The following is a 52,583-nucleotide window of genomic DNA, read 5'->3' on the forward strand; positions in this document are numbered from 1 at the left end:
CGGTTTGCAGGCTGGGGAAGAAGGGCGCAAAGGCGTACACCACCAGCAGCGGCGCCAGCCAGGCGGTGCGGAAGGGGCGCAAATGGCGCACCAGGATGTCGTCCGATTTCGTGGCGGTGCGCGCGGCCATGTAAAAGAGCACGCGGCCAATCACGTTGCGCGCGAATAAAAACGCCGCGGCGCTGAGGATGAGCAGCGCGCCCAATGCCATTTCGGGGTTCTCAACCGCCCAGGTTTCCAAGGTTGCCCAGTTCATGCCCTTCCCTCCTGCCCAACGTATTGATCTCTCCACCAATTCCGCAAGAACGATCCGCAGATGACGCAGATTTCGCAGATGAATCCTCACCCACTCTGCATGTCATCGCGAGGCCGGTGCTTTCCCGGCCGCAGCGATCTCTTCGCCAATTCCGCAAGAACGATCCGCAGATGACGCAGATTTCGCAGATAAGGCCCTCGCGTTTTTGTCATTACGAGCCGCGCAGCGGCGAGGCAATCTCTTCGCCGTGGGTAGAGACTGCTTCGACCGGAAACCCGCCGGTCTCGCCCTCAAAAGGCGAGGGCTAGCCCTCAAAAAAACGAGGGCAGGCAGTGACACATTCATTGATGTCATCGCGAGGCCGGTGCTTTCCCGGCCGCAGCGATCTCTCCGCCAATTCCGCAAGAACGATCCGCAGATGACGCAGATTTCGCAGATAAAGCCTTCGCGTTTTTGTCCCTGCGAGCAATCCCTTCGCCCAATCTGCGGGTGTTACCACCTTTTTATTTTGACATATTTTGTCATTAATATCAAGAATACCGCCAACATTCACCGCATCCAAACCACCCCTGAACCAATTCTTAATATCCCCCTGCTATCCTAAGACCGTGATCGAAAAACGATCCAACTTAACCAAAACATATAAGGAGTGCACCATGAACTTCAAAAAATGGATCCCCGCCATCCTTGCGGGAACGCTGCTGCTGACGGGTGTCGTCGGCGTCATCGGAATTTCAGCCGTCAAGATGGTCAGCGCGGCTGCTCCAGCCGCCCGCATGGCGGACCTGCCCGAACCCATGATGGGCCGCGGCCCCGGCGGCGGCTACGCCAGCGAAGAACTGGCCAGCGCCCTGGGCATCACCACCGACCAGCTCGAACAGGCCTACCAAAACGCTCAGGAACAGGCCCTGGCCCAGGCTGTGGCTGCCGGCCAGATCACCCAGGCCCAGGCCGATCAGATGAAAACCGGCGGACGCATGCCCTTTGGCATGGGCGGCGGCTGGATGCAGGACAGCGGTGTAGATTTTGACGCCCTGCTGGCCGAAGCCCTGAACATCACCCCCGAACAGCTTCAGGCCGCCCGCGAACAGGCCGCCCAGGCTCACCTGGCCCAGCAAGTGGCCGACGGCGAGATCACCCAGGAACAGGCCGATCTGATCCAGGGCCGCCGCACCCTCTTTACCAACTCGGCTTTTATCAACCAGATGCAGGCCGCCTTTGAAAAAGCTGTGCAGCAGGCCGTGTCGGACGGCGTCATCAGCCAGTCGGCTGCCGACCAGATTTTGGCCGAACGCGCCGAAAACGGCACCCCCGGCATGGGCGGTTGGATGGGCGGCTGGATGGACGGCGGACGCATGGAGCGCGGTATGGGCCGCGGGATGGGGGGCCGCCGCTAACCCGATCTCCGAGACAACTCGTAACTGAAGCGCCGCGCCTGGAAAGAGCTTATCCAGGCGCGGCTTTTTGCCTTCGTCCCCACGGCGTGCGGTTTGCGGGTACAATCCACCCCAGAGGTCATCCCCATGTTTGTCGGCGGCGAATTTTATCCCGACCCGCGCTGGGTGCGGGCAGAACCCCAGCTCCACACCACCGGTCTATATTTCCTCAACGGCGGACGAGCCTGCCTGACGGTCATCGCCGCCGCCCTGCGCGCCCGCGGTGTGCGCCGCATCCTGCTGCCCAGCTACCTGTGCCCTTCCATCCCCAAAACCCTGCGCGCCTGCGGCCTGCCCACCGCCTTCTACCGCGTGCGTGCCGACCTTTCCCTCGATCTGGAAGATATCGCCCGCCAGCAGAGCCGGGCACAGGCCCTGTATTTCATTAATTACTTCGGCTTTGCCCACCCCCCCGCCGTGCGCGCCTTTATGCAGGATTACCAGCGTTCCGGCGGCTGGGTGGTGGAAGATAACGCCCAGGCGGGTTTTTTGGAACCTTCTGTTGGCGATTTCGTCTTCAACAGCCTGCGCAAACTGTGCGCGCACGACGGGGCCTACCTGCACAGCCGGGTGGATTTGGCCCCCCTGCTGGCCAGCTTTCCCCCCGTCCCCAACCCGCGCCTGCCTCTCATCCGCGCCTACCGCCAGGGCCTGTACGCCTACCAGGTCGAGCACCGCGGCAGCCACGCCCGCCTGCGCGCGCTCTACCGCCAGGCCGAACGCCTGTATGAGCGCCTGCCGGTCATCCACGGTGACGCGCAGGAACGCTGCGAGATTGAGCATCTGGATTGGGCCGGGCTGCGTCAGGCGCGCCGCAGCAACTATCAAACCCTTTTGGATCTGCTGAACAGCATCCCCCAGGCCGTGCCCGTCTTCCCCCAACTGCAGGCTGATACCCTGCCGCTGGGCCTGCCGGTGTACCTGCCCCGCGGCCTGCGGGACCGCGTCTACGAGGCCCTGGGGCAGGCAGGGGTGGGCGCTGTCATCCACTGGCCGCCCCATGCCCGCGCCGACCCCCACACGCGGGCCGCCGCCGAGCGCATGTTAACCCTGCCGGTGGACGAGCGCGCCAGGCGCAAACACATGGAATATGTGGCCCTCCAGCTTTCGCGCGCTCTGGCCGGTGTCTAGTCCGCGCCGCGCCGAGATCTGGCAGAGTGTTGTATACTTAACCATAGATGTTTTCTGTCCGCAGCATCCAGTGCACACCCCCCTCTTTTTTGCAGCCAAACACCAAGCGGCAGCTTGCGTTTGAACCACCCTTTCCAAGATTTTGTGTGTTTCAGGAGAACCGAAATGAAAGCCGTCATCATCTATGATTCCGTTTTTGGCAACACCGAGAAAGTGGCCCAATCCGTCGGGCAGGCCCTGGGTGCTTCTGCCGAAGTGTCCGTCCTGCCCGTGAGCGAAGCCACCCCCGAACGTCTGCGCGGGGCCGATCTGCTCATCGCCGGTGCGCCCACCCGCCAGTTCCGTCCTTCGGACGGCATGCGCCAATGGCTCGATTCTCTCCCCGCGGGAGCCTTGCAGGGCATGAAAACCGCCGCCTTCGACACGCGCATGTCGGTGAAAGACGCCAACGTGTGGGTCCTCACCGTGATGGTAAAAATCTTCGGCTATGCTGCCGAGCCGATGGCCAAAAAGCTAAAAGCCAAAGGCGGTCAACCCACCGGCACGCCCGCGGGCTTTTTGGTCAAGGGCACCGAAGGCCCCTTATTCGACGGCGAATTGGAACGTGCCGCCGCCTGGGCGCAGACCCTGGCTGCCCATTAATTTTCCCCTCCGTATTCAACACAATCACCCCGCCAAACTGCGCGGGGTGATTGTCTTTCGCGGGCAGACATGGTACAGTACAAGGGTACATCCGTTTACCCCCCTTGCCTTTCCCAGGAGAAACCGCCATGTCCTCCACCCGATCCGTGGCCCAAGTCTTTGCCAGCCGCCCCACTCTGGAAGGTGCCGGCGTCCATCTGAAGCGCGGGTTCAGTCACGGTCAAGAAACCCTCTTTGACCCCTTCCTGCTCTTCGACGATTTCAGCGGTGACGACCCCGCCGACTTTATCGCCGGTTTCCCCTGGCATCCCCACCGCGGCATCGAAACCATCACCTACCTGCTGGAAGGTGAGGTGGAACACGGCGACTCACTGGGCAACGCCGGCAGCATCCGCCCCGGCGACGTGCAGTGGATGACAGCCGGCAGCGGCATCATTCACCAGGAAATGCCCGTCCCCAGCCCCAACGGAAAACTGGTCGGCTTTCAGCTGTGGGCCAACCTGCCCGCCAGCCACAAAATGATCGCGCCGCGCTACCGCGGCATCACCGCCAGTGAAATTCCCCAGATTCACCACGGCGGGGCGCGCGTGCACGTGATCTGCGGCACCCTCCAGGGTCACACCGGCCCCGCTCAGGATATCATCATCGCCCCCGAATATCTGGATGTCAGCCTGGACGCCAACGGCGCCTGGCTGCACGCCACCCCCCCAGGCCACACCGCCTTTGCCTACCTGTTCGCAGGCACGGCCAGCTTTGCCCCCGGCGCGGCCAAAGTCGTCTCCGGCAGCATCGTGCTGTTCAACAGCGGCGACCAGGTGGAGATCGCCGCTGGAGATAACGGCGCCCGCTTCCTCTTCATCACCGGCAAACCCCTGCGCGAACCCATCGCCTGGGGCGGGCCGATCGTGATGAACACCGCCGAAGAACTGCGCACGGCCTTTGCCGAATTCCGCGCCGGGACCTTCATCAAGCATCCCCAGGGCTAATCCGCGCCCGCCTCAGGCCAACTGGTGCAGCTGCACGGTGAACACTCCCGCGCAGGAGGAGATTTGTGTGTACTGCGCGTCCAGGCCGGCTGCCCGCAGGGCCGCCAAGGATTCATCCGCCAGCCAGAAATATTCCTGCTCCCATTCCGGCCCCATCGCCTGCCGCAGGGCGTCTTCGGCCGCGGCGTTCTCAAAAGCCAGGTCGCCAATCACCAACCGGCCGCCCACCTTCAGATACTGGGCCAGGTAGCGGCGGCACAGCCTGACCTTTTCTTCCAGGGGAAAATGGTGCAGGGTGTAGCCAGAGACCAGCGCATCATAGCGGCGTTCAAATTCCTGCGGCCACGGCCCGCGCACATCCGCCTGGGCAAACACCGCCCCCGGTAACTTGGCCCGCGCCCGCGCCAGCATCTCCCCCGAAAAATCCAGTCCCCACAGGCGGCAACCCCGCCGCATCAGCAGTTCAGCCAGGTTGCCCGTGCCCGTACCCAAATCCAGCACCGCGTCCCCCTGCCCCACGCCCGCCGCCTGCACCACCGCCGCCAGCACGCGCGAATACCCGTCAAAGGGAAAGCCCGTGTCGGGCCGCACGGATTCATCGTAGCTTTCCGCCCAGGCGTCAAATTCCTCCGGAAAAAATTCATCCACCATTCTTTCACCTCGCGTTTTCAACAATCCAATGGGCGGTGCGTTCGGCCAACCGGCTCAGGGCCTCCACCGCCAGGCGCAAATCTTCTTCGCGCGTGTCTTCTTCACGGGTATGCGAAAGCCCGCGCAGGCTCTGCACAAACAGCATGGCCGTGGGCACGCCGCTCTGCGCCACCACCACCGCATCGTGCAGCGGCCCGCTGGGCATGACGTACGCGTTGCCGCTCAGCTCACCCACCACCTGCGCACCCAGCGCGGTCAATTCCTCATGAAAGCGCACCGGCGGCACATGATAGAGTCGCTCCCAGGCCACCTCCACCCGCTCCTCAGCCGCAATCGTCTCACTGGCCGCGCGCGCTTCGGTCAGCATGGCCGCCAGTTCGGGGGCCTCGATATGCCGCTGATCCAGGGTGCATTCGCACTCCCCCGCCACCGCCGTCACAATTCCCGGCCGGGGGATGAGGCTGCCCACCGTGCTCACCCCGCCGTGCTGCACGGCGATCTCGCGCACCGCCAGGGCAAAGCGCGCCGCCGCGCTCAGGGCATCCCGCCGCAGGGCCATGGGGGTCGAACCGGCGTGAGCGGTCTGTCCGCGAAACACCAGGCGGTGGCGTTCCAGTCCCATCGCGCCCAGCACCGCGGCCAGGGGCAGGTTCAGGCTTTCCAAAACGGGGCCCTGCTCAATGTGCAGTTCCAAATAGGCCGCCGCGTTCTCCATCTGGCGCGCTGCCATCCCCGCCCGATCCAAATCCACCCCCCAGCGGCCAATCACGTCCGTCAGGCGCGCTCCGTGTGCATCGCGCGCCGTGCGCAGCGCCGCCGGGTCAAAAGGCCCGCAGGCCGCATGGGAAGTGAACATGCTCAGCCCAAACTGGGTGCCCTCTTCCTCGGCCCAAGCCGCCAGGCGCAGCGTCACCGGCGGGGTCCCCCGCGCAGCCCAAGAACGCAGCACCTCCAGCCCGGCGGCCACGCCCAAACAGCCGTCCAGCCAGCCGCCCCCCGGCACCGAATCAATATGGCTGCCCAGGATCAGCGCGCGCGGCGAAGCCCCCCGCAGGGTGGCCCACACGTTCCCGGCCTCATCCACGCTGACCTCTACGGGAAGCTCGGCCAGCTTGGCGCGCAGCCACTGCCGCGCCTGATCCCAGGGCTCTGTCCATGCCAGGCGCTGCGCCCCGTTGGCGTCGCCCGTCAGGCGCTGCAGCTCGCGCAAATCGTCCACCACCCGCTGGGGGTTCAAAACCGCTGTATGCCCGTTGTCCGTCATCCCTGCGCCTCCCGCGCGGCAATCGCTGCCAGCGCCCGCTCAATAAAAGATTGATAGTCGCGTTGAATCGTTTCCGCGGTGATATCCCCGCGCCCGTAAGGTTCAAAGAAAGCCGCCCACCCCGCCAAATCATCCCCCGCCAGGCGCGCCAGCCGCAGTGCCGCCGCCAGATCCCAATACGGCAGTCCGCCCTCGTCCACAGGCCGCACGGTGCGGTAAGCGTCCCAAAAGGCCTCGGCCGCTTCCCAGCCCAGAATCCAGGCCAGGTCTAAACGGCTGATGCCGGCGTCCCGCAGCGGATCGCCCAAAAGCGCGTCTTCCCAATCCACCACCGCTGCCAGCCGCCCGTCGCGCCACAGCAGGTTCCCCGGCCAGTAGTCCCCGTGCAGCAGGGCGACGGGGTTGGCTGCGGGCAGCGGCCACAGCGGGCGCAGCACCGCCCGCAGGCGTTCCTCCTGCCAAAAGGGGTCGTGCTGCCCCGCGCCAAAGGTCGTCTCAAAGCCGGTCGGGGGCCGCTCCAAACAGTCTAACGCGGCCGCCTCACCGCCCAGATCATGAATTTTAGCCAGGTGCTCGCCCATCTGACGCGCATAGGCTCGCCGGTCGGCGGGGTCAAATTCCACCCGCCCCTCCACATAGGCCGTCACCCCATAGGCCTCTGGGAACACCCGCCCGGAGAGGTCCGCGCCGTAGGGCTGGGGCACAGCCAGGCTGCTCGCCCAGGCCAAGCGCAGGCATTCAAATTCCACCTGCACAGTCTGGGGCAGCCCCCGGCCCGCGCGGCGTACTACAAAGGTACGCAGCCCGCCGTCAGCCGTCTCCACCTCCACCCGGCTGGTCAGCGCGGAAAGTCCCCCGCCCAGCACCTCCCAACGCCGCAGCCTGCTGCCCGGCATCCAGGTTTCGACCCACCGCAGGTATGCTGAAGGCCAATGCTCGTCCGCCACATGCACCGTCCTATCCAAAAATGCCCATCTAGCCATTATAGCGGCACTTCACGGCCGCCGTCCAACCCAAACTGCCGGTTAGCCGCCAGTTTGCGAACCTTTAGAGATAGGTCGCGATTCGCTTTTCATTTCGTTGCAAATCCGGTGGTTTTCCGCTTGACGCCGCCCGCCGTTCATCCTATGATATTTTTATCTCTGGTTTTCTTTCCCGCTCACCTTCCTCACCCTACAACCAGAATCCTGGAAGCTTTGCCTGGTACTGCCCGCCTTTCCCAAGGAGGCCGACCGATGAAACCCCTGAGACTCAAAATCGAGCAACGCATTGCGCTCATCTATCTGATTTTTGGTGTGCTGTGGATCTTCTTTTCGGATCTGCTGCTGACCCTGCTCACCAATGACCCTGAGGATCTGACCCGCATGCAAAACCTCAAGGGCTGGGCCTTTGTGTTGGTCAGCGCTGGCCTCATCTACAGTTTCCTGCGCCATTATCTTGAGATTCAACGGGCTGCTGAAAAAGAATTAGCTGCAAAAGAAGAGCGCTTTCGCATGTTGTTCAACACCAGCCCCGACGGCATCCTGCTGACCGTTCCAGAAGGCCCCATCCTGGCCGCCAACGCGTCCGCCTGCCAGATATTAGGCCGCAGCGAAGAAGAACTGCGTGTCACAGATCCCAGCGGTGTCGTGGACCTGCAAGATCCCCGCTTGCCTCAGGCCATAAGCACTCGCGCCGAGACAGGCCATTTTCATGGGGAAATAAATTTCCTGCGCAGGAACGGGGAACGCTTTCCTTGCGAAATTTCTGCCGCAAAATATTGGGTCGGCGATGGAAAAGAAGAAAGCGCCATCATTCTGCGTGACATCAGCGACCGCAAGCGGGCCGAAGAAGCTCTTCAGAAAAATGAAGAGGATCTGCGCCTGCTGAACACACAGCTTGAGCAGCGCGTGGCCGAGCGCACCCAGGAACTGAGCATCGCCGTGCGCAAAGCCCAGGAGGCTGACCGGCTTAAATCTGTCTTCCTCGCCACCATGTCTCACGAGCTGCGCACCCCGCTCAATTCCATCATCGGCTTTTCGGGCATCCTTTCGCAGGGGCTGGCCGGGCCGCTGAACGACGAACAGAATAAGCAGCTCGGCATGGTGCGCCAGAGCGCCCAGCATCTTTTGAACCTGATCAACGACATCCTCGACCTCTCCAAGATCGAGGCCGGTCAAATGAAGGTCAGCTGCGCCCCCTGCGATCTGCGCGCCGTCATCGAAAGCGTTTTGCAGCTGGCCCAGCCCCTGGCCGCCAAAAAAGGGCTCGCATTGCAGGCCGAGATCGGCACGGATATCCCCGTCATCCTATCGGACGCCCAGCGCCTGAAGCAGATTCTGCTCAACCTGGTGAACAACGCCGTCAAGTTCACCCCCCAGGGGCTGGTACGGGTGGAATGCCGCCGCGGCGAGCAATCGGTGGAAATTTCCGTGCGCGACACCGGCATCGGTATCGCTGCCGAAGATCTGCCCCACCTGTTCCGTCCTTTTCACCAAATTGAATCCGGCGCCAACCGCAAACATGAAGGAAGTGGATTGGGATTATCCATTTCTCATCAGCTTGCCAGCCTGTTGGGTGGTAAAATTAACGTCCAAAGCCAGCCCGGCGAAGGCAGCCTGTTCACCCTGGAACTTCCCCTGAAGGCGCCGCCCTGCTGAGGCTTACAGTTGACCATCAGTTCAGAGTAAACTATGGCAAAAATACTGATCATCGAAGATAATGAGAATAACCTGTATCTGGAGACCTTCATCCTCCAGTCGCACGGCCATCAGGTTTTGCAGGCCCGCGACGGAGAAAACGGCATCGCTCTGGCGTTGGAGGAGCACCCAGATTTGATCCTGCTGGATATTCAGCTGCCCGTCATGGACGGCTTCCAGGTGGCCGCCGAGCTGCGCAAGCTGCACCTGCTCAACACCACCCCCATCGTGGCCGTCACCTCCTACGCCATGGTGGGCGACCGCGAGACCATTCTGGCGGCAGGCTGCAATGATTATCTGGAAAAGCCGATCAACCCCGATACCTTCATGGCCCAGGTGCAGCATCATCTGGCCAACCCGCAGAAAGGATAAAAAGGATAACGATGAAGTGGGCGCTGGTCGTTGACGATCACGAAGAAAATTTCTACCTGATCAAGACCATCCTGTCCACGCGCCAGATCAGCGCTCGCTGGGCAAAAAACGGCGCCGAAGCCCTGAACTCCGCCCGCCAGGAAAGTCCTGATCTGGTGATTTCGGACATCCTCATGCCGGTGATGGACGGCTTTGAGTTGTGCCGCGCCTGGAAGCGAGATGAAAACCTGCGTCAGATCCCTTTCGTGTTTTACACCGCCACCTACGTGGAACCCGAAGACAGCGAATTTGCCCTCAGTCTGGGGGCCGACGGCTTTATCGTCAAAAACACCGAACCGCAAGTGTTCCTTAATTCCCTGCAAGAGATCCTCACAAAGGTTCCGAGCGGCCGCCAACCCGCGCAGCCTGAGCAGGAAGAAACCGGGGAAAACTATTACCGCCTCTACAGCCAGGCCCTGGTGCGCAAGCTGGAAGATAAACTGGCCGAGCTGGAGCGCGCCAACCAGGCTCTGAAGCAAAGCGAAGCCAACTACAAATTCCTCTTTGAGCACAACCCCTTCCCCATGTGGATTTACGACCTGGAAACGCTGCGTTTTCTCACCGTCAACGACGCCGCCTCCCAGGTGTACGGCTACACCCGCGACGAATTTCTGTCCATGACCCTTAAGGATATCCGTCCCCTCGAGGATCTGCCCTCGCTGCAGCAAAACATTCAGACCCACCACGAAAGCTACCAGCAGTCCGGTCCCTGGCGCCACCGCATGAAAGACGGGCGCATAACCTTCGTGGAAATCACCTCACATGCCATCCTGTACCAGGGCAAAAAAGCGCGCTTTGTTGTTGCCCAGGATATCACCGAGCGCAAGAAGGCCGAAGACGCCCTGCGCCTGCAAAGCGCCGCCCTCAACTCCGCCGCCAACGCCATCCTCATCACCGATGTGGACGGCCGCATCCAATGGGTCAACCCTGCTTTTGAACGCCTGACCGGATACACGAAAGAAGAAGTCATCGGGCAAAATCCTCGCATCCTCAATTCCGGTGCGCAATCCAAACAGTATTTCATCAATATGTGGAACACCTTGTTGGAAGGCAAGGTCTGGCACGATGAAATCATCAACCGCCGCAAAGACGGCAGAATCTACTACGAAGAAGAAACGATCACCCCCTTGTTTGACCTTGAACAGCGCATCACCCACTTCATCGCCGTCAAGCAAGACATCACCCAGCGCAAGGAATCAGAAAAGCAGCTGCGCGAGAACGAAGAGCGACTGCGCCTGACCCTGGAGGCCGCCCATCAGGGCATCTTTGACCTCAACCTGCAAACTGGCGAAATGGTCATCAATGATATTTACGCCACCATGCTGGGCCAGGACCCCGCCACCTTCGTGGAAACCAACCCGCAGTGGCGTTCTCGCCTGCACCCGGATGATCACCCTCATGTCAGCCAGGTGTACAATGCCTATGTCAACAATGAGATCCCCGAATACCGCGTGGAATACCGCCAGAAAATGCCCGACGGCAGCTGGAAATGGATCCTGTCGCTGGGCAGCATTGTGGAGCGCGACGCGGAGGGTAAACCGCTGCGCATGATGGGCGTGCACACCGACATTGACCAGAGCAAAAAAGCCTCACTCGAAATTGCCCGCCTGTTTGAAGAATCGCAGCGCCGCCTGTCGCGCCTGGCCACCCTACGCAAAATTGACATCGCCATCAGCTCTGACCAGCACATGCTGCAAATTTTGGAGACCCTGCTCACCCAGGTGCAGTCGCAGCTTCAGGTGGATGCAGCGGCCGTCCTGCTCTTTAACGAAGCGGAGCAGGCCTTCGAATACACCGCCAGCATCGGGTTCTCCGCAGAGGATATTAGACGCGCCCGCGTCCCCTACGGAACCAGTCTGGCGGGGCGCGCCGCCCAAATCAAGGGCCGTATCCACCTTGACCCGTGCCAATCCCCCGACCTGCACCCCGGCCTGCTGACGCTGTGTGAAAAAGAGGGCTTCCACACCTATTTTGGCTTCCCTCTGGTGTTCAAGGACCACCTGAAAGGTGTGCTGGAGCTGTTCCACCGCCAGCCCTTAGACCCCGACCAGGAATGGCTGGATTATTACGAGACCCTGGCCGGTCAGGCCGCGATGGCCGTGGAAAACGCCCAGCTCATTACCGGTTTGCATCAGGCCAACGAGGACTTGATGCAGGCCTACGATGCCACCATCGAAGGCTGGTCTATGGCCATGGATCTGCGCGACAAAGAAACCGAGGGCCATACCCTGCGCGTCACCGATATGACCGTCGCCCTGGCCCGCAAGCTGAACCTGTCGGATTCCGAGATTGTGCATGTGCGCCGCGGCGCTTTGCTGCACGACATCGGCAAAGTCGGCGTGCCCGATTCCATCCTGCTCAAACCCGGCCGGCTGACCCCCGAAGAGCGCCAGATCATCGAAAAGCACCCCGTCTACGCCTTCAACATGCTGCAGTCCATCGCTTACCTGCGCCCCGCCCTGGATATCCCCCACCTGCACCACGAAAAATGGGACGGCAGCGGCTATCCCTACGGCCTGCAGGGTGAACAAATCCCCCTCACCGCCCGCTTGTTCGCCCTGGTGGACGTCTACGACGCCCTCACCAGCGACCGCCCCTACCGACCGGCCTGGTCAAAGGATGAAACCATCACCTACATCCGCGAGCAGAGCGGCAAACACTTCGACCCCACCCTGGTGGCGCTTTTCCTGGAATATCTGCGAGAAAACCCCGATTTATAAAAGCGCACAGGCTTAATGGGTTTCCGTCACCTTGCGGATGGTGCGCGGATTCTCGGTGTCGTAGCCTTTGGCGCGCGTCAGGTGATAGCAGAAGAGCTGCGCCGGAAGGATGCTCACCAGCGGCGAAAGCCATTCCGGCAGATCCTCCGGCAGCGGCAGGGCCGTCTGCGCCAGGCGCAGCGCCTGGGGCGCGTTGGAAACCACCACCAGTTCGGCCTGCAGATCCTGCCGCAAATGGGTGAGCGTCTCCAGCATCGAAGCAAACACCTTCCCCTGCGGCGCCGCCGCCATCACCGGAAAGCCGCGCGCCACCATCGCCACCGGCCCGTGCTGGAAATCAGCCGAGGAGAACGACTCGGCTTCCACATAGGTCAATTCCTTCAGTTTCAGCGCCCATTCAAAGGCCGTGGCGTAGTTATACCCCCGTCCCAGCACCACACACTGCTGCATATAGCGGTAACGCTGCGCCGCCTGTTCCACCGCTGGTTCCAGCAAAAGTGCCTGCGCTGCCCAATCCGCCGCCCGTTCCAGCTCGGCCCAGCGCGCCGCATCCCCTTGCAGGGCTGTAGACAGCATGGCGATGGCCATCAGCTGCGCCGTATAGGTTTTGGTGGCGGCCACCGCCTGCTCCGGCCCGGCCTGAATATCCAGGACGAAATCCGCCGCCTGCGCCAGGGGCGAATCAGGCGCGTTGGTGATCGCCAGGGTCAAATTCCCCTGACGACGGCCCTCGCTGACCACGCTGACAATATCCGGGGACTGCCCCGACTGTGAAATGCCCACCACCAATGCATTGCGCAGCCTGGGCGGCTGCTGGTAATAGGTGAACAGCGAAGGCGCCGCTAACGCCAGCGGCAGGGCGTTGGCCGCCCCCCACAGGTAGTTGGCGTAACGCCCGGCGTTATCCGACGTGCCGCGCGCCGCCAAAAACGCAAAGCGGATGTCCCGCTCGCCGATCGCCCGCGCCACGGCTTCCACCGCGCCGCGCTGAGTGCGCAGCAGGCGCTCCAGGCAGGCGGGCTGCTCAAAAATTTCAGCGTGTAAACCCATGCAGTCGTTCCCTCCAACCCACGCTAGATCAGACCGTGACCCAGCGGATACAGTCCTTCAATGCTCACCGGCAGCCGCCCCCAAAAGTCGCCCTGGCCCATCAAAGCCCGCGCCAAAGCCCGCATAGACGGGGGCAGCAGGCTGTACGTGCACACAAAGACCGGCGCTTCGGGGAACACAGCCAAATCATAGGGCAGCCGCAAGGCCGCCGCCACCACCGGCATGGGCAGCCGCAGCACCTGGCGCACCAGCTCGGCCTGCCCCGGCGCCGCAAATGCGTTCAGCGTGCCCACCACCGCCGCCCCGCAGCCTTCCAGCCGCCGCAGCGCCTCGCTGATCTCTTCCGCGCTGGGGTTGTGCCCCACGCTGATCTCTTCCACCTGCGGGTGCAGCTTGCGCAGCTCCGCCGCCAACTGGGGGGTCACGTACGAAGAGGTGTCCGCCGGGGTCAAATCCACCGGCCGGGGCATCACCACCCCCAGGCGCTCCTCCGGCCCCAAATGCAGCGGCAGGATCCCGTGATGGTCGCGCACGCGTGTCAGCGCCCGCTCCGCGATGGTTTCGGCCGTTTTTTGGTGCGCCGCGCAGCCCACCGCGCTCCCATCCGGCGCGTCAAAACCCGACAGCCAGTCTCTCAAATCCGCGGTACGCCGCAGGGAGGCTTCCAGCGCCTGTGGGGTCAACCGTCCATCGCGCAGGGCCTGCTGCAAATGCTCAAACACCCGCCGCTGATCCTGGGGATCCGCGGTCACCAGCAGCAAATCCACCCCCGCCGTCACCGCCCGCAGCGCGTCTTCCCCCAGGGCTTCCCCCTGGCGGATGGCGCGCATGTCCATGGCGTCCGTCACAATCACGCCTTCAAAGCCCAGTTCTTGGCGCAAAATGCCCTGCAAAATGCGCGGCGAAAGCGTGGCCGGGGGCGCATCCGCCCCATCCACCGCCGGCAGGGCCACATGCGCGCTCATCACCATGCGCACGCCCGCCGCCACCGCCGCCTGAAAAGGCGGAAACTCCACACGCCGCAGCCGTTCCAGACCGTGCTGCACCGAGGGCAGTCCGTGGTGCGAATCGCCGTCCGTATCGCCGTGCCCCGGAAAATGCTTGGCCGCCGCCGCCACCCCGGCCCCTTGCAGCCCGCGGATCACCGCCGCCGCCAGGCGCCCCACTGCCTGGGGGTCTTCGCCAAAGGAGCGCGAGCCGATCACCGGATTGCGCGGGTTGATGTTGACGTCGCACACCGGCGCGTAGTCCACATTCACGCCCATGGCGGCCAGTTCGCGCCCCAAAACCGCTCCGGCCTCCTCGGCCAAAGCCTCCGAACCCGCCGCCCCCAGGGCCATATTCCCCGGCAGGGGCGTGACCCCCTCGCCCACCGCCATCAGCTGCCCGCCCTCCTGGTCAGCGGCGATCAGCAGCGGCGGCAAGCCCAGTTCCCGCGCGGCCCGCTGTAAATCTGCGCACAGCGCCTGCACCTGTGCCGGATGATCCACGTTCAAATGGCGAAAGAGGGTTATCCCCGCGGGGCGGTAATCGCGCAGGGCCGCCTGCATCTGCGGGGTGAAGTGTTTACCAGCGAAGGCCAGCAGCATTTTTTGGCCGACTTCGTGTTCTCCCATATCTCAGCCTTTCAGCCCCGAAACCACCACCCCATCCAGGATGAAGCGCTGGGCGAAGAAGAACACCACCATCAGCGGCACGGTGGTCAGCACCGCCGCCGCCATGATCGTCGGCCACTGCTGCACCGTCAGATTGATGTTATAGAGGGTGGCCACATACACCGGCAGGGTATAGAGCTTCACCGTCTGCAAATACATCAAGGGGGCTAGCAGACTGTTCCACAGCCCCACGAACAGGAAGGTGGCCACGGTGGCCAATGGGGCCTTCACCAGCGGCAGAACCACCTCCCAGAAAATTTGGATGTGGTTGGCCCCATCCACAAAGGCGGATTCATCCAGTTCCTTGGGGATCTGCGCCATGGCCTGGCGCAGCAAAAATACCATCGCCGCCCCGCCCGCGAAGAAGCCGGGCAGAATGATGGGGTTAAACGTGCCGATCCATTTCAGCTTGTTGAAGAACACATACTGCGGCACAATCAGCGCCTGCGGCGGGATCATCATGGTGGCCAGCATCAGGAAGAACACAAAATTGCGCCCCGGCCATTGAATGCGGCTGAAGGCATAGGCCACCACCGCGATGGAAAACAGCGTGCCCATCAGGGCCAGGGTGGTGTAAAACACCGAGTTAAAATACGACCGCAGAAAATCGGGGTTCTGCAAAATCGAAATATACGCCGCCAACGTGGGAACCTTGGGCAGCCAGATGATCCCCGCCGAGTTGGTCTCTTCCAGAGTCTTCAAAGAAGATGAGATCATCCAAAACAGCGGGAAGCTCATCACCACCGTGGCGCCGGTGAGCAAAAAGTACAGCCCCAAACGTTTCAAAATCGGCCAAATCGTGCGCATGCTACTCTCCAATACCCGTTTCCCGGCTGCCCGCGCCGCCAACCAACCCGGCGCCTGCCGCGCTTATCTTAATACAGATCATAGGTCACCCAGCGGTCCTGCAGCTTGAACTGGATGAAGGTGATGGCCAAAATCAGCAGCAAAATCAACCAGGAGATGGCCGAACCGTAGCCAATTTCAAAATGGCGGAAGCTGGCCTGCCACAGGTAATACACCATCGAAATGGTCGAGGGCACCAGCGGCTGGTTGTCGCGGTAGAGCACATAAATGGGCTCAAAAATCTGCATGGCGTTGATCAGGCCCACGATCAGGTTGTAAAAGATATAGGGGGTCAAGAGCGGGAAGGAAACCCGCCAAAAGCGCTTCCAGGGCCCGGCCCCATCCACCTCGGCCGCCTCATGCAGCTCTTTGGGGATGTTCTTCAGCCCCGCCAGGAAGATCAGCATCATCGCCCCGCAGCCCCAGATCATCAGCAAAATCACCGACATCTTGGACCACATCGGGCTTTGCACCCACAGCGGGATGCGGTTTTCGGCCGGGAAGCCTGCTTCCCACACCTTGATCAGCAAATTAAATTTACCGTTGCTCAAGCCCAGGAAAAAAGCACTGGTCAGTTCCTGCACAAAAATCAACGCCCGGTTCAAATACCCAAAGGGCGGAAAAATCTGCGTCAACCCGCGAATGATTTGATTGATAATGCCAGTTCCAGTGTTCAGCATCAGCCGCCAGGCCAACAGCACGGCGGTGTTGAAACCCAAAATCACGGGCAAGTAAAAAGCCATGCGAAACACGCGCTCACCGCGCATTTTCTGATTCAGCAAAACCGCCAGCAGCAGCGCTGCGCCCATTTGCAGAGGCAGGCCCACGGCGGTCAAATACAGCGTGTTCACCACCGAGGCGCGAAACCCGGTGTCTTTCAGGATCAACTGGAGGTAGTTTTCCAGCCCGACCCATTTGGGAGCCGCGTTCGAAACCACGCGGTAATCCGTGAAACTCCAATACAACGAGAAACCCATCGGGATCAGCACAAAAATCAAAAAGCCAACAATCCACGGCGACGCAAACAAATACCCGGCAAAAGTGTTCTCCTGCTTGCGGCGCGAGGCCCCCAGCACTTTGGCAATCAGGCGCGCCGCGAACCCAATCAGCAAGCTGGAGCCGACGATAAACAGCACCGCGGCCGCTGCCATCAGGATTGCGTCATAATAAGGGTTTTTCACCATGTGTCACTCTCAGGGGGTTGGCCGGTGGGCGGTTGCCCGCCCACCGGCTGGATCTTCAAAAGTTCGTTACTTGCCCAGGGCAGCCGTGTATTCTTCTTGAATCTTGGCCACAACTTCTTCGGGGGTCAATTCTTCGGTGATCAGTTTGCCCAGCGCGTCCTGCATGATCGTGGACAGTTTGGCGGCTTCCAGGATGCCCGCGAAGCCCACACCGTACTGCGAAGCCAGTTCCGCCTCGCGCTTCAGCTGCGCCGATTCGGTCACATAACCGTATTGGGCGTCGTTGCGGGCCGGGATCAGGCTCATGGTCTCGTTCCAGCGGTGGTTGGCTTCCTTGCTGAAAGCCAGCTTCAGCCATTCCGCGGCCAATTCTTTGTTGGGGCTGTAATCCGCCACCGCCAGCCAGTCATTGAAGGCCAGCACAACCGGCTTGCTGTTGGGGAAGTTGGTCGGATCGCCGTAGAAGGGATCAATGCTCACGTTTTCCCACACAGGGCGGTCAAACGCCGGGGCCGCCCAACCCGAATGGGCCAGACACACCGCGCCGTTGTCTTTCTGGGTCTCATCGTTGACGTCAATCACAGAACCCTGACCGGTCGGCAGGGCGCCCACCGCGTCAGCAGCGGGGCCGTAGATGGCCTGGCGCATATCCAGCACGAACTGGGTCGCGGCCAGCGCTTCGGGCGAGTCAAAGTTGGGGGTGCCGTCGGCTTTGTAGAGTTCGCCGCCCAGGGAGTAGTACACCAACAGCCACCACTGCCAGTCGGCCATCGAGCCAGCGTCCACGGGCACCAGGGCTTGCTGCACCAGTGAATTAGTGGCGGGGTCAATCTTCGAGGCCTTGCCCGCAAATTCTACCCACTGGGCAAAGTCTTTGGGGGTGCCGCTCGTCCAGCCAGAGGCTTCCATCAAGTCGGTGCGGCAGAAGACGTAGCGCGGGGCGGTGAAGATGGGCAGACCGCGCAGCTTGCCTTCGAACTTGGCGTTTTCCAGCGCCGGGCCAAAATTCTTAACATCCGCCCAAGCAGCCTCGCCCAGGTAGGGCTCCATGTCGGCCAGGCTGGCGCCGTAGAGGGTGTTCATTTCAGAACCCAGGTTGATGATGTCGGGGCCTTCGCCAGCCGCAAAGAAACCGCTGAAGGTGGTGTCCCAACCGCTCCAGGTGCCTTCGGTGATTTCCACGGTCACGCCAGGGTGGGCGGCTTCAAAAGCGGGGTTGATGTCGCTCTTCAGCCAGGCGATCGTGTCGGGGGTGTAGTCCAACAGGTAGATCTTCAGGGTCACAGCCTCGGCCGCGGGGGCAGCGGGGGCTTCGGTGGGGGCGGTTTCCGCCGGGGCCGCGGGTTCAGCAGGGGCCGCCGGGGCAGCGGGTTCGGCCGTGGCAGCCGGAGCCGCCGGGGCGCAGGCGCCTAAAATCAGGCTGACAAGCATGAACAGCACAAACAATTTGGTACGCATGGAATCTTCTCCTTCTTGGGGTGTGTTCTCACTGAATTTTGAGGGTTAAAACCGCAAACAAGGGTGTTGGTTGATCCGTTCGAGGACTGCTCCTTTCCACAGCCTGCCCCAGCGCGCGTCAGCTCAGCCGCTGAATGCGCCCGGTCACATCCTGTGCAAACCGTTGGATAAACGTTTGAACCCACTCGTCTGGGGAAGTGCGGTCTGCATCCATCAAAGGCGTCAAATCCATCGCAAACGACAGCCCCGTGGATGCATCCACCTGGTGCGATTCGCTGTAGGTGGCGTTGGCGCGGCGGCGGGCCAGCGAAGCCAGGTCGTAGCGCTTGCCGCCGCTGATCTGTGAGTCAAAGACTCCCAGCAGGGCCGCCTGCAAACATTCCTGGTCCGACAGGTCCATCATCACCTTATCCGCATCCATCAGCCAATCCAGCCCGCGCCACACCTCACAGCCGTACAGCCGCTGGGGGCGCTCGGCTGGGGCTAAACTGCGCGCTGCCTCCACAACGCGCAGAGCCACAGCCACATGCGTATCGTGCTTATCCGCCAGATTGTGGGTGTAGACCACCTGCGGGCGGCATGCCCGCAGCAGCCCCGAAATATCCTCAATGGCACTGCGCTGGCTCCCATCCTTAATCACCCGGCTGGGGTAATCCAGCATCACCTGGGCGGCGTATTCCCCCACCGCTGCCGCCTTGCGCTGTTCCTTAAAGCGCACCTCGCGCATCTGTTCATCATCATAACGTGCATACATCCCGCTGCGCGGCGAGCCGCGCCCGTCTGTCACCACCACACCAGTAAACCAGCGTTCGTCCTGCTGAAAGCATTCCAGAATCGGCTGGGCCGCCATGATCTCGATATCGTCCTGGTGGGCGGCGATGCACAGGTGAGTGGTGCGCCGCAGCGCCGCTTCCACCGGCAGCCCGTCCGGCACAAATACTTCTGCGGTCTCAAGGTTAAATTTCATGACGTCCCTCCGCCACCTTCAGCACCGGCAGGCTGGCGGCCGCGATGGACTGCCCCACCCGGCGGCTCTTTTCGTCCGGCAGTTGAATGTGAATGTTTTCCGCCAGCCTCGGGAACTCCGCGCCCAGCACCTGCTGCGCCCCCTCCAACAGCAGTTCCCCGCCCCGCCCCGAAGTGCAGCGCCCCAAAATGAGCACATGGCGGATGTCGTAAAAATCGGCGTAATGCGCCAGGCCGTAGCCCAAATACACGCCCATGCTCTGCCAGATCTGCACCGCCCCGCTCTCTCCAGCTTCCAGGCGCGCCTGGGCAGATTTCAGCCGTTCCGCGTCCGTGCAGCCCGTGGGCAGGCTGATGCCGGCCAGGGGCGCCAGGCGGAAGACGCACTGCTGCGAAAAGTAAGAAGCGCCGCAGCCCCGGTCGCCCGACCATTCATCCACCGCCGCCTGGGGGTTGTAATCCACCGGCGCGAAGGCCAGCTCATTCAGCCAGCCCTTGATGTACCCTTCTGCGTCCACATACCCGGCTGCCTCGCTGGAGCCCAGGGCGATCCCCAAAATGCCGTTATCCTCCAACGACATGGAACCCGCCAGGGCAGTGACGTCGCCGTCGTTGATGATCACCAGCGGCACGCCCAGCTCGCCTTGCAGGCGGTGGAACAGCTCGCGGATCTCACCCATGCGCTCCGGGGGGATGTTGCGGAACAGGGAAGCCACCATGGGGCGGTTGTCAATGTAAATCCCCGCCGAGCTGCCGCCGATGGCGTCTACGCGCGGCAGCTTGGAAGCCGCCGTTTTGAGGGCGGTTAAAATTTCTGCATAGTGATAGCTGGGGTCGCGGTGCTTAAACGGCTCCCAAATGACCTCTTCGCTGTACACGGCTTCGCCGTTCAGTACCGCGCTGACCTTGCGGTCCGAGGCGCCCAGGTCGAAGCCGATGCGCGCCCCGTCCAGGTGGCGGCCCAGGGGTTTGCTGGTTTCGCATGCCGCGGGCACGTCCTCCGCCCGACAGCAGATCACCTCAAACGGCCGCTCGTACACCTGCGCACCCATGAAGTGATGGTCAAAGCTGCGCGCCCCCTGCGCCCCGTAACAGGCGGCGATATACGCCCCCACCCGCGCCGGGCCGCCGATATACACGCGGAAGCCGCCCCGCTGCCACAGCAGGAACTTCACCAGCCGTTCGGCGTACACCAGGTTCTCGGCAGCGCGGGGGTGATCTTCGGGGAAGACCCAGGTTTCATAGCGCGAGAATTCGCCCTGGCTGCGTTCCAGCCCCACCACCAGCGGCACGCCCACCGCCTGGGCTTCGGAAAGAAAAGCGTGATTGGCCAGCACCGCCGGACGGAAGTTGGGATCCAGCGGGGGCAAAAGTTTGGGAGTCGGTAAGGTCAAACGCGGCAGCATGCAAGTTTCCTAATCGTTGGTTTTAATCGTTCGTTTTGATGAAGAGCAAATCGTAGTTTTCCAGCAGCATAAAAGCCGAAGCCCCCAATATGCAAGCTTGAATATCCAGCAGTCCAAAATCCAGGGTGGTCTGCTGCGCCAGGCGTCTCAGCGACACTCTCGCCGCGGCCGCGCGCACCTGCTCCAGCCAGGGCGCGCCAAAGCAAGCCAGGTCGCCGGTGAGCACGATCTTTTGAATATTGAGCACCCCCACCAGCGCAGCGATGGCACCGCCCAGGTATTGGGCCGCGTCGCTCATCACCCGCTGTGCCAGGGCATCCCCCGCGCGCCAGGCCGCCTCAATCTCGGCCAGACCCGCCGCCGGGTTTTGCGCCAACGGGGATTGAGGATATTCGCCCGCCAAAGCCCGCGCCCGCCGCACCACCGCGTGCGCGCTGGCGATGGTTTCCAGGCAGCCGCGATTGCCGCAGCGGCACAACGCACCGTCCTCCTGCACCACCACATGGCCAATCTCGCCCGCGCCCCCGCCGTCCCCCTGGAACAGGCGCCCGTGAATGAGAATGCCCGCGCCGATGCCGTGCTTGACGGTGATCACAATCAGGTTGCTGTCTGCGGGGTGATCCTGGCCGTACACAAATTCGCCGATGGCGGTGGCCTGGCTGTCATTTAAAATGGATACCGGCAGGCGGTAGCGCGCCTCCAAAAGCTGGGCCAACGGCAGATCCTGCCAGTCCAGATTGACGGCGTTCACCACCACCCCCTCGCGCGTGTTCACCAGCCCGGGCGTGCCGATGCCAATCCCCACCAGCGGTTTCCAGCCTTTAGCGGTGAGCTGATCCAGCATCTGGTACACCAGCTGCAAGGCCTGCACCCCGTCGCGTTCGTTGACCGGGAATTCCAGCATCTCTTTGATCTGCCCGCGCAGGTTCACCACCGCCCCCACAAACTTATCCTTGGCCAGGTTCAGGCCGATCAGATAGCGCGAATCGGCCACCAGGCTGAGCAGGATGGGGGCCTTGCCGCCGATGGATTCCCCGTAGCCAATCTCTTCCACCAGTCCCTCTTCCATCAATCCCGTCACAATTTCGGACACCGTGGCGCGGGTCAATTTGGTCAGGCGCGCCACCTCAGCCCGGCTGATGGTCTCGTGATCGAAGATCAGCTTCAAGACCAGATCGCGGTTGAGCTGCTTGGTTTGCTGATGGGTCGCTTTTTTAGACGCCATAAGGGCTCCGGGGGCGGTAAATTGAGCTGCAAGATGAAAAAAAGGGGGTCAAGCCGTTTGGCTTTGTATGTTTACTGAATTTACAAAGTCATTTTACAACCATCTGCCCCCTTTTGCAATACCCCATTTTCGTTTTTCAGTTTAATTTAAGAATCCCTGCCTCCAGCCTCCATGCTTTGCCTCCCTTGGGGTACAATCAGGTTCAGACGCAGCTTTTGACCCCTGGCGCGCGCCCGCCCTACCCTCTTTCGGGCGCAAGGAGACCGGATGACCCGTTTGTGCGCTTTCCTCACCGCCCTGCTCCTCTGCCTGTCAGCCTGCGCCCCGGAGCCGCCTATGACCCGCCTCACCCAAATCACTTTCAGCCGCGATTCGGGTTCCATCTTACCCGAGCTGCAGCTGCACGAAGAATACACCCTCACGCGCCAAAACGCCGCCTTCAGCCGCAGCGGCAAAATCGCCGCCACCCAGGCCAACGCCGGCGCGTGGGACCTGTCCGCCGACCCCGCCGCCCTGGAGGCTCTCTTCACCCAGGTAGAGGCCCTGCCCTGCGCCAATTTCAAGCGCGTGGAGCCCCCAGACCCGCCGGACGGCGGCGGCACGCAAACTTACACCCTCACCTACGCCAGCGGCGCCCCCTGCACCCTCACCTTTGACCCCGGCGTCACCTACAGCGGCAGCGAAGCCCTCACCCAGCCCGTGCAGCAGTTCCTCAGCTCGCTCACCCTGCCCGCTGAGGCCGCTGCCCCCTATCGTCTGGCCCCCTGACGGCCGTGCTCATCCTATTCCCAACGAACTGGTTTGGCTTATGTGGAATCCTCGTAAACCCAAAAAACAACTGGCCTTTGTCCTCAGCGGCGGCGGATCGCGCGGCGCCATGCAGGCGGGCGCCCTGCGCGCCCTGCTGGAAGCTGGCTACCAGCCCGATCTGATCACCGGAACCTCCATCGGCGCCGCCAACGGCGCATTCCTGGCCGTCCACGGCTTCACCCCCCAGGGCATCCAAAAGCTGGAAAAAATGTGGGCCGCCACCGTGGATCAGGATCTGCTGCCCACCAATCTGTGGTGGCAGACCATGCGCACCTTCTTCAAGCGCCCTGTTGGTTTTTCGCAGGACCGCATCCGCGAATTTGCCATCGCTGCCGGTCTGGCCCCCAACCTGCGCTTTCAAGACCTCACCGGCATCCGCTTCTTCCCGGTGGCCGCCGATCTCAACTCCGGCCGGCCGGTCGTCTTCGGCACCCGCCCCGAAGAATGCGTTCTCGACAGCGTGCTGGCCTCCATGAGCCTGCCCCCCTGGCTGGCCCCCCGCCAGGAAGACGGCCGCTATCTGATGGACGGCGGCGCGGTCAGCAATCTGCCCATTCAGGCCGCCCTGGAGCAAGGCGCCACCGAGATCATCGCCCTGGATCTATTTGACCCCGATGAGGTCAGCGATGACAACGCCGGGCTGAAAGGGTTTTTGCTCAAGCTGGATAAAACCGTGGAGGGCCGCCAGGCCGAGCTGGAAATTGAGCTGGCCAAAGCCCGCGGCGTGCCCGTGCGGCATATCACCCTGGTGGGCGAAAAGCCGGTACCCCTGTGGGATTTTCGCTCTTCCATCGAGCTGATCGAGCGCGGCTACCAGTTGGCCCAGCAGGCCGCCGCCGAATGGCCCCCTGCACCTCACCCCCGCTGGCAAAAGCTGCGTCTGAAGACCTTTCTGTCCGATCTGCTGGACGCCCTCGATTGACCCCCATTCCCCCCTGATTTTCAGGGGGGATTTTCAGATTCGCCCCTTAAACATTATACAAATAGTATATACATAGTGACAGGGGCCCGCGAAAAGGGTATATTGTCTTTATACAAAGCATTACAAAAGTTCATACAAACCTTAACCGTAGGAAATAGGAGACCGAAATGAAAAAGAACCGTGTTGTGTCGCTGATGATTGCCCTGGTGCTGGTCTTTTCTGCCTTCTTCCAGGCCGCCCCTGCAAAAGCCGCTACGAACACCATCGTGGATGTAGCAGCATCCGATCCCCGCTTTTCCACCCTCGTCACCGCCCTGCAGGCCGCCGGGTTAGATGCCACCCTGCAAGGCCCTGGCCCCTTCACCGTCTTTGCCCCCACCAATGACGCCTTTGCCAAACTCCCGAAAGGCACCGTTGACGCTCTCCTGGCGGATATCCCCGCCCTCACCAACGTCCTCACTTACCACGTGGTCGGTGGTAACCTGGCCTCTGGGGACGTGATCAGCGCCTCTTCTGTGAACACCGTGCAAGGCTCCAAAGCCATCATCCGCAAAGTGGGCAAGAACTATTTCATCAACAACGCCCGCATCATCATCACCGACATCCCCGCCGATAACGGTGTGATCCATGTCATCAACCGCGTCATCATCCCCCCCGCCAAGAACATCATGGAGACCATCCGCGAAGACAGCCGCTTTGACACCCTCGAAGCCGCCATCGACGCCGCGGGTCTGGCGGGTGTGTTGGAAAGCGCTGGCCCCTTCACCCTCTTTGCTCCCACCGATGCGGCCTTCAAGAAGCTGCCCAAAGGCACGGTTGAAGCCCTCCTGGCCGATATCCCCGCCCTCACCAATGTGCTCACCTACCACGTCCTGGCTGGGGCTTCCTTCGCCCGCGACGTCAACATGCTGATCTCCGCCGACACGGTGCAGGGTTCGCCGGTCATCTTCCGCAAGACCGATGGCCGCCTGTTCGTCAACCGCTCCATGATCCAGCGCGCCGACCTGCTGGCCTCTAACGGCGTTATCCACGTGATTGACCGCGTGCTGCTGCCCCCCACCAAAGATATCGTCCAGACCCTCAGCGATGACAAGCGCTTTGAGACCCTGGTCACCGCTGTGGACGCGGCCGGTCTGGTGGGCACCCTGCAAGGCCCTGGCCCCTTCACCGTCTACGCCCCCACGGACGCCGCCTTCAAGAAGCTGCCCAAGGGCACTCTGGAAGCCCTGCTGGCCGACATCCCTGCCCTCACCAGCGTGCTGACCTACCACGTTTCGGCGGATGAGCTTTTCCGCGGCGAGATCCGCATGCTGGATACTCTGCCCACCGTCAACGGCGCTGAGATAGATGTGGAGATCAAGCGCGGCCGGCTGATGCTGAACAACGCCCGCCTGGTGCAGAGGGATATCATCACCACCAACGGCGTCATCCACGTGATTGACGCGGTGCTGCTGCCCCCCGCGCCGTAACCCCGGGCTCGATCATCACAAATACGCCGCCCCTCTGGTTTCAGAGGGGCGGTAAATTTTTTTCTCAGGCTGCCAGCCGGGCGGGTCTTTTTCGGTGCAGGGTCAAAATCACCGCCGGAGCCAAAAACAGCAGCAGCATGGCGAAATCCGCCCAGCCAAATTGATCCAGAAACAGGCTGAAGGCCAGCCCGCCCAGGATAATCCAGGCCGCCGGCAGCGCCCAGCGCAGCCCGCGCCGCACAGCCCACATCAGCCCGCCTAAAACCAGGGCCACGGCCAAAAACAACGCCGCCATGCCCCAGCGCACCCCCGCCGAAGCGTGCACACCCGGGTGAGCGTTCACCATCAGCAGAACGGCCAACCCCACCCACAGTACCATCTGCACGGTCAGCAAGGCGTACACCCCCCACATCCAACTGGAAATTTTCTTCATGTGCTGCCTCCATCCAATTCCTGGGTACTGCGATCAACCAGCAGGCTCAGGCACTGCGCCCCCACCGCAGCATAACCAGCCCAATGCGCACCGCGAAAACCGCCCACGGAACCAGCGATGCCAGAGAGAAAATCAGCCCGACCATCCCCACAGTGGAAGGGATCAGCATCAACACGCCCGCCGCCAGCCCCCAATACGCCGTCACCTTGCCGAAGCGCAGGCTGCGCAGGGCGATCACAGCGAAAATCAACAAAGCAGCTGCATTGAGTACGTAGTACGAATCAAACGCCGTCCCCCGATAAATTTGCAGCAAGGCCTGGCCTGCACCCAACAAGGCAATTTTCTCACCCTCGCTGGCCGCCGCGGCAAACTGGCCGCTGAGCGCCCACATCTCAAAACAGGTGTTGGATGCAAAATAAGCCGCGATTCCCACCAGGCCCAAAACTAACCCCACCAGCATGGCGCTTTCTGCCGAACGCCGCATGGCTGCATACAGCGCCAGATAAATGGGCACCAGCAAAGCGTTGTTCACCAGATACAGCAAATCCATGCTCAGCAGGCCCAAAAAGCCGTTCCTGGCAAACAAGTCATAGAAACCTTCCACCGTGGTGGGCGGCGGCCAGACGGAAAACACCAGAATCTGCACGATCATAATCGCGATCATGCCAAAAGCCGCGCTGCCGCCAGCCTGGTATAGCCCTTTCCACTGCGGCTCCACCGTGTTACCTTCAGATTGAGACTTCATTGATGAAAACTCCTTGTGCAAGCAAAATGGGTCACAGCCGCCCTCAACCGGCTCGGCAGCTCAGTAGCTGCGCGTTTGGGAACGCCTGCCGCTCACCAGCGGTGATGCACCTCAGGCCGGATCCAACGGTCGTACACCGCGCGCACCGCCGCCATCGCGGGTTCCGGCAGGGGCGGCAGATCGGCCGCGGAGAAATTCTCCTCTGCCTGGGCTGGGCGCTTGGCCCCAGGGATGGCGCAGGTCACCGCCTCAAACATCAGGATCCAGCGCAGGGCGAACTGCGTCAGGCTCATCCCCGCTGGGCACGCCTCGCGCAGGGCCTCCACCGCGCGCAGCCCAACGGCATAATCCACCCCAGAGAAGGTCTCGCCGCGGTCAAAAGCCTCACCCGCGCGGTTAAAGGCGCGGTGATCCTCCGCCGCGAAGGCCGAATCTGCCCGCATCTTACCCGTCAGCAGGCCCGAAGCCAGCGGAACCCGCGCCAAAATGCCCACCCGGCGCTTTTGGGCCTGCTCAAAAAACAGCTCGGCCGGCCGGTGGCGGAACATGTTGAAGATGATCTGCACACTCTGCACCTGCGGGTATTCAATCGCCTTCAGGGCCTCTTCCACCTTCTCCACGCTCACCCCATAGTGGCGAATTTTGCCCGCCTGCACCAGATCGTCCAGCACGCCGAACACCTCCGGCAGGTAATACACGGGCATGGGCGGGCAGTGCAATTGCAGCAAGTCCAGGGCGTCCATCTGCAAATTCTTCAGGCTGCGTTCCACAAACGCGGTCAGGTTTTCGCGGTTGTAGCCCTCCGTGATGTGCGGGGTCAGCCGCCGCCCGGCTTTGGTGGCGATGTAGATCGTCTCGCGGGTTTCTTTGCGCAGTCGGCCCAGCAGCCGTTCGCTGATGCCGTCGCCGTACACGTCGGCCGTGTCAAAGAAGTTGACCCCCATCTCCAGGGCGCGGTGCAGAGCCGCGGTGGATTCAGCCTCATCCACCGGCCCCCAGGTGCCGCCGATCGCCCAGGCGCCGAAGCTCAACGCCGAAACCTTCCATCCCGTTCGTCCCAGTTCGCGGTACTGCATGGTTTCACCTCTTTCTCTCCAGCCGCCCATACCGGCGGCCAGCGGATTTTTTGTCATCTTCATTATGCCACAATTCCCCTCTCTGCGTTCGCCCTCATCGCAGACGCACATCCGAAAAATGCCCGTATGGAGTTTGCACAGATTCCCCCCTGCCCGCGTATAATGAACCTGTTGGGGGCTTTTTCCTCGGCAAGGGTTTCCGGTTTGGCCCCATTCATCTTTCTTCTCCGCAGTTACCCCCTATCATTCGCTGGTTGGCGGTATGCATGAGTTCCGCACCCCAACCGCGCCTATTGCACACCTCCAGGAGGTACTTCCCATGTCCGCGCAGATGAAACGATTTCTGACTCTGCTTTTTATCCTCACTTTTCTCTTACCCCTGCAGACCGCCAACGCCGCCCCACCCCCGCCGGACGAGATGGACGCCCAGGCGATTGCCCTGGGCAAGGCCGGAACGGTGTACCGCTATGAGAAAACCTACGGGGTCAGCGAACAAGCTTTTCCCTCGTATGACCCGGGCTATTTTGGCTGGCCGCACTCCGTATGGGTGCAGGCGGACGGCAGCGTGCTGATCTCCGATCCGTGGGCCAAAGCCGTGCGCAAGTACGACGCCAGCGGCAATCACCTGGCCGATTTCGGCCACCCCGGCACCCGCGGCTGGTCTGAGGGCTATTTCGATGACCCGCTGAAGATGGCCTCCACCCCGGCAGGCACCATTTTCGTCACCGACCACAAGCTGAACGCCGTGCGCATCCTGAACGCCGCCGGCGATCAGATCGGTTGGCTGGGGCAGCCCGGTGGGCCTGGGAATGACCACGGGCAATTCGACACCCCCGAAGGCATTTTCATCTCCCCGGTCAACGGTCAGATCTACGTGGCTGACCGCTACAACCACCGCATTGAGGTGTTCGACATTGACACCAATTACCTCTTCACCGTCGGCGAAACCGGCGTCAGCGGCGACGATGACGATCATCTGAACGCCCCCGTCGGCGTGGCTGTGGATGATTCAGGGAATATCTATGTGGCCGACAGCGACAACAACCGCGTGGTGAAGTATGACGCCGACGGCGATTACCTGGCGCAGATCACCGATCTGGAATTCCCCACCTCGGTTGCGGTGGATAACACTCGCGGTCACCTGCTCGTGGGCGTGGTCTATGATGCCTATGTGCCCTATTACAACCTGGCTGATCTCAGCTACGCAGGCGCCTTCGGTGAGCTGGACGTCCAGGGGGATGACGCCACCCATTTCATGGAACCCCACGGCGTGGCCGTGGATGCAGTGGGCGGAAAGGTCTACATCGCCGACAGCTTCAACCGCCGCGTGCTGGTGTACAACGCCGATACCAAGGCTTACCTGCGCCAGTTCGGCCATACCAACCAATTCATCCCTACCGATGACCAACATTTCTTCGAGCCTTTCGCGGTCGAAGTGGAACCGAAGGGCTCCATCATCCTCGGCGAAGGCGCCATGCGCCTGATCAAACTCAACCCCGACGGCTCCACCGCCTGGACGGTGGGACAATCTGGTTTTTGGGGCCAACCCCCCGACCGCCTGGACGGCAGCCCCAACGGGATCGTCTCGGACGGCAAAACCGTGTATGTGGCCATGAGCTGCTCGATTTACAAGTTTAACAGCGCCGACGGCGCCTATTTGGGCGTGTTCGCGGGCGGCGGGGATTGCTGGGCCCCCGACAGCCTCTTCCAAAGCATCAGCGACATCGCCCGCGATTCGGCAGGCAATATCTATGTGACCGACGGCGAGCTGCACCGCGTGGTCCAACTGAACAAATACGGCGCGGTGCTGGCCACCGTGGGCGTGCGCGGTGAAATGGGCTCGGATAACGCCCGCTTCCGCGGCCCTCAAGGTCTGGCGGTGGATAAGTCCCGCAATGTGTACGTGGCGGATGAGGGCAACTGCCGCGTGCAGAAATTCGACAAATATCTGCGCTACCTGATGACCTTCTCCACCACCCTGTGCGGCGACAATCACGACCGCCTGGGCGGCCCGCAGGATGTGGCCGTGGATGCCAAGGGCAATGTCTTCGTGGCCGAAGATTGGAACAACCGCATCCAGATCTACGATAAAGCCGGCGCCTACCTCAGCAGCATCGGCGGCAGTTGGGGCGGCGCCTCGGGCCAGCTGCGCACCCCCTTCAGCCTGGCGATGGACAAGAAGGGCAACCTCTTCGTGGCCGACCGCTTCAACCACCGCATTCAGGTGTACGCCCCCGGCGTGCCCTATTTCGGCCAGCAAAATCTGAACGGCTTCGGCAGCCGCTACACCTATTGGGGTGAAACCCTGGCCTACTTCAAGAACCAGCTCTACGCCGGAACCAACGGCCCCAACGGCGGGCAAATCTGGCGCAAGGGCAAAACCGGCTGGGAACGCGTCATCGCCGACGGGTTTGAAAACTGGGCCAATGTCACCATCGGCCACCTGCTGGAATATAAGGGCTACCTGTACGCCACCACAGCCAACACCACCGATAACTGGGTCACCTCAGAGGGCGGGCAGATCTGGCGCACAGCCGACGGCCTCACCTGGGCGCCGGTGGTCTTCGGCGGCTTCGGAGACACGGATAACCACTCCATCCACCATCTGGAAATCATCGGCGATGACCTGTGCGCCGCCACCTGGGCGGGCGGGGTGCACGGCCCGCAAGTGTGGTGCTCGTCCACTGGCGACATGGACACCTGGGAACAGCGCTGGACCAACCGCTTCGGCGGCCCCGATAAGAGCTGGGCCATCCTCGATTTTGTGGAATTTGCCGGGACGCACTTCGCCGCCACCAACGGACCGCAGGGCGGGCTGTACCGCCGCAGCGGGGATACCTGGTCGCGCGTTTCAGCCCCCATCGACTCCTCTGAAACATATGCCATCGGCGGCGTGACCGCCTTCAAGGAGGCTCTGTACATCATCACCGCCACCCACGGCGATCAGCCCTCCCAGGTGTACCGCTGCACCAATTGCACCAGCACGCCGATCGCCTGGGAGCTGGTGGGCGAGGCTGCAGAATTCCCGGTCAACAACCACGGCCGCAACAGCACCCTCTTCACCAACGGCAAGACCCTCTACGCCCTCATCGGCAGCCCTGACGGCCTGGTGATCTGGTCTTCCACCGACGGGCAAACCTGGAAACAAGCCTCCCTGCCCGGCCTGGGCGACAGCCTCAATGAAAGAACCTCCTTTGGGCACAGTATCCTCTTCTACAAGAACGCCTTCTACATCAGCATGCACAATTTCAGCACAGGCGTGGAAGTGTGGAAGTTCTGCCCGACTCAGAAGGTGTGCAAGTAAGCGCACCGGAACGGAAAGTAAGAACCGGCCTCACGGGTAACGCCGTGGGGCCGGATTTGATTTAACCATGCAATTCAATCCTTTGCGATCATTGCTTGTTCATGACAGGATCTGGTGGGGTTTCCAAAAATCGGAGGCCCCGAACGCTTGCAATTTTTTCAAGTTGTCCTATACTGATCTTAGGGGGTCGAATGGACGACTTCCACACGCAGATTCGGTTGAAAAAACGGTCATGGATGGGGGAGGAAGCATGCCGTTAATACAAATTAAGCCACATCAGGGAGGAAGATCTATGCATACCAAGATTCAGAAGTTCTGGTTGGTTGGACTGCTGGTGATTGTGTCCATGTTGGCCAACGTCAGCGGCGCGGCGGCTTTTCCGGAGCCGCCGGATGGACCGGCGCCTGCGCAGCCGCGCGGCGGCACGGCGCTGGGGGTAGCGGTGACTCAGGGCGCGGAGATCAACGCCCAGGCCATCGCTTTGGGCAAGCCGGGGACGGTGTACCGCTATGAGAAAACCTACGGGGTCAGCGAACAAGCCTTCCCCTGGTATCATCCGGGCTATTTTGCCTGGCCGCACTCCGTGTGGGTGCACACAGACGGCAGCGTCTTCATCTCGGACCCGTGGGCCAAAGCTGTGCGCAAGTACGATGCCAACGGCAACCACCTGGCCGATTTCGGCCACCCCGGCACGGAGACCGGGTGGATTGATGACGGTTATTTCCAGGATCCGCTGAAGATGGCCACGGATGCGGACGGGAACCTGTACGTCACCGACCACTACCTGCACATCGTGCGCATCCTTAACCCCCTGGGAGAACAAACCGGCTGGATCGGCGACCCCGGAACTTCGGGGACGGACGATGAGCATTTCAACACCCCCGAAGGCATCTTCATCTCCCCCGTCAACGGCCAGATCTACATTGCTGACACCTACAACCACCGCATTCAGGTGTTCGACAGCGACGTCAATCATCTCTTCACCATCGGTGAAGCCGGCGTCAGCGGCTCCGATGACAACCACCTGGATAACCCCATCGGCGTGGCCGTGGATGATTCGGGGAATATCTATGTGGCGGACACATTCAACAACCGCGTGATGAAGTACGACGCCGACGGCGATTACCTGGCGCAGATCACCGATCTGGAATTCCCCACCTCGGTTGCGGTGGATAACACTCGCGGTCACCTGCTCGTGGGCGTGGTCTATGATGCCTATGTGCCCTATTACAATCTCGCTGATCTCAGCTACGCAGGTGCCTTCGGCGAGTTCGATGTTCAGGGGGATGACGACACCCACTTCATGGAACCGCACGGGGTGGCGGTGGATGAGGTTGGCGGCAAAGTCTACATCGCCGACAGCCCCAACCGCCGCGTGCTGGTGTACAGCGCGGTTACCAAGGCATACCTGCGCCAGTTCGGCCATACCAATCAATTCATCCCCGCGGATGACCAGCACTTCTTCGCACCCAGGGTTGTGGAAGTGGAGCCCAACGGTTCGGTCATCCTGGGCGAAGGCGCGCTGCGCCTGATCAAGCTCAACCCCGACGGCTCCGCCGCCTGGACGGTGGGACAGTCCGGTTTTTGGGGAGAGCCACCGGACTTGGTGGAAACCCCCAACGGCATTGTCTCGGACGGCAAAACTGTGTATGCGGCCATGGGCTGCACCATTCATAAGTACAGCAGCGCCGACGGCACTTACCTGGGTGTGTTCGCGGGCGGCGGGGATTGCTGGGCGCCCGACAGCCTCTTCCAGCATATCAGCGACATCGCCCGCGATTCGGCCGGCAACATCTACGTGACCGACAACGAGCTGCACCGCGTGACCCAACTGAACAAATACGGCGCGGTGGTCGCTTCCGTGGGTGTGCGCGGCGAAGAAGGTTCGGATAACGCTCACTTCCGCTACCCAGAGGGTATTGGGCTGGATAAGGCCCGCAACGTGTATGTGGCGGATGACAGCAACTGCCGCGTGCAGAAGTTTGATAAACGTCTGCGCTACGTGATGACCTTCACCACCACCCTGTGCGGCGACACGCACGACCGCCTGGGTGGGCCGCAGGATGTGGTCGTGGATGCCAAGGGCAAGGTCTTTGTGGCGGACGCCTGGAACACCCGCATTCAGATCTTCGACAAAAGCGGCGCCTATCTCAGCACCATTGGCGGCAGTTGGGGCGGCGGCACTGGCCAGCTCCGCGTTCCCTCGAGCCTGGCGATGGACAAGAAGGGCAACCTCTACGTGGCCGACCGCGACAACCACCGCATTCAGGTGTATGCCCCCGGCGTGCCCTACTTCGGCCAACAGAACCTGAACGGCTTCGGCAGCCGCTGGACCACGGGAGTATATACCGTAGCGATGTTCAAAGGCATGCTGTACGCGGGGAGTGATGGGGAACACGGCGCGCAGATCTGGCGCAAAGCGAAGAGCGGTTGGATGATGGTGGAGAGCGACGGCTTCCATAACAGCGCCGAGGCCATTAACCACCTTTTTGAATACAACGGCATGCTGTACGCCGCCACCTACACCTATAACGACCCCAACAACGGCGGGCAAATCTGGCGCACGGCCGACGGGCTGAGCTGGCAGATCGTGGTGAACAACGGCTTTGACCAGGGACAGCGTAACCCCGAAGTCTTCCGCATGATGAAGCTGGGGAATGAACTGTGCGCCACCACCTGGAGCGCCGGCGCTGGGGCGCAGTTATGGTGCAGCGCCACAGGGGATTCGGGCAGTTGGGAGCCAAAAGACCTGGGCGGTGACGGTTTCGGCAGCGATGATAACATTGCTATTCTGGATGCTGTCGAGTATCAGGACGCCTGGTATGCATCTACCAACAATGCTGGTGAAGGCGCCCAGGTGTGGCGGCGCAGTCTGGGCGGCACCTGGAATCAGGTGAACATCAGCGGCTTTGGAGATCCAGATAATACCATGATCCCCTCGTTAGTCCCGTTCAACGGCAGCCTGTACGCCATCACGCATCATCGGGTGGGAGGTTCCTCGGAAATTTGGCGGTGCAGAAACCAATGTACCAAGACCAGCGACTGGCAGTTTATCGCCGACGGCGAGAATTTGGGTGGTGATATCAACTACCGTGTGATGTCGTCCTTGGCGATCGTTGGCAAGTACCTGGTGGTCGTGATGGGCAATCCTGACCTGGGTCTGGTGGTATTCACCACCCCAGACGGTGTGACCTGGTGGTCGCAGGCGGGGCCATCGGGCATGGGTAACAGCGGCAATAGTCGTATTTACTATACAAACGCTCTCTTCCCGTATAAGGGCAACCTGTACATGGGTGTGATCAATAGGAATACGGGCGGCAGCGTGTGGAAGTTCTGCCCGACCAAGAAGGTGTGCAAGTAAGCACACCGGAACGGTAATAAACAACCGGCCTCACGGGTAACGCCGTGGGGCCGGATTTTCGCTGTTCTAGGTCGCGCCGCGGGGGCAAAACCTGTATAATCAATCCATGATTCTGGAAACCTATATCAGCGTGGATGTTGAAACTGCCGGGCCGGTGCCCTGCGAATATGCCCTGCTCTCGATCGGCGCCTGTCTGGTGAACGACCCCGACGTCACCTTTTACCGCGAGCTCAAGCCCGACCGCCCCGCCGCCCGTCCGGATGCTCTGGACATCTCCGGCCTCAGCCTGGAGACTCTGGCGCAAACCGGCTGCGATCCCCAATGCGCCCTGCGCGACTTTGCCGAATGGCTACAAAGCGTCACCCCCGCCGGCCACCGCCCGGTGTTCGTGGCCTTCAACGCCCCCTTTGATTGGATGTTCGTGGCCGATTATTTCCACCGCTACCTGGGCCATAACCCCTTCGGCCACAGCGCCCTGGATATCAAAGCCTATTACATGGGCCTTACCGGCGTCCTCTGGAGCGAAACTTCCCTCCAGCACGTCGCCCGCCGCCTGCAAAGCAGCACCGAACTGAAGCACAACGCCCTCAGCGACGCCCAGGACCAGGCCCGTATCTTTCAGCAAATCTTCCGGCGGCCCCAAATTGCCGCGGTCTAAACCCCGCCGGCCCCGCCGCTTACCGTCCCTTTCTGTCAGCCCGATTGGAGGAAGCACATGTCCGATTTGAACCCCAAAGCTCAAGCAGAACTGGAGCGCATCCTGGAATCAGCGCGCCGCCTGGGTGTGGAAGTGAACGAGGCCGACGCCTTGCAGTGGCTCACCAATATGGCCGCCGTGCAGGACGGCAGTATCACCATGGATGAACGCAGCGGTGTGTTCGGCCACAACGTCTCCATGCTGGATTTCAGCCAGGATGAGCTGGAATATTTCCGGCGCATCGGGCGGCTGGTGGAATTCACCGACATCCCCGGTCAGGTGGAAACCGCCCTGGCCCTCTCCGGCTCCGCGGCCCAATCCAAAATTCAATCTTACCCCGGCGACTGCGACTATTTTGAGCGCGTCAACCTGCTGGCCCCCACGCGCGAAGAGGCCTGCCAGCTCCTGGCGCGCATCATGCGCGAGAAGGCCCTCAGCGCCCTGCAAGGTCCCACCTACCAGCTCATCGAGGTCAAATTCGGCTCCTACCCCGAAGAGATCATCGTCGGCGACCGCACCTGCCGGGCTGGAACGCCCATCGCCTGGAAACCCTCCCAAATCCAGGCGGGCAAGATCGAAGGCTTTCATGCCGACGGCACGCCTGCCGAGATCACCTGGGAGCAGGCCGCCAACGACCCGGGCTGGTGCAAACTGGACTGGGTGGTGGCCGACCCGCTGCGCAAACAGCTAGCCAACGCCAGCAACATGCTGGACGTCACCTGGGAACAGCCCGACGGCGAGATCATCCCCCTGGACGGCTACCTGGATCCCTACTTCCAGGAAGTCTATCTCGACGCCGGTTCCGTGCCCATCTTCTCCAAACTGGCACAGCACGTCTCGGCCAACGCCCTGGATCATTACGTGGAACAGTTGGAGCGCGAGGTGCGCAAATACCTCACCAAAGACATCAATTACGGCAAGGTGGCCAAGCGCATGTACAACATCTTCCGGCTCACCGGCCGCTATGAAGAAGCCGCCTTCCTGCGCGAACTGTTTGACGAGCCCGCCACCATCCTCTATCAGGTGTGGTCGCTCATCCGCACCATTGACGACGCCTATTCGGCCGGTTCCAGCATCCCCCAGGGTGAGCTCATCGCCGCCGCTGACCGCCTGATTTTGGATGTGATCAAAGCCCTGGAGGGCGATCAGGAAGCCCAGATCGTGCGCCATCTGCTGCGCCTGCGCGACGCCCTCTCCCGCCCTGAGGCCGGCATCAGCCTGACCGCCGAAGCCGAAGCCGCCCGCGCCGAGGTGATCAACATCGTCAACAACTTCTTCTACGACCGTCTGGTGGGTATGCCCGCCATCCGCACCTACATCGAGGGCTTCGTGCCCCCCGCCGTGTAGCCCATCTTAACCCCGCAAACCACAGCCCCCTCCCCGGCATATCGGGGAGGGGGCTGAACTATTCAGCAGCGCGGTTAGGGGAACAACGGCCACAAGAGCGGCAAAAAGATCATGGTCACAATGAAGATGATCACGTTCAACAGCCAGCCCACGCGGGTATAATCCAAAAAACGGTATCCCCCCGGCCCAAACACGAGCACATTCACCTGGTGCCCCACCGGCGTGAGGAAGCTGGTGGATGCGCCGATGACCGTCGCCAACACAAAGGCGTGCGGGTCGGCCCCCAGGCCCACGGCCACATCGATGGCGATGGGCACCATCAAAACCGTCGCCGCCGCGTTGGACATGGGTTCGGTGATCAAACCTGCCAGCCAAAAGATGCCCGCCAACACCGCCAGCGGCCCCCAGGCTCCCAGTCCGCTGACAATCCCGTTGGCCAAAAAGCGCGCCGCGCCCGTGTTTTCCATGGCCAACCCCAACGGCAGCATCCCCGCGATCAAGAACACGCTGCGCCATTCGATGCTCTGATAGGCTTCGTCCATCGTCAGGCAGCCCGTCAGCACCATCAGCACCGCGCCGATCACCATCGCAATAGAGATGTGCAGGCCGCCGAAGGTGGCCAGGGCCAAAACCAGCCCCAGGCTGGCCAGAGCGATCCAGGCCTTATTCCAACGCCGCAGCTCCATCGTCACCGGCTCCAGCACCAAGAATTCGCCGCTCTCCTGCAGCGCCGCCCGGCGGTCGCGCGGCCCTTTCAGCAGCAGGGTGTCGCCAAAGCGCAGGCGCAGATCAATCAGCCGCTGGGTCAGCACCGCGCCCTTGCGCCACACGGCCAACGCCGTAAAGCCGAAACGGTCGCGAAAGCGTACCTGCCGCAGCGTGTGCCCGTCCATCGCGGAATGCGGCGCCAGGGTGGCCTCCACCAGGTGGAAATCCTCCGTTTCCAACTGCTCCAGCGTCATTTCTGGCTCGGCTTCCATCACCAAACCCAGGGGTTGCTTGGCCCGCAGCAGCGTGGCGGCCGCTCCCTCCACGAACAGCAAATCACCCGCCTCCAGCGCGGTATCGCGCCCCACCGCACGTAGCGGCCTGCCCTGCCGCAAAATGGACAGCACCGTCAGGTCGTACTCCGCGCCCAGACGCGCCTCACCCAGGGTTTTGCCCACCAGGGGGCTTTCGGCCAATACGCGCACCTCACTGAAATACTCGCGCAGCTGCTGGGTTTGCAGCTCCTCAGCATTCTTGCGCGCGGGCAGCCAATGCCGCCCGATCAAAACCATGTAGAGGATCCCCGCGCCAAACACCAGCGCACCCATCGGCGTGAAGTCAAAAAAGGAAAAGCTGGCATAGCCGCGCTCGGCCAGCATACTGGAAGCCAGGATATTGGGGGGCGTGCCGATCAGGGTCATGTTGCCCCCCATCAGCGACGCAAACGCCAGGGGGATGAGCAGGCGCGACAGCGGGATTTTGGTCTGGCGCGCAATGCCCGCCACCGCCGGCAGCAGCACGGCCACCGCCCCAATGTTGTTCATGAAAGACGAGAGCAGCCCCGAAACCAACATGATCACCGCGATGAGGCGCGGCTCGCTCGTGCCCGAAACGCGCGCCACCACCTGCCCGATCTTATCGGCCACGCCCGTGCGGAACAGGCCTCCCGAAACGATGTACACCGCCCACACGGTGATCACCGCGGGGCTGGCAAAGCCCGAAAACACTTGCTCCGGCCGCACCAGCCCGGTCAGCGCCACGGTCAGCAAAACCAGCAGAGCAATCACATCCACGCGCAGCTTTTCGGTGGCAAACAGCGCCACCGCCGCGGCCACAATCGCCAGGGTCAGAAAGATTTCAAAGGTCATGCCGCCTCCCCCGCGCCAGCCGCCGCGTCACTCCCAAAAATCCGAGGCAATCTCAATCAAATTGCCGTCCGGGTCGGCGATCATGGCCGAGCGCATCTTCCAGGGCTCATCCCGCGGCGCATACACCGCCCGCCCGCCGCGCTGCACCAGCTCCTGAAATTTCACATCCACATTCCCCGGCTGGCCCACGTTTAGCGCCAGCTCAAAGGTGCCGTTCAGGCCCTGCGGAAAATCCGGCGGCGTGCCCAGCAGACCCGGCAGCTGGCTGCGGGCGTACATCGACAGGCGAATGCCCTCGTGGCGAAACTCAGCGTACGGCCCCTCGCCGTTCCAATCCGTCTCCAGGCCGACGGCGTTTTTATAAAAATCCACCATCTGGGCCAGGTCGTTCACAAAAATGCCGATCATATCAAAACGAACCGCGGTCATTAAAGCCTCCGTTCATCCAAATAGGCTTATCTACTTTCTTGATTATAGCAAAAATGTTCTGCCAGCGCCCCCTACCCAAATGGCCATTGAAAAACTCATCCACCGTCTATAAGCCAATCCCCCATTCGCAGGATGCGCACGCCGCCCTGGCAAATTAGAATGAAAGAAACCATTTGAATGTACCCTACAAGACGATGCTCATCCAATTTTCGAATCTCCCCACCTCCCCCGATATGCACCCCTCTTACTCTGCCGGACGTTCTCGCTTTCAAAAAATCGCCCAACGTATTGGGGCATTACGATCATCGCTTTTCCACTCCCCCCTTCTCCCCGCCTCGCGCGTATGGCGCGGGGCAATGTACGGCCTGGCGCTGACCGCTGCCCTGGTTTGGGCCGCGCTGTCTTTGGCCGGTTTTGCCCTGGCGGGCGCAGCGGCCGGAATTCTGGGCTGGCTCGGCGGTATCCTGGCCGCGGCTCTTTTGGCAGCGCTGCTGATTCTTGTGGCCCGTCTGCTGGGCCGCCTTCCCGCCTTGTACGCCTGGGTTTTTTTGACCGCCCTGCCGCTGATGCTGATCGCCTACATGGCCATGCCGCTGGCCTACGGTATGGTTGCAGTCGTTTTCCTTCTTCTGGTGAGCGCGTCCACCCTGGGTGCAGGTATCGCCCAGCTCGCCGCCTGGCCGCGCCTCACCCAACGCCAAAAAGTGACCCACGCCGCCGTTCCTCTCCTCCTGGGTCTCCTTTTGCTGACTCTGATCGGATCTGTGCTGCTGCCAGAAGGCCGCACCATCACCCCACCCGTTAACGCCGCGGCGGTATCAGCGCAGGCTGTAAAACCCCTGGAACTTTCGGACCCCTCTCTCCCTGGCCCATTCGCTGTGCAAACCCTCACCTACGGCAGCGGTGCCGATCTGCGCCGCCCGCAGTATGCCGCCCAGGCCGACCTTAAAACAGAGCCAGTGGACGGATCCGCCCTGGTCGAAGGGTGGTCTGATCTGCGCACGGCATATTGGGGTTTTGGTCCCCAGGCCATGCCGCTGAATGCACGCGTTTGGCTCCCCAAAGGCTCCGGGCCTTTTCCCCTCATTGTGCTGGTACACGGCAACCATCCCATGGAGGACCCTTCTGAAGATGGGTACGCCTACCTGGCAGAACTGCTCGCCAGCCGCGGCTTCATCACCGCTTCCATTGACGAAAATTTTCTTAACCTTTCGCTCACTGCCGACTTAGCCTTTCTGGCCCCCCTCAAAGAGGAGAATGACGCCCGCGCCTGGCTCATTTTGCAGCACTTGCATCAATGGCAGCAGTGGAGCACCACCCCTGACAATCCTTTCTACGGCCTGGTCAATATGGACAGCATCGGGTTGGTGGGCCATTCGCGCGGCGGTGAAGCTGTGGCGCTGGCAGCTGCCTTTAACCGCATGCGCTGCCATCCTGATGACGCCTCTATCCCCCTGGGCGGCGGGTTTAACATCCGCTCCGTGGCCGCGATTGCCCCTGTAGACGGCCAATTCCGCCCGGGCGGCCGCCGCGTACCCCTCAGCAATATCAATTACCTGGTTCTGCACGGCGCGCAGGATATGGACGTGGCCACTTTCAGCGGGTCGCGCACCTACCAGCAGCTCTTTTATGATGACGGCAAGCCGTACTTCAAAACCGCGCTGTACATCTACGGCGCAAATCACGGCCAATTTAACCGCGCCTGGGGCCGCCGCGACATGTTGGGCCCGGCTCGCCAGCTCTTTAATCTCACCCAGCTCATGCCCGCAGCCGAACAAGAAAAAATCGCCCAGGTGGCCGTCAGCGCCTTTTTCGAAGCCTCCCTCCACCAGCAATCCGGCTACCGCGCCCTGTTTCAAGACCCGCGCAGCGCCGCTGCCTGGCTTCCAAACACGATCCTGATCAGCCAGTATCAAGATTCATTCACCCTGCGCGCCGCCACCTTTGAAGAAGACCTAGATCTCACCAGTGCCTCCTGGCCCAATGCCCTGCAGGGTGAAAACTTGACCCGCTGGCAAGAGAAAATCGTCCCGCTTAAATGGGGAAATTTGGAAACCAGCGCAGTCCTCCTCGGTTGGGATCACAGCACAAAAAGCGGCACGCCCCACTATACCCTCAGCCTACCCCAGCAGGACCTGGGGCTACAGCCGCATACGTATCTGACCTTTTCTCTGGCCGCGGTGGATGAATCCCCCTTACCCCATGCTTCCCGACCTACCCAGCCGTTCACCCAACCCATTGATTTAACCCTGGATCTGGCAGACCGATCTGGTCAGACTGCCCGCCTGCCCCTCAGCCATTTTTCCCTCCTTCAGCCGCCCCTGCGCACTCATTTGGGCAAAATGGATTGGATGAGCTTTTTGCCCCTTTCTGAACCCATCTTTCAAACTTTTGAATATCCCCTGAATGATTTTACTGCTCAGAATCCCGCCCTGGACATCGCCGATCTCGCCGAAGTTCGCTTCGTTTTTGATCGCACCCCTGCGGGTGTGATCCTCTTGGATGAGATCGGTTTTCGACGATAATCCGTCTTTCAATCATGGAGTGAATGCCAATATGTTTCCCAAGCCAGACAGCTCTCACATCACCACCACCACCCAAACCATCGCCTTGGAGGAGGGCGCATCGCTGTTCGTCAAGGTGCTTCGCGGTCCCCAACGCACCGGACGCCGCGCCATCTACATTCACGGCGGGGGCGGGGGCGGCAACCACACCCTCATTGATCGCCCTTCGCGCCACCTGATCAACGACGGCTTCTTCGACACCATTTATCTGCCCGACCGGCGCGGCGACGGGGCCAGTTCGCCCCTCACGCACAAACAGACCATCCGCGAGCACGCCAAAGACATGGCCATTCTGCTCGACGGCCTAGGTGAAACCGGCCCGCTGACAGCCATGGGCGTCTCTTACGGCGGCCCCATCGCCCTGGATCTGGCGGCCATCGATCTGCGCATCGAGCGCGTGGTGCTGGTGGCCTCTTCTCCAGCCCTCAGCCAAAATAACGGCATAGCACGCGTCATGCTGAAGACCGGTTTCCTTTCTGTGCTGATGAAAACGGTCTACCGCCGCTTCCTGGGCCAGCTTCCCCCAGAATATGTGGATTTCGACCCCGCCTACGACGCAAAATCCTCGCGCGAGCTGGTGAAGATGTTCACCGAAGCCCTCAAGCGCACGCCCAAAGACCGCCTGGATTCTTTCATTTACTCCATCGAAGCCACCCTGGATGAGGCCAACGCCAGTCTGGCCGAGGATGTGACCCTCCACGTTCCCGTTTTGCAGATCATCGGACAGCGGGATGAAGTTTGGGGCAGCAAGCTGCTGCCTGCCTATTTGGAGCGATTCCCCGCCTACCGCCAGATCATCGTTCCGGAAGGCCGCATCCACAAGGACGTGTTCCTCAAGCCGGTGCCCTTCTATCAGGCGCTGGTCCGCGGTCTGAGCGAAGCTCTCTCAGCGTAATATCCCCCTCCCCCCATAAAAAACTGCGCCCGGCTCAGTTTTGGCCAGGCGCAGTTTGCTACTTTACCACACGTACGGGATCAGCCGCCAGGAGTGCCTGACGTAGCGCATGTAAGCCTCGCCGAACCACTCGCGCAGCCAGCGTTCCTCCACGCGAATACGGCTCACCACCGCCGGGATGCCCAGCAGCGCCGCCAGACCCAGCCCGCCCCAACTGCCCAAACACAGCGGAATGCCCAGAAACAGGCAGAGCAGCCCCAAATAGGCCGGGTGGCGCAGGCGTTGATACACCCCCGTGGTCACCAACTGGTGCTTTTTCGAAGTTTCCACATGCACGCTGTACTGCTTGCCCAGTTCGCGGCGCGCCAAAAAGCGCAAGGCCACCCCGGCCACCGTCAGGGCTGCCCCCAACCCGCGCAGCCCCCACAGCGGCGAGGCAAAGGTGGTCCAACTGCCCATCCAGGAGTCCGCCAGGGCGTAAAACTGGCTGGCGTACCAGCTGATGCTGATCCACCAGTACGAAGCAGCCGCCAGGCGCAATCCCCCCGTCTGCTGCTGCTTGGAAAGGGAAAAGCCGCGCTCCACCACCGCCCAGGCGATGAACCCGCCCAGGCCGATCCACTGAAAGATTTGCACAACGTTCACAGGTTCCATCCTCATCTAAGATTTTGAGTCCAAACACGCCTCAATCCGGCTGACGGCCGCTCTCAGGCCGTCCTCCGCGCGGATGCGCTGGCCCAATTCCGCCGCGCGCCGGGAATATTCTGCCTGTTCCACGCCCTGCCGGAAGATCCCCTCCAGCCCGGCCGCGTCCAGATGGCGCGCGGCGGGGGCTGCCGGCCCCAGTCCCAACTGTCGGATGCGGCGCGCCCAAAAGGTCTGATCCACCGAAAAGGGCACAGCCGTCTGCGGCACGCCCGCCGCCGCGGCCGCGCCGGTGGTTCCGGCCCCGCCGTGATGCACCACCAGCCCCATGCGCGGGAACAGCCACCCATGGGGCGCATCTTCCACCACGCAAACATCCTCGCCGCCCCAACCTGCCGATTGGGACGTGCCCAACACCAGCCGCAGCCCGCAGGCCCGTGCCGCGATCACCGCCGCCTCCAACAGGCGCGGCAAATGCTGCGAGCGCACGCTGCCCAGGCCAAAATAGACCGGCGGCGGCCCAGCTTCCAAAAACCGCACCCATTCGGGTTGGGGCTGCCAGCCAGGGGCCGCAGGCAAAGGCCAATAGCCGGTCACATGGGCGTAGGGCGGCCAATCCGCTGGCGGGGGCAGCAGCGCTGGACTGTAGGCCAGCAAAACCGGGGTCTGCCCCTGGCCGCGGCCCGCGAAAGGCCAGTCTGCCAGCGCGGGCAGTTCCGGGACCGAGCGGCGGATCTGACCGTACATCAGCCGCGCGCCGTAGCGAAACACGGCCGTGTTCAGCGCATGGGTGGCCCAGCGGTAACCGCCGCCCAGGGGCCAATCCGGCATGGCCACGTTTGGGAAGGCGCGCGTGGGCAAGAACACCGGAAACAGTTGCGCCGACACATCGGGGATGCCCTGCTGGCGAGCCAGGGTGTGCCCCGCATCCGTCATCAGAAAAGAATGTACGATCAATTCCGCGCCCTGCGCGGCCTGCTGCAGTTGATCAAAAACCCCCCGCGCCAGCGGCAGCACATGCGCCGTCATCCCCTTCACCATGCGCAGCCAGCTTCCCCCGGCCTGATCGGCAAACTCCCGCGAGAGTTCTTCGGGATTACCCGCCAGCGGCACAAATTCCAGGTCGTACCGTTCTGCCAGGGATGCAAACCCGTGCGGGGCCGCCAACCGCACGCTGTGGCCGCGCTGCTTCAATGCCGTTCCCAGGGCCGTAAAAGGCGCCACGTCCCCGCGTGAGCCGTAAGTCATCAGGGTGATGCGCCTGCCTGGCGTTTCTAGGCCCATGCGCCCACCCTGTTGGCGAGCAAAGCCGCGCGGACCCTCAGCTCAGGAGCCAATTTTTGGCCTCCTCCAAGGAAGTATACATGCGCACATACAGCCCGCGGTTCACCGCCACATCTTCCCAAAACTTACCCACTTCCAATTGGCTCGCCTGGGTGACAATCGCCACACGGTGCAGGGAGGGCACCAGCTTTGAAATATGCTCCGCGCTGAAAAAGGTCTCGGCCACTTCCAGGCGGTACACCAGTTCGAGTTCGTCACACAGAATCCGGGGGCAATTGTGCTGAACGGCAGCCTGGATCACCGCTTCACCGTAGCGTTTGACCTCCTCCAGGTTTTCATCCGCGCCCCAGGCCTTCACCAACAAGTAATCGCTTTGCATGTGAAAAGAATAATGAATGGTCATCCCAGTCCCTTCGCCCGGTAATCTGTAAAAATGATTGTAATCGGGAACTGGAAAACAGGGGGAATTTTTTGGTGCGTATGTGCGGGCACGCGCCTGCGTATCTGACCATTCACATAAAAGGCGTGCCCCTACATACGCCTCTACGGGCGAATATCCCGCCTTGCCCCCCACGCCCCCTGCGAACACGCCTCAGGCGGGCTGGCTCACCTTCGTCTGCACGGCGTCAAACGATTCCTGGGTCGAAAGCACCAGGAACACATCCCCCCCCTGCACCACCACGCCGCCGCTCGGAACCAGAAAATCGTTCTCGCGCGCGATCAGCACCACCAAAAAATCATCGGGCAGCCCCAATTCAAAAATGGCTTTGCCAATGGCGCAGGACCCCGGCGGAACCGGCATCTCTTTCAATTTGCTCTTGAACCCGCCCACGGATGTGAACTCAATCGGGTACACACGCTTGGGCACCACCGGCAGATCCAGCTTCAGCCGCCTGGCCACCTGCGGGATGGACGTGCCTTGCAGCAGCACAGAAGTCAGCACCACAAAGAAAACGATATTGAAAAACAGATCGGCCTGTTCCACCCGCGCCAGCAGCGGAAAGGTGGCCAAAATGATGGGCGCAGCCCCGCGCAGCCCCACCCACGAGATGAAAGTTTTCTCTCGCCAGCCCATGCGGCTGAAAGCCAGAGTCAGGAACACGCTCAGCGGGCGCGCCACAAACATCAGACAAAAGGCGATTAACAGCCCCACCCCCATAATCGGCACCAACCGCGAAGGGAACACCAGCAGCCCCAGGGTCAGGAACATGGCGATCTGCATGATCCACGCCAGCCCATCGTGAAAGCGCAGCAGGCTGCGCTGGTGCAAAAAGTCGTCCTTGCCCAAGACGATACCGGCCATGTACACCGCCAGGAAGCCGTTGCCTCCCACCCAATCCGTCAGGCCGAAGGTCAAAAACACCAGCGAAAGGGTCAGCACCGGGTACAGCCCCTCGTGCCCCAGCTTAATGCGGTTCACCAGCCAAAACATGCCCTTGCCCATCACAAACCCCGCCAGCGCCCCCAGCGCCATCTGGCGGATAAAAAGCGTGATCAGGCTGAAGGGAGACAGCTCTGGCTGGGTCACCAGTTGAATCAAGCCGATGGTCAGGAAGATGGCCATGGGGTCGTTGCTGCCGGATTCCAGCTCCAGCAGCGGTTTCAGCCGCCCTTTCAGACTGATGCCCTTCGAGCGCAGCACCGAAAAGACTGCCGCCGCGTCCGTCGAAGAAACAATCGAGCCCAAGAGCAGCCCTTCATACAGGCTCAGCCCCAGCAGCAGGCTGGCAAAGCCCCCCACGATAAAGGCCGTCAGCAAAACCCCCAGCGTGGAAAGCAGCAGCCCCTCGCGGGCTGAATCGCGCACGTCCGTCCATTCCGTCCCCAGCCCGCCGGAAAAGAGGATCAGCACCAGCGCGTTGACGCCGATGAACTGCGCCAAAGCCGGATCGTCAAAATAAATCCCCCCCAAGCCGTCAGAGCCCGCCAACATGCCCAGGCCCAAAAACAACAGCAGCGCCGGAACCCCAAAGCGGTCCGAAATTTTGCTCACCAGCACGCTGACCAGCAAGAGCAGCGCCGCCGCGATTAATGTCACACTATTCATACTGCCTCGCCCATTTCTGGCCTTCTCCAGTCGGTGAACATCCCCCACTGCCTGAATGGGAAACTATCCCGCTCAAGAAGGCACTGTAGATCCGCTCAATTATCGTTAATCCATGACCCGGAGGGCAATAACCCGCGCTGAATGGAACCATCAGCCGGTTTGATTAAACCACATTTCTTCCATCCTCACCACCAAAACTTGCCGGGGTTATTCCGCGGGCGGTTCCCCCCAGCCAGCGCTGCGCCGCATGATGCGGTGATCGGCGTTCAATTGCAGCAAATCCCACAAATTGCCGTACAGGTCTTCAAACACCGCCACCCAGCCGTATTCGGCCTGCTTAGGCTCGCGCACAAAATGTACCCCCGCCGCGCACAGGCGCTGGTAATCCCGCCAAAAATCGTCTGTGTTTAAGAACAGGAACACCCGCCCGCCGCTCTGACGGCCGATGAAAGCCTCCTGCTCCGGCGTGGACGCCCGCGCCAGCAGCAGCGTGGCCCCCCGCGAGCCTGGCGGGGCCACCACAACCCAGCGCTTATCCTGCTCCGGCTGGTAGGTATCTTCAATCAGCTCAAATTGCAGCGTATTCAGGTAAAAATCCAGGGCCTCGTCGTAATCGCGCACCACCAGGGCAATATGAACCAGTTCCTGCCGCATACACTTCCTCGCTTTTCAAAAAAAGCCCCTCCAGGCGGTGACATTACCCGCCTGGAGGGGTTGGGGTATCCTCAGCCTACCAACCAGAGCAAGTGCCTTGTTTCCAGGTCACGTTGACCCCGCCCGGGATCCAGTTCGTATCCAGAACGCTGCCGTCCAGGGCGTTGTTTTGGAAGAGCACATTGTTGAGCGTCAGAGGAATGTCCGCCGTGCTGGCAAAATATAACGCGTTATCCGAGTTGCCTGAAAACACACCGCAGTTCACCGTCAGCGGCTGGTTGTTGATGGCGTAGGACATGCCGAAATTCTCGCTGTCCCAACCGTTATCCGCCACGGTAATATAGTTCAGCACCGCCGGGCCGGCCTGCAGGTAAATGCCGCGCGTGCCGTTGCCCACAAAGCGGTTGCTGCCGCCCTTGTTGTTGATTTGGATCGGCGACGCAATGGTGTTATTCGAGCTGCGAATGCTTAAGCCGTTCTCGGTGTTGGCTGAGGTCTGCACTGCCGAAAGCGTCACCGGGCTGTCGGAGAAAATATACAGCCCATCCCCACCGTTGGTGGTGGCCTGAACGTCTTGCAGTATCACTGGTCGGTCCTGGCGGTGGAAGGAGGTGTTGGTCACCGCGATGCCGGCATCCGAATTGGACCCCGCCGTCAGTTTTTTGCCAGTCACAGACGCGCCCGTCTCCACCCAAATGCCCGGGCCCGCGGCGGTCAATCCGTTGCCAACTGCGGAAATCTCCGCAACCGAAACGCCCAGGTCGCCGTGATCATTGCGAATATGCAGGCCCAACTGACCGTTCCCGCTGGCCTGCACCCCGCTGACCAGCACCTTGCCGGTGGCGCGAATGTCCGCGCCCACGGCGTTATCTGCGAACTGGTTCTGACCGCGCCGGCCTTTCAAAATGACGCTGGGAGAGACCTCCGTTGCCGCGCCGTCCAACAGCAGGCCGTGTTCGCCGTTGCCGCTGGCGGTGATCTTGCTCAGGGTGACGTTGCTAGAGGTGATCACCTGCACGCCCTGGTCGGTGTTGGCATTGGCCGTCACGCTGTCCATCAGCAGCGGCGTTTTGCCTTGCTCCGGCCCGCGCAGGTTTAACGTCACGCCGCGGAATCCGTTCCCCGAAGCCTGAATGGATTTCAAGGTGATGCGCCCGCGGCCAATCATGCTGAGCCCATCGCCGCTCCGGTTGTGGTTAAAGGTGGAGCGCAGGATGGTGACTGGCTTGGCCGCCGTGGGGGTAAACTGCTGAATATAGAACCCAGCCACGGTGTTGTCATCTACCTGACAGTCGCTCATCACCACCCCCCCGTTGGTGTTCACCGCCCCCCCAGACAGGCCGTTGCCCGTCACCTTGACCCGCGACAGGTTGACGCTCTGTCCGCTGTCCAGGTTCTCCACCTGCACGCCGCCTTTGAGATTGTTGTTCGTGCTCAGCCCGCTGAGGGTGACCGCCCCCACTCTTTGGATATACAGGCCGGTGCCGCCATTGCGCTGAATGACCATCGGGCCCAGGCGGTCGCGGATGACCACCGGTTTAAACGCCCCGCTGTTGGTGATGAGCACCCCATACGTGCCCGCGTTGCGTTCCACCGTCACCCCATCCAGAGTGATCGCGCTGGCGGTGTCCAGAACCATGCCGCTATCACCGTTACCAGAGACGGTGCTGCGCAGCAGGCTGAACGCCGCCTTGGTGGCCGGGTCCAGGTTGAGGACGGCCAAACCAGTCCCCCCATTTCGCGTGGCGCTGATCTTATCTAACCACACCGGACCCACCACGCTCATCGCCAGGCCGCCGCCTCCGTTGTTGCTGAAGGTCGAGGAGACCGCGTTCACCGCAGCCTTAACACTGTCGGTTTGAACGCTGGTCCCTGTGCCCGTGTTTGCAGAGGATGAAACCCCATTCAGCAGCACACTCTCATTCGTGCGGATGTATAAGCCGTCCTCCGCATTGTCATGGAAGGAGCTGTTGGAGATCACCACCTTGCCATCGGTGTGAATAAAGGCTCCTCTACGGTTGCTGCCCCGAATGTTACTCTCCGTAATCGTCACCGGCCCGGTCTGCTTATCCACCTCCAGCCCCCGGCCGCTCAAAAACTGCACGCGGTTCACATTGACGCTGCCGATGCAGTTGACGGCAGACACCGTCGTGCCTAAAGCCTGCACCAGCCGCAGGTCGCGCAGGCCCCACGAACGCATCCCCACGATGGAGATGTTGGAATATAAGTCAGTCACCGGGCTGCCGTCATTCAACGACCCCATGCCCACCAGGTTGATCACCGCCGGGGGTGTGGCCCAATTTGCGCTGTCCAGGGTGATGTGAGTGGCCGGGGTGGTGCCGGGTGCGGTGAGAATGTAACTGCCCGCCCCGATGAAAATATTGCCTCCGGCCGGCGCGGCGTTGCGGCCGCTCAGGTAATTAATGCCCGCCTGAATGGGGTTGGTACACCCCTGATTCCCAGCCGTGTCTGGGTCGCAGTCGGCGGTGGTAAAGGCGTAGCTGGTCGCGCCAATCTTGAAATACGCCCCAGGGTCTGGGTACGGCACGGCTGCTGCGTCCACGGGGTTCGCCATCGGCAGCACCGTCACCCCTTCGGGCGGCAGCTCAAATTCGAACTCAGCCGGTTCACCTTGCTCTGCCCCTTCGACGACCACCGGGTCGCCTTCGGGGGGTTCGCTCTGCCCCGCCGCTGCCCCCACCGGCAGCAGCGCCAGCGCCACACACAGCGCCAACAGCATCCGCCAAACCGCACGCCATCTTTTCATCTCAGACCTCCTGACTCTCGCTGCTTCCCAATTCGTTTCTGCGCCGTCACCATCCCGTGCAGGCGCCCATCTGCACCGAAGCGTTGGTATCCAGCTCAATGATCCAATCCTGGTAGGTCAAATCCCCCAGTTTGTTGCCCCCCACCAGCACATTCTTAAACTGGATCAACCCTTCGCCGTTCTCCACCCGAAAACCCAGACCGATATTACCGCTGAAATCCCCGCAGGTGATCTTGAACGGCAGCCCCACCCCGCGGAAGAAGGCGGCGGGTTCCCCTGTGGTCAGGCCGCTGCCGCGCGCCTGCACATAGTCTCCGGTCAGGGGGCCTTTGACGTCAAAATACAAGCCCGAGCCGCCGCTGCCTTCCGCGCGCACCTGGCGCAGCACCACCGCCGGGTTGGGCATCGAGGCCACCAGGCCGTTCTGGCTCAGCCAGATGCCGTCCATCTGGCTGCCCACCACGCTCACCCGCTCCATCGTGACCGGCTGATTGCCGTACACCATCACCCCGTGATTCACACTGCGGTTGACGCTCACCTGGCTCAGTTTCACCACAGAGCTTTCCCCTTCGATGTCATCACTGTTGATCTCCAAACCGGTATTGAGCGAATCGGTCACCTGCACATTTTTCACCAACATGTTGCCGCGCCCACTCAAATAAATCCCCGTTCCCCCAAACACAGCCGCGTTCTGCAGCGAGACGTCTCCGTCCATGATTTCGGCAAAGATCCCCAGGGAATCTCCGCCCTGCGTCCGAATACCGCTCAACGACCCGCGGTTCCTGCCAACCACGATTAAAGCGCTTGACGCGTTGTTTTCAAAGCTGTTCTCACCGGCCCGCCCCTGCACAATCACGCTCTGGGTGGGGTATCCCAATCTATTCCGGCTGGCAAAATACGCGCCGTTCTGCCCGTTGCCGCTGCTGGTCAGACCTTTGGCGGTGATCATGCTGCTGCTGTCCACCGCCAGCCCAGTGCCGCCGTTTTGCAGAGTGCGAATGTTTTGCAGCTTGACCGGCAGGTTGAATACATCCGTCACCTGGTTGTTCACGAAAATGCCGGTAAATTGGTTGCCTACGGCCAAAACATCTTTAAGGGTCGCACGGTTTTGCAGCGTCATGATCAAACCATTCCCGCCCCGGTTGCCCGAAAACGTGCTGCGCTGCACTACTACCGGCAGGGCCGTGCTGGCAGATTCCTGAATCACCTGCAGGCCGCCGAAGCCGGTGTTGCCGCTTACCTCAACGTTGACAGCCGAAAAGCTGCCGTTGGCGATGGCATGCCCGCCTGCCAGATTACCCACCGAACGTACGTTGTTCAGGCTGATATTCGCACCCTTGAACGCGAATCCGGTGTCGCGGTTTTGATACGCCCGCAGCCCCTGAACGCGAATGGGGGCGGACATCTCCTCTACGGAAAGGCCAACGTTGTTATTCTGAAACAGGCAGGGCCCCAGGCGGTCCTGAATCACCACTTCTTTGGCCGCGTGGATCACCGCGCCTTCTCCCCACGAAGCGACCACCTCCAATCCGTCCAGCAAAACTTTCCCCGCGGTCCAGAGCTCTAAACCATTGCCCGTATTGAAGCTGAGCGCGCTGCGCAAAATCGTCGCTGCCGCATATGAGTTGATCCACACGCCCCCCGATTGATTGCGCAGGCTGGAAACGCGGTCCAGATACACTGGTCCTTGTGTGTCAACAATTAATCCGATGAATGTGTTGCGGGAAAAATTGGAAAACGTCACCCGCACGGGGGTGTTGGTTGAGAAGGTGCCCAGAATCACCCCGTGGCTGTTGTTGGATAACGCGCTGACCCCATGCAGAGAAACTTTCTGGGCATTAACCACTTGCAGCCCAGGACCGTTATTCCCCGAAAAACTGCTGTTGAGGATCTCCAGACTGCCGTCTGTGCCCAGGTGCGCCCCTGCACCGGTGCAGTGGGAAATATGCACATCGCGCAGGGTCACATTCCCGGTTTGTGCGCTGATGATCAGGCCGGTGTCGGGGGTGTCTATGTTCGTCCAACCGCTCACCACCGCCGTGCCGGAATTCTCCGAGGCGTTCAGCACGCCCTTCATCTGAAAGTCGCTGACCCCCCAGTTATGAAGAAAGTTAATATGAATCCGCCCCACCAGCCGGGTTGTCGCCTGCCCCCCGCCGATGGTGCCCCCCATGCCCACCAGGTTCAGGGCTGCCGGGGGCGTTTGCCATTGGGAACCGTCCAGCCGCACATGCGCCGGCGTGGCCGCCGTCAGGTCATATTCCCCCGCGCCGAGGTAGATGGTTCCCCCCGCGGGTGCGGCATTGTGACCGCTGAGGTAATCCACCGCCGCCTGAATGGGGTTGCTGCACGCCTGATCCCCGGCTGTGTCCGGGTCGCAGTCTGCAAAGGTGAACGCGTAGGGGGTCGAACCGATCTTAAAATAAGCCCCAGGGTCGGGGTATAAAACCGCCTGCTCTTCCATTGCTCCGGCCTCCGGAGGGTTCAGACCCTCAGCCGCCGCCGGAGTCACCCACCCGGTGAACAGACACAACCCCATCATCACGCTTGCCGCCAAGCGCCGCAGCCCTGCCGCACGTTGCACCATATTGCCTCCCCAGCCCAATGAAAAGTGGTTTTCGGAATCACGAAGCGTATTGACACCCCCCACGGGCGTGCCCATCCCCGAAAAAGGGATTCCAGCGCGTGATAGAACGATGATAGCAAAGATCAAGATTGTTTTCAACCGTTTTTCCACCGATTCCTACCTTCCAATTGCCCGCCCCTGACTATAATGAAAGAGAAATGATCCCTTCGCTCCAATCCCTCGCAGACCGCTGGGCGCACGTGCCCCACCCCACCTGCCAGGCCGAAGTACGCCTGCACCAGCCCTGGGCGCTGTTTCTGGCGGGTGCGGCTTTGCTGTGGTACGCCCTGGAGCTGTCCCCCGCCGCCGCGGTCATCTTCACCCTGGTGGGCGGCATGGTCCTCTGCGCTTACCTGTGGGCGCGCATCTTGGCCGCGCGTCTCAGCGGTCAGCGCCGTCTGCGCTACCGCGCCTTTCAGGTGGGCGACACCCTGGAAGAGGAAATCAGCCTCACCAACCGCAGCCCCCTGCCCGCCCCCTGGGTGGAGTTCAGCGACCGTTCCGACCTGCCGGGCTATCAAATCAGCGAGGTGCGCGCCGTCAGCGGCGGCCAGACCCTGCGCTGGAGCGCCAGCACAGAATGCCGCCAGCGGGGAATTTTTCGCCTGGGGCCCTGGGAACTGCGCAGCGGCGACCCTTTCGGCCTGTTCAGCGTGCGTCAGGTGACGGCTGACCCCCTGGAAATTG

Annotated in this window: 39 protein-coding genes and 2 pseudogenes; 17 read left to right on the plus strand and 24 right to left on the minus strand. The window is 61.6% G+C overall.

Annotation, left to right across the window (positions count from 1 at the left end; translation table 11 throughout):
• Positions 1-256, minus strand: a pseudogene (locus tag ADN01_RS05655) (hypothetical protein); the annotation flags it as partial.
• A 656-nt stretch (positions 257-912) separates the two neighbouring features.
• Between ADN01_RS05655 and ADN01_RS05660 the strand changes: the two are divergent.
• The 4 genes from ADN01_RS05660 to ADN01_RS05675 all read left to right on the plus strand — a co-directional run bounded on the left by ADN01_RS05660 (position 913) and on the right by ADN01_RS05675 (position 4,451).
• Positions 913-1,653 (plus strand): hypothetical protein, encoded by a 741-nt coding sequence (locus ADN01_RS05660; RefSeq protein WP_062417255.1) that lies wholly within the window; start codon positions 913-915, stop codon positions 1,651-1,653.
• 93 nt (positions 1,654-1,746) lie between these two features.
• Entirely contained in the window at positions 1,747-2,823 is a 1,077-nt protein-coding gene (locus ADN01_RS05665; protein WP_147238980.1) for a hypothetical protein, read from the plus strand.
• A gap of 165 nt (positions 2,824-2,988) precedes the next feature.
• Positions 2,989-3,465 (plus strand): flavodoxin family protein, encoded by a 477-nt coding sequence (locus ADN01_RS05670; RefSeq protein WP_062417253.1) that lies wholly within the window; start codon positions 2,989-2,991, stop codon positions 3,463-3,465.
• 128 nt (positions 3,466-3,593) lie between these two features.
• Positions 3,594-4,451 (plus strand): pirin family protein, encoded by an 858-nt coding sequence (locus ADN01_RS05675; protein ID WP_062417252.1) that lies wholly within the window; start codon positions 3,594-3,596, stop codon positions 4,449-4,451.
• Positions 4,452-4,463: 12 nt separating this feature from the next.
• On the opposite strand, the gene ADN01_RS05680 is transcribed toward ADN01_RS05675, so the two are convergent.
• The 3 genes from ADN01_RS05680 to ADN01_RS05690 are packed head-to-tail and all read right to left on the minus strand — an operon-like array spanning position 4,464 to position 7,331.
• Entirely contained in the window at positions 4,464-5,102 is a 639-nt protein-coding gene (locus ADN01_RS05680; RefSeq protein ID WP_062417251.1) for a class I SAM-dependent methyltransferase, read from the minus strand.
• Positions 5,103-5,106: 4 nt separating this feature from the next.
• Positions 5,107-6,366 (minus strand): Zn-dependent hydrolase, encoded by a 1,260-nt coding sequence (locus ADN01_RS05685; protein WP_062417250.1) that lies wholly within the window; start codon positions 6,364-6,366, stop codon positions 5,107-5,109.
• On the minus strand, positions 6,363-7,331 hold the full coding sequence (locus ADN01_RS05690; protein ID WP_160318383.1) for a phosphotransferase family protein: 969 nt from the start codon (positions 7,329-7,331) through the stop codon (positions 6,363-6,365). The genes ADN01_RS05685 and ADN01_RS05690 overlap by 4 nt, the downstream gene beginning before the upstream one ends.
• Positions 7,332-7,601: 270 nt before the next feature.
• Between ADN01_RS05690 and ADN01_RS19220 the strand changes: the two genes are divergently transcribed.
• The 3 genes from ADN01_RS19220 to ADN01_RS05705 are packed head-to-tail and all read left to right on the plus strand — an operon-like array spanning position 7,602 to position 12,175.
• Positions 7,602-9,005: a PAS domain-containing sensor histidine kinase gene (locus ADN01_RS19220; protein WP_062417248.1), complete on the plus strand. Its 1,404-nt coding sequence runs from the start codon at positions 7,602-7,604 to the stop codon at positions 9,003-9,005.
• A gap of 33 nt (positions 9,006-9,038) precedes the next feature.
• Positions 9,039-9,416: a response regulator gene (locus tag ADN01_RS05700; RefSeq protein WP_062417247.1), complete on the plus strand. Its 378-nt coding sequence runs from the start codon at positions 9,039-9,041 to the stop codon at positions 9,414-9,416.
• A gap of 11 nt (positions 9,417-9,427) precedes the next feature.
• Entirely contained in the window at positions 9,428-12,175 is a 2,748-nt protein-coding gene (locus ADN01_RS05705; RefSeq protein WP_062417246.1) for a PAS domain S-box protein, read from the plus strand.
• Between the two features lie 12 nt (positions 12,176-12,187).
• Here the strand turns inward: ADN01_RS05705 and ADN01_RS05710 are convergent, their stop codons facing one another.
• The 8 genes from ADN01_RS05710 to ADN01_RS05745 all read right to left on the minus strand — a co-directional run bounded on the left by ADN01_RS05710 (position 12,188) and on the right by ADN01_RS05745 (position 21,965).
• Complete coding sequence (locus tag ADN01_RS05710; protein ID WP_062417245.1) at positions 12,188-13,225, minus strand: SIS domain-containing protein; 1,038 nt, start codon at positions 13,223-13,225, stop codon at positions 12,188-12,190.
• A 23-nt stretch (positions 13,226-13,248) separates the two neighbouring features.
• Positions 13,249-14,841 carry a beta-N-acetylhexosaminidase gene (nagZ, locus tag ADN01_RS05715; protein WP_062417244.1) on the minus strand — a complete coding sequence of 531 codons (1,593 nt, stop codon included), beginning with the start codon at positions 14,839-14,841 and terminating at the stop codon, positions 13,249-13,251.
• 3 nt (positions 14,842-14,844) lie between these two features.
• Positions 14,845-15,687, minus strand: coding sequence for a carbohydrate ABC transporter permease (locus ADN01_RS05720; protein WP_062417243.1), 843 nt, complete (start codon positions 15,685-15,687; stop codon positions 14,845-14,847).
• A gap of 68 nt (positions 15,688-15,755) precedes the next feature.
• Positions 15,756-16,910, minus strand: a complete 1,155-nt coding sequence (locus ADN01_RS05725) for a carbohydrate ABC transporter permease (protein ID WP_062417242.1) — start codon at positions 16,908-16,910, stop codon at positions 15,756-15,758.
• Between the two features lie 66 nt (positions 16,911-16,976).
• Positions 16,977-18,368 (minus strand): ABC transporter substrate-binding protein, encoded by a 1,392-nt coding sequence (locus tag ADN01_RS05730; protein WP_075070998.1) that lies wholly within the window; start codon positions 18,366-18,368, stop codon positions 16,977-16,979.
• Between the two features lie 118 nt (positions 18,369-18,486).
• Entirely contained in the window at positions 18,487-19,335 is an 849-nt protein-coding gene (locus ADN01_RS05735; RefSeq protein WP_062417240.1) for a PIG-L deacetylase family protein, read from the minus strand.
• Positions 19,325-20,740, minus strand: a complete 1,416-nt coding sequence (locus tag ADN01_RS05740; protein ID WP_062417239.1) for an ROK family protein — start codon at positions 20,738-20,740, stop codon at positions 19,325-19,327. The genes ADN01_RS05735 and ADN01_RS05740 overlap by 11 nt, the downstream gene beginning before the upstream one ends.
• A gap of 22 nt (positions 20,741-20,762) precedes the next feature.
• The gene (locus ADN01_RS05745; protein ID WP_062417238.1) at positions 20,763-21,965 is read right to left on the minus strand and encodes an ROK family transcriptional regulator; all 1,203 of its coding nucleotides are present in this window, start codon (positions 21,963-21,965) and stop codon (positions 20,763-20,765) included.
• Between the two features lie 267 nt (positions 21,966-22,232).
• Between ADN01_RS05745 and ADN01_RS05750 the strand changes: the two genes are divergently transcribed.
• The 3 genes from ADN01_RS05750 (at position 22,233) to ADN01_RS05760 (ending at position 25,166) form a co-directional block, all read left to right on the plus strand.
• The gene (locus ADN01_RS05750; RefSeq protein WP_062417237.1) at positions 22,233-22,733 is read left to right on the plus strand and encodes a hypothetical protein; all 501 of its coding nucleotides are present in this window, start codon (positions 22,233-22,235) and stop codon (positions 22,731-22,733) included.
• Positions 22,734-22,773: 40 nt separating this feature from the next.
• Positions 22,774-23,697, plus strand: a complete 924-nt coding sequence (locus ADN01_RS05755) for a patatin-like phospholipase family protein (RefSeq protein WP_062417236.1) — start codon at positions 22,774-22,776, stop codon at positions 23,695-23,697.
• 167 nt (positions 23,698-23,864) lie between these two features.
• Complete coding sequence (locus ADN01_RS05760) at positions 23,865-25,166, plus strand: fasciclin domain-containing protein (protein WP_062417235.1); 1,302 nt, start codon at positions 23,865-23,867, stop codon at positions 25,164-25,166.
• A 64-nt stretch (positions 25,167-25,230) separates the two neighbouring features.
• Here the strand turns inward: ADN01_RS05760 and ADN01_RS05765 are convergent, their stop codons facing one another.
• From ADN01_RS05765 to ADN01_RS05775, 3 genes are all read right to left on the minus strand, one after another.
• On the minus strand, positions 25,231-25,599 hold the full coding sequence (locus ADN01_RS05765; RefSeq protein WP_062417234.1) for a hypothetical protein: 369 nt from the start codon (positions 25,597-25,599) through the stop codon (positions 25,231-25,233).
• A 46-nt stretch (positions 25,600-25,645) separates the two neighbouring features.
• Positions 25,646-26,344: a DUF4386 family protein gene (locus tag ADN01_RS05770; protein ID WP_062417233.1), complete on the minus strand. Its 699-nt coding sequence runs from the start codon at positions 26,342-26,344 to the stop codon at positions 25,646-25,648.
• A 92-nt stretch (positions 26,345-26,436) separates the two neighbouring features.
• Positions 26,437-27,420: an aldo/keto reductase gene (locus ADN01_RS05775; RefSeq protein ID WP_062417288.1), complete on the minus strand. Its 984-nt coding sequence runs from the start codon at positions 27,418-27,420 to the stop codon at positions 26,437-26,439.
• Between the two features lie 319 nt (positions 27,421-27,739).
• On the opposite strand from ADN01_RS05775, the gene ADN01_RS05780 reads away from it, so the two are divergent.
• From ADN01_RS05780 to ADN01_RS05795, 4 genes are all read left to right on the plus strand, one after another.
• On the plus strand, positions 27,740-30,724 hold the full coding sequence (locus ADN01_RS05780; RefSeq protein ID WP_062417232.1) for an NHL repeat-containing protein: 2,985 nt from the start codon (positions 27,740-27,742) through the stop codon (positions 30,722-30,724).
• 292 nt (positions 30,725-31,016) lie between these two features.
• Positions 31,017-34,085, plus strand: coding sequence for an NHL repeat-containing protein (locus tag ADN01_RS05785; RefSeq protein WP_062417231.1), 3,069 nt, complete (start codon positions 31,017-31,019; stop codon positions 34,083-34,085).
• A 106-nt stretch (positions 34,086-34,191) separates the two neighbouring features.
• Positions 34,192-34,743: a 3'-5' exonuclease gene (locus ADN01_RS05790; RefSeq protein ID WP_062417230.1), complete on the plus strand. Its 552-nt coding sequence runs from the start codon at positions 34,192-34,194 to the stop codon at positions 34,741-34,743.
• Positions 34,744-34,800: 57 nt separating this feature from the next.
• Positions 34,801-36,129 carry a hypothetical protein gene (locus ADN01_RS05795; protein ID WP_062417229.1) on the plus strand — a complete coding sequence of 443 codons (1,329 nt, stop codon included), beginning with the start codon at positions 34,801-34,803 and terminating at the stop codon, positions 36,127-36,129.
• Positions 36,130-36,203: 74 nt separating this feature from the next.
• Here ADN01_RS05795 and ADN01_RS05800 read toward each other — a convergent pair whose 3' ends face one another.
• Positions 36,204-37,985 (minus strand): SLC13 family permease, encoded by a 1,782-nt coding sequence (locus ADN01_RS05800; RefSeq protein WP_062417228.1) that lies wholly within the window; start codon positions 37,983-37,985, stop codon positions 36,204-36,206.
• A gap of 27 nt (positions 37,986-38,012) precedes the next feature.
• A complete protein-coding gene (locus tag ADN01_RS05805) occupies positions 38,013-38,414 on the minus strand; it encodes a VOC family protein (protein WP_062417227.1) in 402 nt (133 codons plus the stop codon).
• A gap of 173 nt (positions 38,415-38,587) precedes the next feature.
• On the opposite strand from ADN01_RS05805, the gene ADN01_RS05810 reads away from it, so the two are divergent.
• The gene (locus ADN01_RS05810) at positions 38,588-40,939 is read left to right on the plus strand and encodes an alpha/beta hydrolase family protein (RefSeq protein WP_147238979.1); all 2,352 of its coding nucleotides are present in this window, start codon (positions 38,588-38,590) and stop codon (positions 40,937-40,939) included.
• A gap of 31 nt (positions 40,940-40,970) precedes the next feature.
• Positions 40,971-41,873, plus strand: a complete 903-nt coding sequence (locus ADN01_RS05815; RefSeq protein WP_062417224.1) for an alpha/beta fold hydrolase — start codon at positions 40,971-40,973, stop codon at positions 41,871-41,873.
• A 63-nt stretch (positions 41,874-41,936) separates the two neighbouring features.
• Here ADN01_RS05815 and ADN01_RS05820 read toward each other — a convergent pair whose 3' ends face one another.
• The 7 genes from ADN01_RS05820 to ADN01_RS05850 form a co-directional block, all read right to left on the minus strand.
• Complete coding sequence (locus ADN01_RS05820) at positions 41,937-42,518, minus strand: methyltransferase family protein (RefSeq protein ID WP_160318385.1); 582 nt, start codon at positions 42,516-42,518, stop codon at positions 41,937-41,939.
• A 15-nt stretch (positions 42,519-42,533) separates the two neighbouring features.
• Positions 42,534-43,802 (minus strand): glycosyltransferase, encoded by a 1,269-nt coding sequence (locus ADN01_RS05825; protein WP_062417221.1) that lies wholly within the window; start codon positions 43,800-43,802, stop codon positions 42,534-42,536.
• Positions 43,803-43,839: 37 nt separating this feature from the next.
• A complete protein-coding gene (locus ADN01_RS05830) occupies positions 43,840-44,205 on the minus strand; it encodes a hypothetical protein (protein ID WP_062417219.1) in 366 nt (121 codons plus the stop codon).
• Positions 44,206-44,394: 189 nt separating this feature from the next.
• A complete protein-coding gene (locus ADN01_RS05835; RefSeq protein ID WP_062417218.1) occupies positions 44,395-45,849 on the minus strand; it encodes a potassium/proton antiporter in 1,455 nt (484 codons plus the stop codon).
• Positions 45,850-46,056: 207 nt separating this feature from the next.
• A complete protein-coding gene (locus ADN01_RS05840) occupies positions 46,057-46,503 on the minus strand; it encodes a VOC family protein (protein WP_062417216.1) in 447 nt (148 codons plus the stop codon).
• A gap of 76 nt (positions 46,504-46,579) precedes the next feature.
• A complete protein-coding gene (locus ADN01_RS05845; protein ID WP_082142634.1) occupies positions 46,580-49,270 on the minus strand; it encodes a right-handed parallel beta-helix repeat-containing protein in 2,691 nt (896 codons plus the stop codon).
• 46 nt (positions 49,271-49,316) lie between these two features.
• Positions 49,317-51,857, minus strand: coding sequence for a right-handed parallel beta-helix repeat-containing protein (locus ADN01_RS05850; RefSeq protein WP_062417213.1), 2,541 nt, complete (start codon positions 51,855-51,857; stop codon positions 49,317-49,319).
• Between the two features lie 197 nt (positions 51,858-52,054).
• On the opposite strand from ADN01_RS05850, the pseudogene ADN01_RS05855 reads away from it, so the two are divergent.
• A pseudogene (locus tag ADN01_RS05855) lies at positions 52,055-52,583 on the plus strand (hypothetical protein); the annotation flags it as partial.

The organism is Levilinea saccharolytica (genome assembly GCF_001306035.1).
GTDB lineage: Bacteria > Chloroflexota > Anaerolineae > Anaerolineales > Anaerolineaceae > Levilinea > Levilinea saccharolytica.

Excerpts from the sequence above, each read along its gene's own strand:
- ADN01_RS05660 (WP_062417255.1), top strand. The coding sequence starts at position 913 with ATGAACTTCAAAAAATGGATCCCCGCCATCCTTGCGGGAACGCTGCTG.
- ADN01_RS05670 (WP_062417253.1), top strand. The coding sequence starts at position 2,989 with ATGAAAGCCGTCATCATCTATGATTCCGTTTTTGGCAACACCGAGAAA.
- ADN01_RS05675 (WP_062417252.1), top strand. The coding sequence starts at position 3,594 with ATGTCCTCCACCCGATCCGTGGCCCAAGTCTTTGCCAGCCGCCCCACT.
- ADN01_RS05680 (WP_062417251.1), bottom strand. The coding sequence starts at position 5,102 with ATGGTGGATGAATTTTTTCCGGAGGAATTTGACGCCTGGGCGGAAAGC.
- ADN01_RS05685 (WP_062417250.1), bottom strand. The coding sequence starts at position 6,366 with ATGACGGACAACGGGCATACAGCGGTTTTGAACCCCCAGCGGGTGGTG.
- ADN01_RS19220 (WP_062417248.1), top strand. The coding sequence starts at position 7,602 with ATGAAACCCCTGAGACTCAAAATCGAGCAACGCATTGCGCTCATCTAT.
- ADN01_RS05700 (WP_062417247.1), top strand. The coding sequence starts at position 9,039 with ATGGCAAAAATACTGATCATCGAAGATAATGAGAATAACCTGTATCTG.
- ADN01_RS05705 (WP_062417246.1), top strand. The coding sequence starts at position 9,428 with ATGAAGTGGGCGCTGGTCGTTGACGATCACGAAGAAAATTTCTACCTG.
- ADN01_RS05710 (WP_062417245.1), bottom strand. The coding sequence starts at position 13,225 with ATGGGTTTACACGCTGAAATTTTTGAGCAGCCCGCCTGCCTGGAGCGC.
- nagZ (WP_062417244.1), bottom strand. The coding sequence starts at position 14,841 with ATGGGAGAACACGAAGTCGGCCAAAAAATGCTGCTGGCCTTCGCTGGT.
- ADN01_RS05720 (WP_062417243.1), bottom strand. The coding sequence starts at position 15,687 with ATGCGCACGATTTGGCCGATTTTGAAACGTTTGGGGCTGTACTTTTTG.
- ADN01_RS05725 (WP_062417242.1), bottom strand. The coding sequence starts at position 16,910 with ATGGTGAAAAACCCTTATTATGACGCAATCCTGATGGCAGCGGCCGCG.
- ADN01_RS05730 (WP_075070998.1), bottom strand. The coding sequence starts at position 18,368 with ATGCGTACCAAATTGTTTGTGCTGTTCATGCTTGTCAGCCTGATTTTA.
- ADN01_RS05735 (WP_062417240.1), bottom strand. The coding sequence starts at position 19,335 with ATGAAATTTAACCTTGAGACCGCAGAAGTATTTGTGCCGGACGGGCTG.
- ADN01_RS05740 (WP_062417239.1), bottom strand. The coding sequence starts at position 20,740 with ATGCTGCCGCGTTTGACCTTACCGACTCCCAAACTTTTGCCCCCGCTG.
- ADN01_RS05745 (WP_062417238.1), bottom strand. The coding sequence starts at position 21,965 with ATGGCGTCTAAAAAAGCGACCCATCAGCAAACCAAGCAGCTCAACCGC.
- ADN01_RS05750 (WP_062417237.1), top strand. The coding sequence starts at position 22,233 with ATGACCCGTTTGTGCGCTTTCCTCACCGCCCTGCTCCTCTGCCTGTCA.
- ADN01_RS05755 (WP_062417236.1), top strand. The coding sequence starts at position 22,774 with ATGTGGAATCCTCGTAAACCCAAAAAACAACTGGCCTTTGTCCTCAGC.
- ADN01_RS05760 (WP_062417235.1), top strand. The coding sequence starts at position 23,865 with ATGAAAAAGAACCGTGTTGTGTCGCTGATGATTGCCCTGGTGCTGGTC.
- ADN01_RS05765 (WP_062417234.1), bottom strand. The coding sequence starts at position 25,599 with ATGAAGAAAATTTCCAGTTGGATGTGGGGGGTGTACGCCTTGCTGACC.
- ADN01_RS05770 (WP_062417233.1), bottom strand. The coding sequence starts at position 26,344 with ATGAAGTCTCAATCTGAAGGTAACACGGTGGAGCCGCAGTGGAAAGGG.
- ADN01_RS05775 (WP_062417288.1), bottom strand. The coding sequence starts at position 27,420 with ATGCAGTACCGCGAACTGGGACGAACGGGATGGAAGGTTTCGGCGTTG.
- ADN01_RS05780 (WP_062417232.1), top strand. The coding sequence starts at position 27,740 with ATGTCCGCGCAGATGAAACGATTTCTGACTCTGCTTTTTATCCTCACT.
- ADN01_RS05785 (WP_062417231.1), top strand. The coding sequence starts at position 31,017 with ATGCATACCAAGATTCAGAAGTTCTGGTTGGTTGGACTGCTGGTGATT.
- ADN01_RS05790 (WP_062417230.1), top strand. The coding sequence starts at position 34,192 with ATGATTCTGGAAACCTATATCAGCGTGGATGTTGAAACTGCCGGGCCG.
- ADN01_RS05795 (WP_062417229.1), top strand. The coding sequence starts at position 34,801 with ATGTCCGATTTGAACCCCAAAGCTCAAGCAGAACTGGAGCGCATCCTG.
- ADN01_RS05800 (WP_062417228.1), bottom strand. The coding sequence starts at position 37,985 with ATGACCTTTGAAATCTTTCTGACCCTGGCGATTGTGGCCGCGGCGGTG.
- ADN01_RS05805 (WP_062417227.1), bottom strand. The coding sequence starts at position 38,414 with ATGACCGCGGTTCGTTTTGATATGATCGGCATTTTTGTGAACGACCTG.
- ADN01_RS05815 (WP_062417224.1), top strand. The coding sequence starts at position 40,971 with ATGTTTCCCAAGCCAGACAGCTCTCACATCACCACCACCACCCAAACC.
- ADN01_RS05825 (WP_062417221.1), bottom strand. The coding sequence starts at position 43,802 with ATGGGCCTAGAAACGCCAGGCAGGCGCATCACCCTGATGACTTACGGC.
- ADN01_RS05830 (WP_062417219.1), bottom strand. The coding sequence starts at position 44,205 with ATGACCATTCATTATTCTTTTCACATGCAAAGCGATTACTTGTTGGTG.
- ADN01_RS05835 (WP_062417218.1), bottom strand. The coding sequence starts at position 45,849 with ATGAATAGTGTGACATTAATCGCGGCGGCGCTGCTCTTGCTGGTCAGC.
- ADN01_RS05840 (WP_062417216.1), bottom strand. The coding sequence starts at position 46,503 with ATGCGGCAGGAACTGGTTCATATTGCCCTGGTGGTGCGCGATTACGAC.
- ADN01_RS05845 (WP_082142634.1), bottom strand. The coding sequence starts at position 49,270 with ATGAAAAGATGGCGTGCGGTTTGGCGGATGCTGTTGGCGCTGTGTGTG.
- ADN01_RS05850 (WP_062417213.1), bottom strand. The coding sequence starts at position 51,857 with ATGGTGCAACGTGCGGCAGGGCTGCGGCGCTTGGCGGCAAGCGTGATG.